Below are 57,671 nucleotides of genomic sequence, written 5' to 3' on the forward strand. Positions count from 1 at the left end.
CTGAAGCTTTTTCACCCCCACAAGTAAAACTTGTGGTTTATTCGCAGATATAAAAAAAAAATAACAGGTCTGCGGCAAGACCTAAGTTCTGCGGCAAGACCTGTTAATCAATGAATTAATTAATCAAAAAATAATTTCTTCTAGTACTTTTCAGATGTCAATTTGCTTATTTTTTAAGCAGATCACGAATTTCTTCCAACAGTTGAACTTCTGGTGTAGTAACTGTAGCTTCCTCTTCCTTCTTGCGGATCAAGAATCTATTAACTCCCTTTACCAGCAAAAAGACAATAAATGCAACAATCAAGAAATTAATCACCGCATTGATGAAGCTGCCAAATCTGAATGTAGCATCCCCTACTCTGAAAACCCAGTCTGAAAAGTCAATTCCACCAATAAAAATACCGATCAATGGATTGATAAGATAATCAACTAAAGATTTTACAATTGAAGTAAACGCTCCACCGATAATGACACCAACAGCTAAATCGATCACATTTCCGCGCGCAATAAATTCTTTGAATTCTTTAATCAACACAAATGCCCCCCTATATGCATATTCTAACCTAATTTAACAAAAAATATCAATTTTTTCAACTTTTCAAATCTTTTATCCTACCTCTCGTTAGCTAGAAATTCCCAAAAGAGCGAGTATAAAACTTTCCTAACTCACATGTACTATGCTACATTTAAGAAAAGAAAAGGAAGGATTATCCAAAATGACACAAAACTATCATCAGCTCTCGTCCGCTAAAGTCTTAACCGATTTGAAAACAACCGATCAAGGCCTCAAAGGTAAGGAGATTAAAGCTAGACTGACAAAGTTCGGTCAAAATGCTTTAACTGAACAAAAAAGCACTTCTCTCTTGCAAAAGTTCATTAGTCAGTTTAAAGACCTAATGATCATCATTTTAATGATGGCAGCGGTAATAGCCTTTTTTGCAGGCGATGCTTCTGATGCCGTGATCATTTTCTTAGTAGTTATTTTAAACGCTGCTTTCGGGGTCTTTCAAGAAGCTAAAGCAGAAAATGCTATCAACGCCCTCAAAGAAATGACTACTCCATCTTCACGCGTTCGACGTGACGGGAAAATCCAAACTATCAAAAGTTCTGAGCTTGTTCCCGGTGATATTGTCTTACTCGAAGCAGGTGATATTATTCCTGCCGATTTGCGGTTTATCAAAACCAACTCTTTAAAAGTTGAAGAAGCTGCTTTGACCGGTGAGTCTGTTCCAGTCGATAAAAATGATCTTCCTATCGAAGCAGAAAAACTCCCTATAGGTGATCGACATAATTTAGGATACATGAACACGAATGTCACTTATGGAACCGGTGAAGGTGTCGTTACTGCAACCGGTATGCAAACCGAGGTTGGCCATATTGCTAATATGCTGAACAGCGTTGACAAATCAATTACACCTCTACAAAAAAGTATTATCCATTTGAGTAAAATATTGAGTGTTCTTGTTTTAGTCATAGCAGCCCTTGTTTTTGTTATCGGTATTGTAGCCGAGCGTGCTTCTATACTTGAAATGCTTTTAACTTCTATTTCATTAGCTGTTGCCGCTATCCCAGAAGGACTACCAGCGATTGTTACAATTACTCTGGCCTTAGGAACTCAAGCAATGGCCAAGCGGAATGCATTGATTCGCAAATTACCTGCCGTAGAAACTCTAGGTACAACTGAAATCATCGCTTCAGATAAAACCGGTACACTGACGCAAAATAAAATGACGGTTGAAAAGATTTACCAAGATACTCTCTTGCAGGATGCCCGTCAAGCCAATCTCAGCCTTAAAAATCATTTGGCTCAAATCATGATCCTTGCTAATGATAGCCAGGAATCAGATCAAGGCCTCGTAGGAGACCCTACTGAAACAGCTCTTATCCAGTACTATCTGAATAAAGATCTGCCTGTCGACGAAGTTACCCAAGAATTCCCGCGTGTTACTTCGCTTCCATTCGATTCGACACGAAAATTAATGTCCGTCGTCGTCTCAAATAATGATCAACAATTGATTATGACAAAAGGTGCCGTGGATGAATTATTGAAACGTGTTACCAAGATTGAAGAAAATGGGAAAGTACGTGCATTCACCAAAAAAGACAGCGACCAAATTTTGAATACCAATCACGCGCTTGCACAACAGGCCCTCCGTGTCTTGGCTTTTGCTTATGCACCTGCAAAAAACATTGACACGTCTATCAATTATGAGTCTTCTGAGATTGAAAAAGATTTGATCTTTGTCGGTATGATCGGCATGATCGATCCTGAAAGGCCTGAGGCAAAAGATGCAGTTGCAGAAGCTAAAAATGCAGGAATACGTCCAATCATGATAACTGGTGACCATAAGGATACCGCAACTGCGATTGCTAAGCGTCTGCAGATCATCGACGAAGGAAATAGCGGTGTTATCACAGGAAATGAACTTGATCAGCTCTCTACAGAGCAGTTAGACGCCACTGTCGATCAGTACTCTGTTTACGCACGTGTTGCTCCAGAACATAAAGTTCGGATTGTTAAAGCATGGCAGAAAAAAGGAAAAATAGTTGCGATGACCGGTGATGGCGTTAATGATGCACCCGCTCTTAAAACAGCTGACATTGGTGTTGGGATGGGTATCACAGGTACTGAAGTTTCGAAAAATGCCAGCGATATTGTTCTTGCTGACGACAATTTTGCAACGATTATTGTTGCAGTCAAGGAAGGGCGCAAAGTCTTTGCTAATATTCAAAAGGCTATCCAGTATCTTTTATCAGCTAATCTCGGTGAAGTTCTCACTCTTTTCTTCATGACAATGCTTGGTTGGGATATCTTCGCACCCGCTCAGATTTTATGGATAAATCTTGTGACAGATACATTCCCAGCTATTGCACTTGGAGTTGAAAAAGCCGAAGCTAATATGATGAAGAATAAACCACGTGGAAATAAATCCAGTTTCTTCGGTGACGGAGTGATGTCAAGTATCCTTTATCAAGGACTGCTTGAAGGTGGATTAACACTTGGGGTTTATCAATTGGCGCTGACCTTCCCGTTCCATAGTTCATATGCGTTGATTCATGCAGACGCTTTGACGATGGCTTTTGCAACACTTGGTTTAATACAATTATTCCATGCATTCAACTCAAAATCGATCCATGGATCAATTTTTAGAAAAGACTTGTTTAACAATCGAATGTTTAATTGGTCGATTTTGATTTCTGGAATATTATTATTTGCAACAATCTTCGTTCCAGCCTTCAATGATACATTCAAAGTTACCCCCCTTGCTCCTCAGCAATGGCTAGTCGTTCTACTTGGTGGGTTAATGATGTTAGTTATCGTTGAAATCGTCAAGTTCTTCCAACGGTTATTATTGAAAAAATAAACTTACTCAACAAAGTTCCGCGCAAAAAAACAGTATCCTTTTATAGTTTAGTCAGAACACTCAATCTATGAGTGTTCGACATCTGCCTAATAGAAGGCTTGCTGGTATGGCTATTACAAACTAAATCTAACTAGTGAATATATCTTAATTTATGTAATGTAAGCTTGAAAAACCAAGGGCTAGTTCAAAACTTCTGTTTTGAACTAGCCCTTGGTTTTTATTTATCTAAAAGGTCGAAAACATTCGATCAATCTCTGTGAAATCGTCATGACTTAAATTGATATCTGCTGCTTTGATATTGCTTAAAACCTGTTCTTGCGTACGCGCGCCTGGAATAACAATATCTATGCTTGGTGAATCCATATACCAAGCCAAAATAATTTGTGCAACTGTTGCGTTATACCTTGTGGCTATCTTGCGCACTCTTTCTAAATTATCAATAATCGTTTTATACTGTGTTCCCGAAAAATTCTTAAATTTATTTTGGTCATTCAGAGAATACTTTCCCGTTAGCAGTCCAGCTGCTAATGGAAAATAAGGTACAAAAGCGATATTGTTTTTTTCTAAATATGGAAAAAGCTCTTTTTCTGCGTTTCGATGAACTAAACTGAAGTTATCCTCTACAACATCAACTTCACCGTTTTTATTGGCCTCTTTTATTTGTTCAAGTGAAAAATTTGAAACACCTATAGCCCTAATTTTTCCTTCTCTCTTCAAATCAGCCAAAGCCCCGACGGCCTCATCCTTTGGTGTTTTCTCATCTGGAAAATGAATATAAAAAATATCAATATAGTCCGTTTTGAGTCTTTTAAGAGCTTCATCTACGGCGTTTTTCAAAAAAGCGGGAGAATTGTTATTCTTTAAATTATTTTGTTTATCTTGAGCTGCTTTGGTTGCAATAGCAACTTGTGCACGATCATAGTTTTGGAGTACGTCACCAATTATTTCTTCCGAACGGCCTAGGCCGTAGGCATACGCCGTATCTAAGAGAGAAACCTTTCTATCTAAGGCAGTTTTTATAACTGCATAGCCATTCTCATCTTTTAAATTCTTGAAAAGGTTATGTCCACCGACCTTATTAGTACCCAACCCTAATTTTGATGTTATGACATCACTTTTACCTATCTTTACCTTCTCTGTCATTAGCTGCCTCCTTCAAAAGATCTATTGTCATTATAAAACCTCTTTCAATGGCATTGGAACATATCTGCTCAAGTGAAGATTACAGTACTTTTTCAGCTGGCATAAAGAATGGAACAAATTTAGGTACCCACTCAATTCTCACCGGCAGATTTGGCCCCGGATCTCCGTCAATCCTTGTTCCTGCAGCTTTGCCGTCAGTTGTTTTTATAATTACTTTTTTCAAATCAAATGAGGTCAATGTTGTTGATCTGCGCAAGTTGCCAGTTAAAGCAAAATAGCCGTAATTTAACAACTTGCTGACTTTCATATTATTTAACATTGTCACATGAAGAGCGCTGCTTCCTGTCCCCAGATATTGACGTCCACCAATAAAATTAGTCGTGGTCACTAAGCAGAACCATACCTTGGCTGGCAAAGAAAAAAGATCGTTATAAAATTCTGTCTCATAGGAATGGTTGCGACGCAAATTTTTAACTGCATTCCACCCATAAATTGCCAAACCATATTTTTTCTTTTCACTCTGCCGAACATCGTTGGAAATATTTGCCAAACTACCAAAAGCCAAGGAACTTACGATCGCCTGCCCATTACATTTACCTATTCCTACTGATTGCAGGTTTTTATCCAGAATGACTTCAAAAGCCTTGTCTGTGTTTAATGGGATTCCCCATTTTTGAGCAAAATTATTAACTGTCCCATTGGGAATAAGCCCAACTGGAACACTTTTCCCAGCACGAACAAACGCTGTCAAAGCCGCGTTAAGTGTTCCGTCACCTCCAATACAAATCAACCCACGTATTTGAGGCAATTCAATTAGCAGCTTTTTTATAGCTTCTTCACGACTCCCTGCTGATAATTGTTCGACCTTTTGTCCCTTTAATCGTAATTTACCCTGAATATCATCAGCTATTTGCTGCGCCCTACCATTTCCCGCACGCGGATTAAAAAAGAGCATATATTTTTGTCGCATTACTTTTCCCCTTTCTTTATTTATGGCGCATTCTTTTAATCTCAAGATACCACATATAATAGCAAGGTTCCTCTTTTCGGCCTTTTGGCCTTCGACCAAAAAAAATTTTTTGGGTTTTTTTATTTTATGAGGCAAACCTAAAAAATGTTTTCAATACGTACAGTTTGGTGTACAATAGTTTCTGTGCTCAGGAAATCTGAAAGGTGGTATTTAAATTGAGCGAAAATAATTCAAAGCCAAGGAAACATAAGCTGATAGAATATGCTAATGGTCCTTCGCTAGAAGAGATTAACAGTACCGTTGAAGTTCCAAAGGGAAAAGGATTCTGGAGAACATTGTTTGCTTACTCCGGTCCAGGTGCACTTGTTGCTGTCGGCTATATGGATCCAGGTAATTGGTCAACTTCGATCACTGGTGGACAAAATTTTCAATATTTATTAATGTCCGTTATCCTAATGTCAAGTTTGATTGCGATGCTCCTTCAATACATGGCAGCTAAACTTGGTATTGTGAGCCAGATGGATCTCGCACAGGCAATTCGTGCAAGAACCAGTAAATCACTAGGTATTGTGTTGTGGATTCTAACCGAATTAGCTATTATGGCAACCGATATCGCTGAAGTTATTGGGGCCGCAATTGCTTTATACCTTCTGTTTCATATTCCTTTAGTTATTGCTGTATTTATTACTGTATTTGATGTTTTACTATTGCTCTTATTAACCAAAATTGGATTTCGGAAGATCGAAGCAATCGTTGTCTGCTTGATTTTAGTTATTTTAGTTGTTTTTGTCTATCAAGTAGCTTTGTCTGATCCCAACTGGGGTGGCGTCATCAAAGGATTGATTCCAACTGCTGACACATTCTCAAGTAAAAAAAGTGTTGGTGGCGAGACTCCCTTGACAGGTGCCTTAGGTATCATTGGTGCTACTGTTATGCCACATAACTTGTACCTGCACTCTGCAGTTTCTCAAACTCGTAAAATCGATCACAGCAAAGAAGAAGAAGTTGCTCAAGCAGTTAGATTCTCTGCTTGGGATTCAAACATTCAGCTGACAGCAGCTTTCTTTGTTAATTCGCTCTTGCTAATCATGGGTGTTGCCGTCTTTAAGACTGGTGCAGTAAAAGATCCCTCATTCTTTGGACTTTTCCAAGCTTTATCTGATACTTCGACCTTAAGTAATGGTCTTTTGATAAGCGTTGCCCGTTCCGGTATTTTATCAACATTATTTGCTGTTGCGCTCTTGGCTTCAGGTCAAAACTCGACCATTACGGGTACTTTAACTGGTCAAGTTATCATGGAAGGATTTGTTCATATGAGAATGCCTTTATGGTTGCGCCGTTTAGTGACACGTCTGATATCGGTTATCCCTGTGCTAATTTGTGTTAGCATGACGAGCGGACAAAGCGCAATTGCTGAGCATACCGCACTCAACAACCTAATGAACAATTCGCAAGTTTTTCTAGCCTTCGCCTTGCCATTCTCGATGCTTCCGTTATTGATGATGACCAACAGTCGGATTGAAATGGGAAATCGTTTTAAAAATGCACTTTGGATAAATATCTTAGGCTGGTTCTCCGTAATTTCCTTAACAGTCCTCAATATGAAGGGGTTACCGGACCAAATCGAAGCTTTCTTCGGTGACAACGCATCTAAGGCACAATTAGCTTTCGCCGATAAGATTGCATATGTTTTAATTGTTGCTGTTTTGGCGTTATTAATTTGGACGATTTACGATTTGCATCGCGGTAATAAACGTGTTGCTGCCAAGCTTAAAGCGTCTGAATAACTGTAATACCGTATATCGGATCCAAGAATGGAGTTGAATTAATACTATGGAAGATTTTAAAAAGATTTTAGTAGGTGTTGATGATTCTGCCGATGCTCTTTTAGCTTTCCGTTACGCTATCAGAAGAGCTAAAAATGATAATGCAGAGTTAATTATTGTATCAGTCCTTGAAAGCCATGAGATGAATGTTTTTGAAGCTCTAGATAAAGATTATATTCATGGTGAGCATGCAGATCTGGAAAAACATATTTTGAAGTATCAACATGAAGCACAGACAGCTGGGGTTGAAAGAGTCAGTGCGGTTGTTGCTGAAGGTGAAGCAGGTGAAACAATTGTCAAAGATGTTATTCCGCATGTAGAACCAGATTTACTTATTATCGGCTCACAATCTAAAAAGGGAATAGCTAAGCATTTTGGAAGCCAGGCCGCATACATGGCTAAGTATGCACCTATTTCCGTTTTAGTTATCCGCTGATTAAACAGCATCTTAATTTAAAACTTGTAAGCAAAATCAAAAAATTGATTCAAAATAAAAACATTCCCAAAGTTTTTCATCTAAACTTTGGGAATGTTTTTATTTTACTTAGTTTGATCGTGTATCGCTACAAAAAAGCTGAAAACAAAACATGAGACTTTATCCTCAACCTGCCTTGTTTCCAGTCTCTTTTATTCGCAGCAAGAGCCACAGACCATTTCTGGTCATGAAGCCTTAAAGTCAAACTCCCGTTAAGATCTCGAAAGGAAGAATGACACTACCAAAACCAAGATAATTGCACCTATAACTGATGGAATAATAGCCATTCCTGCTACTTGCGGACCCCAAGAGCCCAAAACAGCTTCACCAACAACAGAACCGACTAAACCAGCAATAATATTACTGATCCACCCCATCGATTTACCTTTATTCGTGATCGCACCTGCAAGTGCGCCAATAATTGCACCAATAATCAATACCCATAACCAATGCATTAAAACTCCCCCTATCTAAATAATTTTCTAATCTTTTCACAAAACAAACAGGACAAGACTTTTAGAAGCATTGCCCTACAACCGTACTCAGCAAGCAACTTTCAAGAACGTGTCACAAAGACGTCAAAGATTGACTTTTAAGACACGCTATCTTTGAAAATCACAACCAAGCCTTAAGGCCTCAATACATAACTCATTCCTAATCGATTAATTATTCGGGAACGACCTAGTCCTTACCTTTTTTATCAACCTTGTCCTTTAAATCATCAACAGCATCTTTGACAGCATCTTTAGCATCGCTTAACTTATCCTTTGCTTTACCAAGAACGCCTTGTGCTTTACCTTGTGCTTCGCGAGCCTTATCGCCGGTTGCTTTACCTTCAACTTCTTTTGCCTTACCTGCAACTTTATCTTTTGCGCTATCAACTTTTTCTTCTTGACTCATAGCAGCAACCCCCTTCAAAATTTAGGACAAGAGAACACTTTAACTGTCACAATAGACAACAAATCACAAAATGTTCTCTAACCTCTAATAAAATCGTAACATTGAATAATATTATAAGCAATAATAGTGCTCAAGGCTTATAAACGTTCAAAAGATCACCTAAAAACTTTTGTTTCTTTTAAAGGAACATTTTTAAGCAGTTCACCGCGCACTATGATCCGATTATTTTCTCCTGTTTTCGCTGTCAGGCATGTAACTAACGTTATGAGTTTTTCACCAGGTACGTCTTCAATCCATTGTACTTGATACGCATCAACGACTCTTTTATCCGTCACACGATACTCGTAGACTCTTTTCCCATTGGTCAAATAAATCATGTTACCTTTTTTCACCTTTGCTAACGGAGAAAATAGGATGTTCGGATTACTCATATGGTGCCCAGCCAAAGCATAATTTCCCTGTCCCATTTTCTCCTCTTTTTTCATAGTTCCAGTACCCCGTAATAAATTTTCATTACGTATGCCGTAAAAAACTGGCAGCTTCAACTTTACTGCTGGGATAGCCAGCTTACCAATCGTTTGTTTATCGGCCGTCAACGCCTCCTTTACTTCAGAAGCACCAACCGGCTTAACTTTTTTAAAGTCAAAACTCGTTTTCTTTTTTTGCGCTTTAGCAAGCGATTGTGGTTTGCTCTTTAATGCCGTATGTGTCATATTATCAATGATCTTATCTTTGATCTGCTCGTTGAAAACTAAAGCCAGCCCAATCACTAATAGTAAGATCAATAGAAAAATTTTTATTGAATCTATCACCTTTTTTTTCATAATTCGCTCCCTACTTGTCTGAATAAACTTGTATCAAGTGCAAATGCACATTCTTTTACATTTACATTCTCGCACAATCATGTGCTTTTAACCAACGAGCAACTTTGGAGCTGCCACAAGATCAAACCCTGTTTTGTTTTTTCTCATTTTGAATAACAATAAAAAAAGGAAACGTTATATAAAACTAACGATTTCCTTTTTTATTGATTTTGTTACACTCTTACGGCACATCGTTTCACTTATTTAGAACTTCTCTGCTCTTTTTTTAATGAGACACTATAAATGTATGCACGCGCATATTTGACCAATTCTGTAACGATCAGAACAATTATTCCTGCTAATATTGGCACACCCCAACCGGCTAACCAACCAGGCGCTGTTGTATGGAAAATATCTTGCATAAACGGCAAATATATTATCCCAGCCTGTAAAACCAGTAAAACAGCTATAATATAAAACGCCATCTTATTCTGGAAGAAATATCTTGAAAATACTGGGTGGTTGTTACGCATATTAAAGAGATAGAAAATTTTCCCAAAAACGATCACATTCAATGTCATCGTACTTCCAACGACTTCTGACATCCCCTGCATGGTCATTATGTTATAAGCAATCATACCTAAGCTTGAGATGAGCAGTGAAACATAAGCAATTTCAATCACATCTGTTCTGGTTAAAATACCTTGATTAACTTTTCGCGGACCACGTGCCATTATTCCCTTTTCAGCCGGTTCGAAAATAAACGCAAACTGAATCGTTAGTGCAGACACCATATTTATCCACAATAACTGTGTCGGATAAAGCGGCATTGTTTGATCTAATAAAATACTCATGACAACAATCAAACCCTCTGCGAAGCTTGTCGGCAACAGAAAACGAATTGTTTTACGAATGTTGTCAAAAATATGTCGTCCTTCTTTGACAGCCGTTAATATCGTTGTAAAATTATCATCTGCTAAAACCATATCCGCTGAGCTCTTGGCGACATCAGTCCCTTTGATTCCCATGGCAACTCCGATATCCGCTTGCTTCAATGCTGGTGCATCATTGACACCATCACCTGTCATTGAGACAACATTTCCTCTTCGCTGCTGCGCTCTGACAATTTTCAGCTTATCACTAGGGGTTGTCCGCGCAAAAACCGTGTACTTATCGATTTCATTTGCCAATTGTTCTTCGGACATTTTATCTAGCTCTGGTCCTGTAATTGCGTTGACATTATCAGCCAATTCCAGTTGCTTAGCAATCGCCATTGCTGTATTAGGGTCATCACCAGTAATCATTTTCACTTTAATTCCTGCATACCTTAACTTGCGGATCGCAGAAGCTACTTCCTGACGCGGCGGGTCAATGATACCCACCATTCCAATCAAATGGAAATTGCGTCCTATATCTGCTGTAATTATTTCATCTGCTTGGTCATCTGCAATCTGATATCCCAGCGCCACCACGCGTTTCCCTTGTTTCGTTAGCTGTTCCATTCTCGTCAACCATTTTTGCTTATCAATCTGAGTTCCATGCTTTTGCATCTTTTCGAAAAGAGTTTGCGGTGCGCCCTTAACCATCAGCACCTTCTTATCCTCCAGAAGTGCCAGTCTTGCCGAGTATCGAAAGGCTGAATCGAACGGTAATGAGTCGATCTCTTCAACAGAAGGGGCTGTCCCTGTAAACTTATGAAACAGACCCGTTAATGCCCCATCCGTTGGCTCGCCTGTCAACACCCACTGTCCGTCTTCTTCATGAAAGGAAGCATCAGTTGTCTGACCTGCAATATCAATTACCCACTTTAATTCCGCATTTTTCTTCCATTCAACCTCTTCGCCGTCTTCTTTTAAAATCTGACCAGTTGCATCGTATCCTACACCTGAAACAGTATATTGACCATCAGAAGTGATAATATCAGTGACGGTCATCTCATTTTTTGTCAGTGTTCCCGTTTTGTCTGTATTCACAATATTAACCGCACCTAGTGTCTCAACTGCAGGCAAGGTCTTAACAATAGCTTTCTTGCGTGTCAACTTTCTTGTCCCCATTGCTAAGACAACCGATACGCTTGCAGGCATACCTTCTGGCATCGAGCCGACAATCATTGTAATTACTGCAATCAAAAGTGTAGGCAAGCTATACACTTGAAGAAAAGCTCCTAAAACAAACAAAATAACTGCTACAGCAACAATAGCTAGTGAAAGCGCCCATCCTAATTTATTCAGGTTCTGCATTAAAGGTGTCGCTTTGCCTTTTACATCGACCACATCCTGTTGAATGCGTCCAATTTCCGTCTCTGTACCTGTAGCCACAACAATCCCAACGCCTGAACCGCTGGTAACTGAAGTCGAAGCAAAAGCCATATTCGTTCGTTCCGCCAATGGTAATGCATCAAGTTCAATCGCATCTTCAGTTTTATTAACAGAATCAGTCTCACCGGTTAAATTAGATTCCTGAATTTTCATGTTGTCTGCCGAAACTAGACGTAAATCCGCAGGAACCGCATCTCCAGCTTCAAGATGAATAATATCACCAGTTACCACTTGTTTTGAAGGCAGTTCCAATTTATGCCCATCTCGTATGACATAACATTCAGACACCAAAAGTTCTTTAATCTTATTAAGTGCATTATCTGCTGAGACTTCTTGAAAAAAGCCAACCAGCGCGTTTGCAATAATTACAGCACCAATAACGATTGAATCCGGATAATGACGCAACAGAAGGGTCACAACAGCCGTTGCAGCTAAGATATAAGTAATACTGTTGTTAAACTGTTTAAAAAACAGCAACCAATTAGAGGTCTTTTTAGAAACTAGTTCATTCTTACCATTTTCATTAAGCCTGCGTTCGGCCTCTGCATCAGTTAATCCCTGCTTTAAATCCGTTTTGAACTCTGTCTCAAGTTCTTCTGTTTTCTTTTTCCAAAGACGCTGTCCAGGTCCAGAGTCGTCGCTGTCGTTGCTTGTTTCTACTAAATTTTTTTGCTTTTCTTCTTGCATAAAACCATCCTTTTTATCTTTATAGTATTTTTATCGATCAGGTATATGGTATGCTATTTTTTTACACTTGATGTTCTACACCTCCATCAATTTATTATCACAGCTAATATACTCCCTAAAAAAGAGTGAATTATATAGATATATTATAACTTATCCCGTTATGGAATGAGAACTTTTTTGGCTTACAGAAATTGAGTACTAACTAATATCAATTCAATTTGATTGATATCAGTACATTTTTGTTAAATAATAATCTAGTGGTTTTTTTCAGAATCGCTAAATAAACAAAGGATGGTCACTTTATGAAAAACAAGGCACGAAATTGGATCATGATTGCAATCTTCATTGCGACTTTCATGACCTCCGTGGAGATAACAATTGTCACTACTGCACTCCCCTCAATTATCAGTGAGTTGCATGGGCTTGCCTACCAAAGCTGGATCATGAGTACCTACTTGCTGACAACTGCTATAACCACTCCTATTTATGGAAAATTAGCAGATAGTTGGGGGCGAAAAAGGGTTTTTCAGATTGGAGTAATTCTTTTTACCCTAGGATCTTTTTTAAGTGGTCTATCTCCATCTATTCTTTTTTTGATCTTAGCACGTGCTCTACAAGGACTAGGGGCAGGCTCTATTATTCCATTGACCTTTACTATCATTGCTGACATGTACTCTTTTCAAAAGCGTGCCAAAATTATGGCATTTAATAATACTGCTTGGGGGCTCTCGGCCTTGCTCGGCCCTCTGCTTGGAGGCTTTCTAGTCGACACACTTAGTTGGCACTGGGTCTTTTTCGTCAATGTCCCACTTGGTGTTCTCATTTTTCTAGTCATCACTTTCAAGTACACAGAAACCCTGACTGTCAAAACTGGTTTACTTATCGATTGGTATGGTATTTGCTGGCTTTCAATTTCGCTAATCTCTTTACTGATTGGTATTCAAAAGATCGACGCCAATATATGGCTTGCCGCCATTTTGTTTATTATCTCATTGCTAAGCTGTTTCTTACTCATTAAGCAGGAGAAACATGTCTCAGATCCGCTGATTCCATTTAAAATATTTAAAAACCCGACTTTTTCAATTCAGGTTATTACTTCAACTCTTCTCAGCGGCATACTTATCGGATATCAAATATATTTTCCTATTTGGCTTCAGTCTCTCTATCGTGTTCCTGCAACCATCTCTGGCCTTGTTGTTACCTCAAGCTCGGTTATGTGGCTGTTTGCTTCATTTCTTGTTGGAGGATTACTTAAAAGATTTTCACCCAAAAACATTATTTTGACGGTTGTTTCGATCCAGTTTCTTGCATATCTTGCATTGCTTTTTATTAATTCTTCATTCCCGTATTGGGGTTTTTATATCATTGCTGCAATCAGCGGATTCGGTATGGGGATCGTCATCAGTATAAATATTATGCTGAGCCAGCATCTCGTCAGCAAAAAATTGTTAGGATCTGCGACAGCAATTATCACTCTAGGCCGAACACTTGGTCAAACTCTAATGATCGGTGTTTATGGTGCTGTTTTGAATCTCTTTCTTAGGTTCCAACTACATGACGTAAAGTTCGCAGCAATCAACCGCTTCATCAGTTCAACTAATCAGGTCAACACACATTATCAGAAAATATTTGCACCAATTATTCTTAATTCATTACATGCTGTTTTTGGTGTTGTTAACCTGCTGTTTGTTATTATTTTATTGTTAAACATACTAGACCCTAACAAAAAAATTATCCGCTAAGCTGAGTCCACTCGCCTCATTCATAAACATTTAACTTTCTTTGCCATAGCTATAATCCTTGATTAGCATTGGCAAAGAAAGTTTTTTTATTTCTATAAAAAAACCCACCCTCATAAATCAGTTTTTTACTCATTCGTTACATGCAAAACACAACAACATTACATTCAACACCTATACTGGGACCGTAACAGAAATCATAAGGAGTGAGCACATGTCTATTGAGTTAAAAAACATTGCTAAAACATATGATAACAAGAATTGGATTCTAAAAGATATTAACACAAAAATTGAAACCGGTGAATTTTTCGCAATCGTTGGGCCTTCTGGCTGCGGTAAAAGCACCTTGTTGCGAATGATTGCCGGTCTCATACCCATTTCAAGCGGCGATTTACAGATCGATAACCGCTCTGTAATAAACCTGCCCCCACGAGAACGTAATTTAACAATGGTTTTCCAAGATTATGCTTTGTTCCCTTTTCTTGATGTTGAAGCTAATGTTGGTTTTGGACTTAAAGCACGCAAAATGCCAGAACTTAAGATTAAAAAAAGAGTTGCACATGCTCTTGAGCTAGTCGATTTGACAGCATTAAAGACTCGAAAGCCCCGTGAACTATCAGGTGGTCAACGACAACGTGTAGCGTTAGCACGAGCAATTGCCAGTGATGCAAAAATCTGTCTGATGGATGAACCACTCTCTAACCTTGACGCACAATTGCGTGGGAAAATGCGTTCAGAAATCCGTGAATTACAACAGCGTCTCGGACTGACTCTAATCTATGTTACTCATGATCAGATTGAAGCTATGACTATGGCTGACCGTATTATGGTCTTAAACAATCAACAAGTTCAGCAGGTCGGTTCACCGCTAGATATCTATCAGCATCCATCTAATTCATTTGTTGGTACTTTTTTTGGAACACCACAAATGAACATTCTAAAAGCCCATTGTCCGCATACACATAACCAGCAACTGATAATCGATCCCTTTCTTACTTTTCAATCACCGCTCGATTTACCGGCAGGAGACTATTTTGTCGGAGTTCGTCCAGTTGACTTTGACCTCACCACCCACGTCACTCGAACCAATGCCTTTGTCAGAAGTGTTGAATATTTAGGAAACGAATTTATCATATACATCAAACTTGATGACAGCGCAGAAATCAGAGTCGTAACCTCAGAAAAAATTGATCTCAATTCTAATGAACGAGTTCTAATCAGACCAAAAAACAAATTTTTCATTTTCGATCATTCTGGTAAAACCATTTCATTCATGAAAGGAGTTCAGAACAATGGAAGAACCTCTAAACAGGAAACTCAAGCCATTATCCAATAAAAGTGTGACTTTAAAAACACAAAGTATTGAAAAGAGCAGCTATGATGTAAATGCGCATGATAAATTTTACGCATGGTTCTTTTTAGGTCCCTCTTTAGTAATCCTAAGCATTTTTGTTTTTTATCCCATGATGCGCACACTTTATTTAAGCTTCTTTTTAACAAATAGTTTAGGGCATCCCTCTGTTTTTGTGGGTTTCAGCAACTACATCAATTTACTGACCTCAAGTGCTTATCTTGACAGCCTCACAGCAACACTCATTTATGTTATTGCGGTTTCAATATTGACACTCGTTTTCGGATTATTGCTGGCTCAAACTGCTTCAAAAAAAATCGCTGGTATTAATATCTTTAGAACTATTTTTTCGGGAACAATGGGGGTTTCAGTTTCCGTTGCAGCTATTTTCTGGTTGTTCATCTTTAATCCCTCTATTGGGCTGCTTGATCAAGTAGCCTCCTTTTTCCATCTTCCGACGATCAATTGGCTGACACAACCCAGTTGGGCTATGACCGCGGTGATCATCTCGACTGTTTGGATGAATTTAGGGTTTACTTTTTTAATTTTTTTTGGTGCATTCCAATCTGTTCCTAAGTTTTTTTATGAAGCAGCAGAGATCGAAGGCCTTTCCAGATCATATCAGTTTTTTCATATCACACTTCCAATGATATCTCCTACTATTTTCTTTATTTCGATCATCACACTCATAGAATCCTTCAAGAGTTTTGGTCTAATTGATCTGATGACTGCTGGAGGGCCGAATAATGCGACCAATTTGCTGGTATATCGTATTTACCAAGATGCCTTTCTAAGCGGCAATTACGGCTCTGCAAGCACTCAATCTGTTATTCTTGCCATAATTATCGCATTGTTTACATTAATACAATTTAAGCTGTTAGAGAAAAAGGTGACCTATTAATGCTTAATATTACAGAACAATCAAAAAAAGAACTCTGGCTGCGCTACATTGTCTTAACTATTCTAGCAGCCATTATACTCATCCCCTTCCTTATCGGTTTTTGGACAAGTCTTCTCCCTACCGAAGATATTTCAAAAGGATCGCTTTGGAGCACACATATTTCTTTAGATAACTATGTAACTGCGTTTACACAAACACCTATTATCCGTTATTTGCTCAATAGTTTTATCATTTCGCTCTTAACCATGCTTAGCCAACTTTTTTTCTGTTCAACAAGCGCGTATGCTTTTGTTTTTTTGAAATTCAAAGGGCGCAACTTATTATTCTATGCTTTTTTGGCAACTATGATGCTTCCCTTTGAGGCCGAAGTAATTCCCAACTTCACAACTGTTCGCAACCTGAATCTGTTGAATCATTACTCAGTAATGATTATTCCTTTCCTGACATCAGCCTTTGGAACCTTCATGCTGCGGCAATCATTCCTACAGATACCAGGTGAATTAAAGGAAGCTGCTGACATCGAAGGGTTGTCACACTGGAAAATCTACGCAAGAATTGTCTTGCCATACTCGCGTATAAGCCTCTATACTCTTGCAGCATACAGTTTTCTTACAAGCTGGAATCAATATCTCTGGCCTATGCTGACTACCTTTAGCGACAACTTTCGTCCAGTTCAAGACGGATTACGGCAGTTGCAATCTCAAGAATCCTTCAATAATTGGGGGATGATCCAAGCCAGTGCCGCCATTGTGGTTATTCCAACCCTAGTTGTTTTATTTTTTGGTCAGCACTTTTTTAAGAATGGTTTAAATGAAGGAGCCTTAAAATGAAACATTTTTGCAGATTATCTAGAGGTTGCCCCATTATCCGAAAATTATTGTTGTCAGCTTTTGCATTAGCTCTGACACTCGTTTTCTTAAATACACATGTGAACGCCGCTGAACGTACAAAGGTCATTTTCTGGCATGAAATGACCGGCCCAGCTCAGGAACAACTTAATAAGTTTGTCGCCAATTACAATCAATCGCAAAACAAATATACGATCGTTCCACAATTTGAAGGGAATTACAATGAGGTAGTCCAAAAGTTTTTAAATACCCATGGTACAGATGCTTCTCCTGCACTTTTTCAGTCCATGGATATTTCAACCAATCAGATCTCCAGCAGTAACTACACAACCCCTGTTCAAAAATTTATCGATGAAAATAATTATGATGTCAGCAAAATTTCAGCCGTTGCACGGGCCTTTTATTCAAAGAATGGAAGTCAGCTTTCAATGCCATTTAACACATCGCAACCAGTGTTGTATTATAATGCTAGTTTGTTAAAAAAATACAAAATAACACCACCACCAATCAATCCAAGTTATAGCGACATAACTCGGGTTGCTCAACAACTTTATCAACGATCCGGTAAGAAAGTAAAGGGATTAAGCATCGAAATATACGGTTGGTTCTTCGAACAGTTCCTCGCTAATTCTGGTGTGGCCTTAGCTAACAATGCCGATGGACATGAGGGGACTCCGACTTCTGTCAGCTTTGATAATCCAGCAGCTGTTGCAGCTATGCGCTGGATTCAAACAAATATCAAAAGCGATGCTTTCATGAACTATGGATCAGGTTCAAATGCTTCTGCCAACGAGATGGCCGGGTTTTTGGCAGGAAAACTAGGAATGTTTTTGCAGTCATCTTCAAGCATAAGCCAGTTGACTGCAGGAACGAAAGATAAAATTGGTGTCACTTACTACCCACATCCAGACAATAAAAAAGCAAACGGGGTATCAATTGGGGGAGCATCATTATGGATTTCAAATGATAAATCTGCCCAAGTACAACGTGGAGCTTGGAACTTCATTAAATATCTGATGACACCTAAAAATCAAGCCGCTTGGCAGGTTTCTACTGGTTATCTTGCACTTAATCAAGATTCGCAAAAAGAAGCGGTTCTGCAAAAACTCTATCACCGCTATCCTAGTAGCAAAGTTTCCAGTGATCAGTTGCGTAAAACAATGCCTAACACAACCAATTCTGGTATTTTCATGCAAGGGCTGATTCAGGAACGAACATTTATTCAAACGGCGATGGAACAGATATACAATGGTGGAGATATTCAAAAAGCATTAACAGAGGCTCAACAGTCAATGAATACCGCTGTGAAGTCTGCTAATAAAGCTAATAAGGCTAAAAATTAGTTTGCCTAAAGAATTATTTACATTCAAAAAATACATTTTTAAAGGAGCTATCTATGTTAAAACATACTTTAATTTTCGGTCATCGCGGTTACCCGCAGAAATTTCCTGAAAATTCACTTGCTGGTTTCAAATACAGCATCCAGCATCAGATCGACGGACTTGAGTTTGATGTCCATCTGACCAAAGATAATATCCCGGTGATCATGCATGATGAAACGATTGATCGTACAACTGATGGCAATGGAGAGATCCATTCTTATACCTTTTCTGAGTTACGCAAGTTCAAACTCAAAAATTCTGAACCAATCCCAAGTCTAGCAGAGCTTTTGGACATTGCCGCATACCAACCGATACATCTTAACTTGGAATTTAAAACTGATAAAAACCACTATGCTCACATTGAGGAAATAGTCTTGAATATGGTTAAGAAGGCCGCACTTAACTTTCCAGTTATTTTTTCTTCATTCAATCTTGAGACCTTGAAAACATGCCATCGGATTGACCCGAACCAGCAATATTGCTGGTTAACGGAAAAAAAGGTTCCTAACGCTGAGAAGTTCGTTAAAGAAACTGGCTTGTCGGGTCTACATCTTCCACATTACCAGCAAGTAAATGTCCCTCAACGCTTATGGACTATTGATGATGCGATTTCTGCGCAAAAAATATTTGAAACTGGAGTTGATGGTCTGATTACCGATGATTTCGAACAAATGAGAGCACTGCAAAATAAGCTTTATTCCTCACAAAAAGTTGTCTGATCTCCTTGGCAAAACATGTTTGTTTTTTGAATTAAATCCAAATTAATAATATACGGAAAGTGTGATATAAGTCGGTAAAATTTTAAGTTAGCCGGAGAATTTTGACTTACGGAACGCGTTTATACGGAATCAAAACATACTAAGATCAGCTCTGTAAAACTAAACCAGTTTTATAGAGCTTTTTGAGTTATAGTAAAATATATGGTGCTGCAGGTCACACATACCCCCTTAGACTTTGAGTCCGTAATCAGCCTAAACCAATCACCGCCATTATCCCCAGCAATTCAGGTTTATGTATGTTTGACCGTGTTTTGAAAATTAGAATAGCCGAGAATAAGCCTAGGACAGCCTCCTGCTAGGTAATTTAGGAGATGTTTGTTTGATAAGAAAATGATGTTATTGAAATTGATGTCGCAATGGGAAAAAGGAAAGCCACAAGTCGCATTTTAATTTGCCCCAGTTGTACTATCTTACAGGATTCTAATTCAGTCATCTTCAACAGTTAAAATCAGACTAGTGAAATACTTCGTTAGCGCTCAAAAATTTTTGCTTTTCAACACATTTTATTAGACCATTACCATTGTCAATTTGATCTTTGAAATAGCATTCGCTAATTTATGGTGTTACTTTTTTTGTTCCATTAAAAACTATATGTCTTACCACAGAACTTGAATATTAAAATTTATTTTTCTCATATTTTGTGCTATTATTACAATAAAAGTAACATCTCAGAAAGGAGGCCTACCAAATGGCTAACAATCGTTTAAGTGACTTGATCCACGTCCTTGTATATGTTCAAATGCATGAGGAAAGTAAATTGACCAGTGATCTGATTGCAAGCAGTTTAAATACTAACCCGAGTTTAGCGCGCAGAATGATGAGTCAACTAAAAAAAGCATCATTATTAGAAACTACCAAAGGAACTGCAACCCCTCGGTTAAGCCGATCCCCTGCCAAAATTACTATTTTTGATGTCTACATGGCAACACTGCCTGAAGCTCCTTTATTAAAGGTGGATAAGAACACTTCCAAAGATTGTGCTGTTGGTCACGCATTACCAAAAGTTTTAGGTAAGTATTATCTCGATGTTCAAAGTACCGCGGAAGCCAAGATGCGTAAGATAACCATTCAAGATATTATCAATGACGTAAACATGGATATTGCACACCATCAAAAGGAAATATCCATGTTGAATTCTTAGTTTCAAAAACATTTTTTAATAAAGCTATTGACAATTACTAATCATTTTTTTATACTGTCACTAATAAGTTTTAGGAAGGACGATTAAAATGCGAAAGTTTAAATCTGTCAATTTGAATAGTTCTTGGCAAAGCCGGCACTGCTGGTTGTAATTCGTTGCTACGGATACAATCTGGCAAACAGTTTGTATCTGTGCCGACTAACTTTCGTATTGTAGGAAGTCTGCATGGGTCTAATACAGCAGGCTTCGGTTTTTAAGGGCAAACCAAGCTGCTGGTTTGCCCTTTTTCTTTTGCCCTGCTTATCATTTAATATCTGGAGGAATCAAAATGAAAAGAATGTACACATTAATCGCAGCACTTGCAGCATTTCTAGTTTTTGCCTTTTTTGCAACAAGTAAAAGTGACAATACCAGCTCATCGAAAAACAAAATCCCTACAGTTGGAATTTTGCAGTTAGTAACTCATCCTGCTCTTGATCAAATTCATCGTGGTTTTGTAGCAGGGCTTAAAGAATATGGTTATACACCAGGCAAAAACATTAAGATTGATTATCAAAATGCTCAAGGAGATCAAAGCAATCTTAAGACGATGAGCACCAAGTTTGCCAACGAAAACGTCGATTTAATGGCTGGAATTGCAACACCTGCAGCTCAAGCCCTTGCTAATGCAGCAAACAAAAAAACACCTGTTATTCTAGCTGGTATCACCGACCCTGTCGGAGGAGGTTTAGTTGATTCCGATAAACATCCTGGTGGTAATATTACAGGTACCTCTGGTGAGTCACCACTGAAAGAACAACTAGATCTGCTTAAACAAATACTTCCAAATGCTAAAACCGTTGGGATCATTTATACTTCTTCGGACCACGGCGGTCAATACAACGCTAAAAAATTCGCTAAAATTTGCAAAGAACAGGGAATTAACTACAAGCTTTATACAATTTCCAGCACAAATGATATGCAACAAGTTGCTGAGCAAGCTGTTTCTCAAGTTGATGCAATTTACGCACCACAAGATAATGGCATCGCATCCGCGATGAAAACACTGGTGAATGTTGCCAACCAAGCAAAAATACCTGTCATTCCATCTGCCGATACAATGGTCAAAGATGGCGGACTGGCATCATATGCTATCAGTCAATATGATTTAGGAAAAGTTGCTGGTGAAATGGCTGGCCAAGTTCTGCGTGGTCGTAAGACAGCTAACTTCCCCGTCGCATATATAACCAAGGGCAAATATGTTATTAATCAAAAAGAAGCGAAATTGTTAGGTATTGAATTACCGCAAAACATCGTTGAACAAGCAGAAAAAGAGGGGGAGGTTTTTAAATGAGTATGATCGTATCCAGTATTGGGCAAGGCCTGCTGTGGGCCATCTTAGGTGTTGCACTTTTCTTAACTTTCAGGATTCTTAATTTCCCAGATATGACGGTTGAGGGAACTTTTCCACTAGGTGCTGCTACTGCAGTTACCGCTATCAGCCATGGTGTATCTCCTCTAATGGCAACCGCATTAGCTTTTGTTACGGGAGCACTTGCTGGTTTAATTACCGGTCTGCTCTATACTAAGGGAAAAATTCCTATCTTATTGGCCGGTATTTTAGTTATGACGGCTTGTTTATCTGTTAATTTACGTATCATGGGAGGCGCAAACGTTTCTCTCTTAGGTAAAAAGACAGTTTTCAGCAGTCAGTTCTTACAATCTTTGCCTAAGTATTTCGATAGCATTTATGTCGGACTTTTAATGATTGTAATTGTAACAATAATCCTTATCCTATTTCTGCAAACAAATCTTGGACAAGCCTTTATCGTAACAGGAGACAATCCTGTTATGGCTCGCTCTTTTGGTATCAACACTGACAATATGACCATCATGGGGCTTATGCTGTCAAATGGTTTAATTGGGCTCGGTGGTGCTTTAATTTCTCAAAACAATGGGTACGCCGACATTAATATGGGAATTGGGATCATCGTAATCGCCCTCGCTTCAATCATTATCGGTGAAGTCGTGTTTGGGGAACTGACCTTAAATCAACGTTTGGTTGCCGTAACACTTGGTAGCATCCTTTACCGTTTTGTTTTACTAATTGTTTTGCAGCTAGGCTTCAGTACGAACGACTTGAACTTGTTGTCTGCCATTATTCTTGCTGTCTGCTTAATGCTTCCCAATCTCAGCAAATCATTAAAACTAGACCATGTAATCACGAAAGGAGTCGAAAATAATGAAACAAAATAAGGTGCCCATTCTGTCTTTAAAAAACATCGTCACTTTTGTCAATCGAAAAACCCCTTCCGAAACAATGATCTTGAAGCACTTAAATCTTGACGTTTTCGACGGCGACTTCATTACAATTCTCGGTTCTAATGGGGCTGGAAAGTCGACTCTCTTCAATACAATTGCCGGTACTCTGCCTCCTGACAGTGGTCAGATTCTGCATGCCGGTACCGATATTACAGGCGACTCTGTTGAAAAAAGGTCACGTTTCTTAGGAAGAGTTTTCCAGGACCCCAAGTTAGGAACAGCTCCCAGAATGACAGTCGCTGAAAATTTACTCTTAGCAACAAAACGCGGTCAGCATCGTACTCTGGCATTACGCCAATTGAAACAAAATCTGCCTGCATTTGAACAGGCCACTGCATCAATGAATAATGGTTTATCTGAACGTATTAATACGGCTACTGAGAACCTATCTGGCGGTCAACGCCAGGCATTGAGCTTCCTTATGGCGACAATCAGACGCCCGGATGTTCTGCTGCTTGATGAACACACTGCCGCATTAGATCCCAATACCAGTACCCAGTTAATGGAACAGACTAATGAAAAGGTTCTGGACCAAAAACTGACATGCCTAATGATTACCCACCATTTGGATGATGCTCTAAAATATGGAAATCGTTTGATTGTTTTGGATGATGGGCAAGTCAGATATGATGTTCGTGGGAAAGAAAAAAATGAGCTTACCAAAGAAGAACTTCTTAGTTTCTTTGGTAATATTGCTTAATGAGGAGCTTCAAATTGAGTATGGAAAATAAGCGGTCAATCTTTTATCACTACGACCAATCCAATTTTAAATAACATTCCTATCTAACCACACATCACCTTTTTTAAAGTCGAATGCTAAAAAATGTCCTAATATTTCCGGACACCAGTCGTAAATTATTATAATTATCAAATCAATAAGAGAGTGAAGCGTCAAAATCAAACTTGTTTTTTGACGTTTCACTCTCTTATTTGGAAATTTCTGTCTGAAGTCTTTAATTTTTCATTTTATTACTTAACTGTTGTTCGCTCCGAAATGTAACTCTTAATAATCCGCTTCAATGGACGGAAGTTAGGATGAAGATCATAATTATGCACTTGCGCACCTGTGATGGAGTCAAGTTCCATCTTGATTCTGGTAATGTCCCGTTCATCACTATATTTTATCCAACTAATGTTTTCCAGCCAATCAAAATAAGCATGCTTCCCTTTTCCATAGCTGTTTCCAAACAACAGGCATGGCGTCTGAGTCAGAACCGAAAAAACCATTGCATGGAACCGATCGGAGATGATCAATTCCTTACTTGCTATTTTTTTCAGCTGCTCTTCAAGAAGCTTCCCACGCGTTTTCGGTGTAATTTTAGTCGGCGTTTCTAGCACAGTATCCGTTCGCGCCAGAGAATAGTGTTTCTCTAAAATAGTTTTTAGAGATTCTATAAATGATTCATCCAAAATTTTTTCCCCATCATGACGCAAAACGAATAGTGCTCCTGAACGTTTAACATCAGAAATTCTAGGCGTTAGATAGAGAACCATATCCGGTGTTAAAACAACCTTGTTTTTGAAAGTTTTCTGCATTCGCCGATAGCTTTGAGCATCCCGAGCCAACAAAACCAAATTGTGATTTTTATTATATGCCTCTTGGCTCAATTTTTTTTCATCTTCACCATAAGCTGTCTTCTCAAAATGAATTGATTGTGGAAATGAAATGGTTAAATTATCCGTGAATGTGCTAAAAACAGCACGCCGATCTTTTTCAATATCTATATACAAGTTTCCCATATTCCCGCCACCAACGTAGCCAACAATATCTTGCTTGGTAATAACTTTCTTTACCGCCTTGATGCCCACGTCATTGTCGTAATCCATAATTTCAATGTACTGGTAATCCGGAAACTCTTTTTCAAAGAATATCCTTGAGGCCAAGGAAACAGCTTGATCTCCCATATTTGTATAACTTGGGACACCAAACATAAACATTTTAGGCCTATCATTTTGAGGAAGCTGCGAACTCGCTTTTTTTGTCTCAATAAAGAAATCTGCCATTTTGATCATTCCTTTGCTGATCCTAAATTATTGGTGTGTTTTTAGAAGACGTTTCACCTTACTATAACTTTCCTACGCCTACTCTCCACACCACCTACAGGGAATATCATGATCTTTATCCCTAAATTATGCAAGAAATGAGCATTTTCGTTTTTTCAAAACATTGCTGACAAATCAATTCTCCACTAACTGTGTACCCAGCTACATAGAATAAAAAGACCACAACAAAACATCAGTTTCGCTGCAGTCCGTTTATTCATATGCAATTTTTTCAAAAAAACAGCTCAGCTTTAAAGCTATCCGTTGATTTTTTTGGACAATGCTTCTTCACTCCCAATGAATAAGAACACCGGTGTATCTGACTGCATTTTATTACTGTCTGCGAGACTGCCCACGTCGTAAGGAACAAAACCAATTTGGCTAATTAACATTGCAGCCTTTTTCTTCAGCTCTGAATCATCACCTGCAAGAGGCAAGGCAACTTTCTTCGCGCTGTCCTTAGAGGACACCAAGCTTGCTAAATCAGCGACCGGAATTGAATTAAACGCTTTAACAACATTGGCACCTTTAAAATGCTCTGCTACTAACTCGCTTGTCCCGCTTTGATGTTCACGCAGTTCTTCGATATCGCCATCACGGTGTGGAAAATAATTGGTAGCATCAATAACATCTTTGCCCTTTAAAAACTGGTCATCTATTTCAAAAACAGCCTTATAAGGTACTGCTAGAACAATCAGATCCTGTCTAGCAACTTCTGCCAGATTACCCGCTTGAGCCTGCGAACCCAAACGATCTATCACAGGTTTTAATTTCTCTAAGCCATGTTTATTTGTCAAAACTACAGTATGCCCCTCATTAATAAAGAGCTTCGCTAATACTTGGGCTACATGCCCACCACCAATAAAACCTATTTTCATTTACTGCACCTCCAAACAATCTCTACTTCTATAAACTACGCTTCCGCCGTCATTTTATGTCATTTAACACTAAGTTACAAATTAGTTGTTTAGCTTATTTTTTTTATGATGTAAAATTTTCCGGTAATGAAACCTGAAAGGCAGCGTTTCTAGTCGAACGGCCGGTCTGATAATCAAAGACATATCTAGGTTGAACGTTAAACAGATAGACATTGAAGTTCAAAGACCCATCATCAGACAGAGCCTGCATATGTACGCCACGTGCCATTAATTCTTGGTTCCTGAAAAGCGGTTGAACCTGATAGATAACTTTATGTCCTTTTCTCAAAGCATCGCGCACCTTTTTTTCATAGATAGTCTGCAGCCGCTGATTAGAAAAAGATGTCTGGGTAAAAAGATTTTTAGGATTATTTTGATCTCCGCTTTGCAGAGATTTATCATAATCTCCGTTCTGACTAATTCCTCCCGAGATAGAATACGCAATTAAGTGACCACGGTTTAAAATAGCTTCTCCATTCTCCATTTTTTGGTGCCAGCCTGTCGGGCGAACATACTGCCGCGTTCTTTGTTCATCATCGACAACATTTCTCGACTCTAGATACGCAGTATTAGCACTCGATGTCCGATTCAAATTATCTAACGGACTATAAACTACCATATTCCTTTTCCAATCATCCATCTGAAGAGTACTTTTATTATCATTGACTGTCACTACTGGTGTATCGCCAGAGTGAAAATTTAAATTGACTAGTTTTTCGGCAGCTACGTCCTTAACACCGTTCTTTAACTTTGAAGTTGATGTTGATGTATCATACGTATTATTTTTTAAAAGCTGATTTGGCTGTGTGATCATATAGATCAATAGCAAGACAACTACAACAGCACCTGGTAAAACAGTTTTTCTTTTTTTCCTTCTGCTCATTTTCTTTCCCAACCTTTTCCTTAGATGAATCATTCCTCAAGCCAATAAATTGTACGTTAAAATGATCCTTGTTATATTGTAACAGAAGGCTAGACCTTAAAAAATATATTATAGGAGGATGTTTTATGAGTAAAATTGCAGTTGTCGTCACGGACTTAGTCGAGGATATTGAATATACATCCCCTGTCGATGCTTTAAAAAAGGAAGGCCACGAAGTTGTTACAATTAGTTTTGCGGGGGAAAAATCAATAACCGGAAAACACGGGGCTGAAATTCCTATCGATAAATCAATTAAAGATGCAGATCCTGCTGATTTCGATGGTTTACTAATCCCAGGCGGCTTTTCTCCAGATCAATTACGTTCAGATCAGGATTTTGTTGATTTCACTAAAAAATTTTTGCTTGCAGATAAAAATGTTTTTGCAATTTGTCATGGGCCACAACTCTTCATTCAAACAGGATTGGTTAAGGGCCGTACAATGACGTCTTATTTATCAGTCCAACCGGACCTGTATTACGCTGGCGCAGTAGTGAAAGACGCTCCAGTTGTAATTGATCATAAGCTGATTACCAGTCGCACACCGGATGATTTACCGGCTTTTAATAAAGCAATTACCGAAGCGCTCAAATAGTTTTTCTAAATTAAATTTAAATAACATTAATAGCTGCAACTGGGCTAGGAACAAAAAATTGTTCCTAGCCCAGTTGTTTTTCAAAATGTTAAAAATTTAGGAGTCCATATCTTAGAAAATTATTATTACTATTTTTGATGATATTTACGCATCAATTCCGCCAAGTGAACCTGATGAGTAGCAAACTCATGAGTTCGGCACACGTAATCATTTTCGCGCCCTATTTTTGCAATATATCCATTAATATAATCAACTTCAGTTGGCCGCCCTTTGGAAAAATCCTGATACATTGATGGGTAGTGGTACTTGTATGCATGACTGACCGTCGTCACTGAATCAATTTCTTGTTGACGTGTTTCAATCAGATGGATTCCCGCACGTTCGCACGCATCATAAGCTTCATTGAACAATTGACGCGCCATCTCAGGAACTCCTTCATACTCAATGAATTGCCCCATTTGTACCTCAAACATTGTACACAAAGTGTTGACAACTGCGTTAAAAACAACCTTTGACATACACATTCCTAAATAATCTTCGGCAAAAATTGGATTAAGCATTGCCGTTTTGAAATCATTCATCATCTTCTGTGTAACTTCCGCTGGTTTAGTTCCAACATACTGTGCTACATGCATTTCTTCTGTGCCTTCAGCACCCATAAAATCGACATCCGCTGGTCCATCAAGGCGTGTCGCTATCATTGCTGTCCCACAGATAATATGCTCAGCTGGAAAATATTTTGCAATTTTCTCAAAATGTCCCATCCCGTTCATTGCGGAAAAAACATATTGATCCTTGTGAAAAATTCCTGCAGCTGAATCGCGTTTCAATTCCTTATCAAGCTGCATCTGTTTTTTGAAGATAATCCAAATATCAGGATGTCCTTGGTATTCCTCAGGATAAAAAATATTGATTGGCACAATCCGTCTATTCTTATGGTCACGTGCCACAGATACCCCGCCCTGCTCTCTAACTTTTTCAACATTTGGTTCCCATGTATCAATAAAATCGACTTCTACTTTTGCATTTTCTTGAAGCATAACTCCATAACGATACCCCATTGCTCCTGCTCCAATAATCCCGTACTTCATAACTATCACTCCTTATCCTATTTTTGACAAACAAAAAAGCACCATTGGCTTTTCAACCAAAGGGCGCTTCCGCGTGGTACCACCTTTTTCGAATTATCCTCACGAATAATTCCTCAACATGTATCAACTAATGATATATCTGCATAATAATGGATGCCACCCATTCGCCTCGAGAAACGAAAACATCGAATCAAACTTTTGAGTGATAGTTTTCGTACCTTCTCACCATAATGGTACTCTCTAAGCAAAACTATCACTCTACTCTTTCAATCCTAAAAAGCCTCTTAAATATTGACATAAGTTTACCCCCTGCAACACGTTCATGTCAAGGAATTTTGCTAATTCTATTTTAATCTGTTTGTTATTTAAAACATAAGTTTGTTGAATCCGCCTTTTGCACAAAGCTCAACCTATCAGTAATAAAAATAAAATATTTTCCCAAAAAAATATTGACTATCTAACATGATTGCGTTAGACTACAAACATATTAAAAAGTGATGAGAGTAAACGCGAGGATAAGAAGTGATAATTCATCCGATAGATTAAGCGAACCTGGTTTGGTGAGAGCAGGCGTCTTTGAATGTATTATCAATCATCTTGGAGCGCTGCAACCAAAAATCGGTGATTAATTAAATTGCGGTGGGGAGCACCCATTATTGTGCTGACGAATTGATTCTTAGTTCGAACAAGAGGTTCATCCTAGATGAGCGAACAGAGGTGGTACCACGCGAAAGCGTCCTTTAGATATTTTTATCTGGAGGCGTTTTTTTATTTACTTCTATTATTTTTATTTACTGTCACTAACTTTTTCGAAAGGGGTAATATTTATGAAATTCACAATTGTAGGTTCTGGTGCCATGGGTTACCGTTATGGTGTTTTGTTGCAGGAGGCAGGTAATGAAGTTGAGTTTGTAGATACTTGGGAACCAAATGTTGAAAAGGTCCGGCAACAAGGTGGCGTCTTCGTTTCACGTGATCACAAAGATCGGCATCTTGTGCCTGTTAAAATGTATTACCCTGAGGAATACAAAGGTAATCCCGATGTCTGGGTCGTTTTTGACAAGCAGATGCATCTTGCTGCTTTCTTGAAACGCATGGAGCATGCTTTCAATGATAAACAATATGTCTTAACTTGTATGAATGGAATGGGACACGTTGAAAAACTGCTTCAATACTTCAAACCAGAGAAAATTGTCGCCGGAACTGCTCTTGTTGCTACGGTTTTAAATGGACCTGGAGATGTTGATTTTATCGGGGCACGCGGTGCGGGCACAATGAATCTAGCGAACTACACTGAAAAGCCAGATGATATAACACACAAAATTGTTAACGAACTCTCTAAAGCTCAGTTCAACCCTAATCTCACGACCAATTTCATGGGTACGTTGTTGGCTAAAGTCGTCTTCAACTCTGTTGTTAATACTCTGTGCACATTGTTTGAAATTACAATGGGTGAGTTTGCAAGCTATCCTGGTGCAGACGAATTAAGCAAGCAACTGATTAATGAAGCATACGATGTCTGTGAACGTGCTGGCATCCAAATGCTCAACACTCGACAGCAAGAGTTGGAAAGCGTTAATTACGTTTCAACTGTCGCTAATCCCTTGCACTATCCTTCTATGTATCAGGACATGTCACACAATCGACCAACTGAAGTTGATTACATCAATGGTTATTTGGTAAAGCTTGGACGTAAATACCATTATGAAGCTACCACTCATGCCTTTCTGACACATCTTGTCCATTTAGCTGAACATACACGTCAACAAACCAAATAATCGGTAAAAATTTCTTATCCTATTGCAGAATTTTGATGCTGATTTCTATAAAAACTAATAAAGAAGGATTTGATCCATTCGAACTTCGAATAATCAAATCCTTCTTTTATTATCATTATTTACTGCAATTCTAAAAAGCTGTCTCTAAACTTTAATAAGCTTTCGTCTCAATTAAATTTTTGAGTTTAAACAATACACTGATAAACTCTTGTTGAGTTTTATTAGGCAAAAAGCTTTTACGTACAACCAACGACATATTGAATTTTTCTGGAAGCGGATCGTCCAAAGTCAAGCTACACAAATGGTCTTGTGGCTTAATCGCATCATCGACTAATAAACTGACACCTAAATTAGCATTAACCAATTCTTTGATGAGAGACAACGTGGGAGTACTAAAAGCAATTTGCGGTCTAAATCCAGCATACTTACTATAACTTGCCAATGCTTGTGGATGAACAAAGTTGTTGGTAAAGGTGACAAATCTTTCACCTTTCAACTCGACAAAGGAAATATGTCTTTTTTCCACCAAAGGATGTTTCTGACTGACAATAGCTTTAAAAGGATGTACTGCCAGCAAAAAGGTATCCAACTTTTTTTCCTGAAGTGGACGAATCGATCCTAAAAGTGCCACGTCAATTTTTCCTTGTCTTAATTTTTCGAGCAACTGATCTGAGCCAGCCTCAATTGATTGAATATGCGCTAAAAGTCCTTTATGCAATAATTCGCTGGCAACCAATGGAAACCACATTGTCCCGATTATGGGTGGCAATCCAAAACGAATCATTGAAGAATCGGCATTTTGCACCTCACTATAAGCTAAATCTAGGCTCTCAAGTATCTGCTGAGCTCGCTGAAACAGTAATACACCCGCACGAGTTACAACTAAGCGATTATGAATATAGTCCCGCTTGATTAACTGAGCTCCAAACTCATTCTCAAGCCGCTTGATTGCAACCGTAATCGTCGGCTGGCTAACAGAGAACTTATTAGCAACCTCAGTATAGTTTTTTAACTCTACCAAATCATGAAAATAAGCCAAGTCCCTCGTATTCAACTTTGTTCGCCCCTTCAGCTGCACACTTTCATTCTATCAAATGTAATTTTACCACATCCCAATGAGCTTCATCCAAAATGTACCCACACTTAACCAAATTACTAAGTATATAATTCCCAGAATAGCATTCATCTTCCACCATTCAGCTTGTTTGACATAACCTGATCCAAATAAAATTGGCGCTGGGCCGGAAGAATAATGGGTCGTCGATGCAAATAGGTTCCCAAAAAAACCTAACATCAAGGCTGCCAGCATCGTTGGCACTCCAGCAGATATCGCAACAGCTAATAAAGCGCTATACATCGCACTAATATGAGCGGTTGCGCTCGCAAACAGATAATGACTGTAAAAGAACGCTATAACCAAAATCACTAAAACAATATACCAATTCAATCCGCTGAGTGAATTAGCAATCGTTTTGCTTAACCAGGGGATAAATCCAAGCTCATTCAATTCTGTAGCCATCATTACAAGAACTGAGAACCAAGTCAATGTATTCCATGCACCTGTCTCATGTAAAACATCCTGCCATGATAAAACACCTGTTATCAATAGCAACGCTAAGGCAATAAAAGCTGTTAAGGTCGCATCCACGTGAATGAAACTGCCAGTAATCCAAAGAATCAGCGCAACAACAAATACTGCTGTCATAATTTTTTCAGGAAGCGTGACCTTTCCCATTTTTGCAAGCTGCTTGTTAGCCCATTCACGCGCATTAGGGGTAGCTTTGATCTGTGGCGGATACATCTTATAAATAATAAATGGTACTAATATCAGTGAAATCAAGCCTGGAATGATGCCCGCCAGAAACCAGTTCATCCATTCCAAATTAACATGATTGCTTTTAGCTAATGATTGAGCCAAAGGATTTCCCGCCATCGCTGTCAAAAACATTGCTGAGGTAATCGTGTTGCCATGAAACTCAGAAAAAATCAGGAAAGACCCCATTTTACGCTCCGTTTTGTTTTTAGGATCCGATCCAAAGACCTGTGCCAAAGATTTAATAATCGGATACATAATTCCTCCAGCACGAGCAGTGTTACTTGGCGTAGCTGGAGCTAAAATCAGGTCAACCCCGATTAGCGAGTAGGCTAAACCTAAAGTTTTTTTCCCGAAAGTCCGCACAAAAATAAAGGCAATTCTTCGTCCTAGTCCGGTTTTGATAAATCCACGCGAAATAAAAAATGCCATAGCAATCAACCAGATGCTTGCGTTGCCAAAACCTGTAATTGCTTTATCGATGGGAACTGTTTTAGTTAGTGTTGTTAAAGTGAATGCAATAATTGCAACCGCTCCGATCGGCAACGGTTGTGTGATGCATCCAATAATTGTTGCGACAAAAAGTGCAAACATATGCCAAGCAGCAACCGACAGGGTTTCAGGTCGCAGTGGAGTCGCAAGCCATAACACTAAACCTGTCAAAAGGGGTATAAGAAATTTTTTATATTGAATCTTCTCTAAAGACTGCATAATTTATGCTCTCCTTAATGTTAATCAACAACCTTAAAAAGGAACCGCCTACACACTAAAAATATCAATGATTATTTAAAATGTACTCTGCTGATTGCTGTCCCGCCTGTCGTCCAAAAACGACTGTTTCCGATATCGAATTGCCACCAATTCGGTTGTTCCCGTGTAATCCACCAGCAACTTCACCAGCAGCAAAAAGGCCTGGCATAATATTTCCATTGCCATCCAGAACACGAGTCTTGGTATCAATATGAATTCCACCCATCGTGTAATGAATAGCCGGTGCAATATGGATCGCAAAAAACGGTTTTTTAGCAATTCCGCGATTCATTCCTGTTGTCCGTTCAAAATGCTTATCCATTTTTTCCACCACTGCTTCGTTCCAGTCATTTATAGTCTGCTCCAAGGAGTCCGAATCTATATTTATTTTTTCTGCCAATTCACGGATACTTTCTCCTGTCACAACTAAGCCGATATGGTCATAAAACTCAATTGCTTTAACCCGATCTCTCACACTTTGGTCGAAAATCAAATAAGCACTTTTCTCTGGCAAATCAACGATTGAATTAGAGACTATCTTGCGTGTACCCAGCTCATTTACGAAACGTTTTCCTTGATCGTTGATCAAAATTGCTCCTTCACCACGAACGGCCTCGCCGATCAAATATGTGTGCGGATTGTCTTGCTGAACAGTAGGATGAACTTGAATTAGATTCATTTGAACTAATTCTGCTCCTATGCTCTCTGCTAGTTCCAAACCATCTCCTGTCGCTCCAGGCTGATTAGTTGTCTTATACCCTGCTAGATCCGGACGATATCTCCTAATAATATCTTTGGATGCACCAAAGCCCCCAGTCGCCAAAACTACAGCTTTGCTATTTATTGTTCGTTTACTTCCATCTGGGAGACGAGTATCAACTCCAACAATTTTTCCAGCATCATTCTTCCTTAACGACGTAACCTCGACTTTTGTAAAAAGCGGAATGTTCTGTTGTTGAATGATTTTTAGCAGTTTTTTGATCAAAAAAGCTCCAATCGGCGCCATGCTTGCTGGACGATGAGTGCGCATCTTGCTCATTCCACCTGTGATGGTTAAATCATCAAGCCTAATATCATGGTCAGCTAACCAATCCACTGCCAATGCAGCATGCGATACAAAGTAAGACAATAGCTTTTGATCATTCAATTTACCGCCACCGTGGTATGTCTCACGGTAAAAATCTTCAAAATTATCGATAACCCCATGCTGAAACTGAACATTTGTCTCAGCAGCGTTCATCCCAGAAGAAGCACGATTAGTATTTCCACCGATTTTATCCATTTTTTCTAAAATAACTGGTTTTAATCCCAATTCATGCGCTTGAATGGCGCTGACCAATCCCGTACTCCCTGAACCAATCACGATTGTATCGTATTCATCATGAAGCTTTTCAAGCGGTGTCGGCACAAAAACAAATTTTTCTCCCATCTACACTTCCTCCTTCTCCATCAACTTTGTTTGGCACAGCTTGTGATCATTCACAAAATTAATGTAATTAGCAAAACATTGGTCCAAAAAAGCAGCTGTTTTTTCGTGTGTTATTCCTTCATCTTGGTTAAGCTTATTCTTAACTGTGCCCAGCATGAACTCATTTGCGGGAAGAATATCCGCCATTACTCCAGGAGCATCTAAAATCTGACGCAAATTAATTTGTGCACGAACTGTTCCTTGAACCCCATACGACCCGCCGACAATCATGACAGGTTTATGCAATAACGGATGTGCGACTGATGATAACCATTCAAGTACGCTTTTTAATGCGGCTGGAATTGCATGGTCATATTCTGGAGTAGCAAAAATAACTCCATCAGCTTCGTCGACTTTTTCAATTAATTCAAGAACAGACTGGGGCGGATTCTCCATCATGTCTTCATTAAACAGTGGAATATCTCTTATTTCTCGAACTTCTATTTCAGATTGTTCGCTATACCTTTCCCGCATATAATCTAGCAAAAAGCGATTAAACGAAAAACTGGCATTAGTTCCAACTATTGCAATAAATTTTAACGTTTCCATTACACAAAACCTTTCTTTTTATCAAAGCAACTTGCACCCCGTGATTAAAAAATCGTTTTTCACTGTTGATCAACATTAGTCATTTTCAAAGGATTGACCCATTCATCGAATTGTTTTGATGTTACTTTGCCAGATTTAAGCGCAGCTTCTTTCAAAGTACTTCCAGCTTCGTCAGCTGCTTGTGCAATTTTTGCACTGTCATGGTAACCAATATGTGGCGAAAGAGCTGTCACAGTCATCAATGAGTTGTCCACCAACTCTTGCATTCTCTTCTCATTGACAGTTAATCCATGAATTAAGCGATCTGCAAAACTTTCCATCGTCCCACGCAGCAACTCTGCCGATTCAAGAAATGCATCTATCAAAACAGGTTTGTAGACATTCATTTCAAAGTTTCCTTGTGAAGATGCCATTGTAACCACAACATCATTTCCCATAACTCGGACAGCTGCCATTGTGATTGCTTCGGCTTGTGTAGGATTTACCTTGCCCGGCATAATAGATGATCCCGGCTCATTAGCAGGGATATTCAATTCGCCATAAGCCGCTCGTGGACCGCTAGCAAGGAAACGAACATCGTTCGCAATCTTCATTAAATCACTGGCTAACGTTTTTAATGCTCCATGAACAACATTCAAACTAGAATGTGCTGCGAGTCCATAGAACTTATTACCATCAGCGGTAAAACTTTGTCCATAAACATTGCTGATACGTTTCGCAATGTCGTCCGCAAATCCTGGAGCTGCATTCAAGCCAGTTCCAACAGCCGTTCCACCCATCGCCAACTCAAGCAGTGTATGATCCAATTTTTTCAAATAGTCTAAATCGTGCTCTAGCATGCTAACCCAGCCGCTAACCTCTTGTCCAAAAGTCAACGGAGTCGCGTCCTGAAGATGAGTCCGTCCAATTTTAACTGTGTGCCAATATTGCTTTTGCTTTTCCTTCAGTTCATCGATCAGATGCTGCGCCGCTTTTTCAAGTCCAGCTACTGCTGTGCTAGCGGTAATATTCATCGCTGTCGGGAAAATATCATTTGAACTTTGCCCATGATTAACATCGTCATTAGGTAAAATTTTAATTTTTGAATCAATTTCAGCAGCTTTATTCGCAATAACTTCATTTGTATTCATATTAGTCTGTGTTCCAGAACCGGTTTGATAGACTCTTAAAGGAAAATCCTTGCGCAGTTCTTCATCATCTAGCGCTAGTAATTCATCGATGGCTTTGGTTATCAATCCCGCCTTTTGAACCGGAAGCTGTCCCAATTCTTCATTTGCTTGAGCTGCTGCTTTTTTAATCTGTAGCAAAGCACGGATAACTACTAAAGGCATGAATTGACCTGTTGAAAAATTATTTCGACTGCGTTCCGTCTGCGGTCCCCAAAGAGCCGTTGCTGGAATTTTTACTGGCCCTAATGTATCTTCTTCTACACGATATTCTGGCATTTTACTTCCTCCTTGTGTTGTGAAAAAAACTACATACTATGCTAAAAAAACTATTCATAAAATCATCTTTAACGACTTTGTTAAACATTTAACAACTGTATAATAGTGGTTGAAAAGCCATATAGTCAAACACCTTAGTGGCTATTAAATATTTTAATATTCGTCAAAAAAGCCTTGATAATAAAGGATTAGATTTAATAAAAATAAAATATCAGCATAAAATAAATAAAAATTTGCTGATATTTTTTAAACCTATAATTAAAAACAGTTTTTACAAATGTCTATTTTATTCCTAAATTCACAATGTTTTTATAACTAATTTTTTTTGTGTCTTTATTTACTAGTGCTTCGTTTAGAAACTACTACCTTTTTAAAAGTTTAAATATTAGTTTAGTCTTTTATCGCATCTGCAATTTCCTTGATATCGTCTGGATTTGAACGACAACAACCGCCAATCAATCTTGCTCCCGCCGCCTTCCATACTGGTACCAGTTCACTAAATGTTGCAGAATTCGGGTTGGTTCTCCAAGTTTTTGTTTGTGGATCATATCGATCACCGTTGTTAGGATAGACAATAATTGGTTTGTTTGTTTCTTTTTTGATATTTTTGATTGCTGCTTCAACTTTTTCCAGTGCAATGCAGTTAATGCCAATAGCAGCTACTTGTTCATATTTTTCAAAATACTTTATGGCTTCTTTCAAAGATGTTCCATCACATAGATGGCTGCTATCTTTAATACTGAATGATAGCCATGCTGATTTTTTGGGAAATTTTTCAACTACAAGATCAACAAGTGCCTTGCTTTCAGCAAAGTTAGGTTGCGTTTCAATTGCAAAGAGGTCAACTCCAGCTTTGTTTAATAAAGACAAACGGGAGTAATGAAAAGACTGATATTCCTCTTCGGTCAGTGAATATCGGCCTGTATACTCACTTCCGTCTGCTAAATAAGCGCCATATGGGCCCACACTGCCTGCTACTAACAACTCTCTTAAAGAACGCTGTTGCGAGGTTAGTGTCTTATAGAAATCTGCACGTGCCTCCTGTGCACAGCGAACAGCCTGAACAACTAGGTCCTCACTCTGAGAATGGCTTAATCCTCTTTTTTCGAAAGCTACCACATTAGCTTGATAAGTATTCGTAATTGCAATATCTGCTCCAGCCTCAAAATAACTGCGATGGACTGCAGTTACTTTCTCTGGAGCATTAATTAAAGCATTAGCAGACCAAAGATCGTTAACAGTATTTATTCCTTTTTTCTCTAATTCTGTCGCCATAGCCCCATCAACAACTAATACTGGTTTGTTTTTTAAATTTCTCGCAATAATATTCATATATTCCGCCTCCAATAAATTTTATCGGTTTTCTTTGCCAAAATTGATTTCTAATAAATAACATTCATTTTAGTCAAAATCAGTATTTTTTTTTTTATTTTTGTTTTTGTTTTTCCAAGCTTTTTTCCCATAATACACAGCGTAACAAACTATTAGGAACGGTATCATATAAAACAACGCTGATCGTTGAGTTGGATCAAAAACAATCAGCACACATGAAAGTAAACTCATAATAAATGCTATCCAAGGAAGAAGCGGATACCACGGAGTTTTGAACTTCAATTCTGCAACTGTATGTCCACTTTTCAACCATTGCTTTCTAAAATTAATTTCAGAAAGAGCAATTGCCATCCAAACTATAACTACTGCCAATCCTGAAATTGAAACAAGTACAAGATAAACTGTTGACGCTGCTACCACACTTGATACTAAGGCTAAAACACCTCCTACCATACTAACAAGTAAAGCAGTCATAGGGACTCCCCGTTTGTTCGTTTTCGCGTAATGTGCTGGTATCATTTTTTCGTGCGCCAGCGACCATAACATTCTCGTTGATGCGTATAATCCAGAATTAGCTGCTGATAAAATAGCCGTTAAAACAACAAAATTCATCAGGTCCCCTGCAAAGGGCAATCCTATACTTTTAAAAACCAAGACAAATGGGCTCTGTTCAACACCTGCTTGCTTCCAAGGAATCAACGCAGCCATCACGACAATACTGCCAATGAAAAAAATTACGAGTCTTAATAGTGTTGTTCTAATCGCTTTAGGAATATTTTTCTCAGGATCTTTAGTTTCTCCCGCAGTTACTCCGATCAATTCTGTTCCTGAAAAAGCAAAATTAACTGTCAACATTGTGGTAAAAACACCTTTGAAACCATTTGGAAACAGACCCTCTCCGTAAAGGTTTTTAAAAAGTGGGGCATGTGAATAGCCTTTTATCGGAATAATACCAAAAATTGCAAGCCCTCCAATAACAATAAAAGCAATAATAGCAATAACCTTAATGCTTGAAAACCAGAATTCTGTTTCTGCAAAAAAGCGGACCGACAATGCGTTCGACGTGAAAATTACAATCATAAAGAGCAGACTCCAAATCCATGTCGGCGAATGTGGAAACCAAGTACGCATTATCAATCCGGCAGCCGTGAACTCAGAACCTAATGCCACGGTCCATGTCAGCCAATACAAAATTGCCACTGTAAACCCAGTCCCTGGTCCAATAAACTTATCCGCATAAACATGAAAAGATCCCGTCTGTGGCATTGCAACTGCCAGTTCACCAAGACATAACATTACCAAGTAAACCACAACAGCTCCAATGCCATATGCCAAAATAGCCCCTACTGGTCCAGCCTCATGAATCGTGTACCCTGAGCTTAAAAATAGTCCTGTACCGATAACACCACCTAATGAGATCATCAGTAAATGGCGTGCTTCCATTTTGCGTTTTAAACTATTATCATTCTGTTTCTGCATCTTAAAACCTCCCAAAATTTACAGTCTTATCAACCGTCATTTAATATAAAAAAGCCCATCCCTATAAGTATAGGGACGAGCTCTCTTCGTGGTACCACCCAAATTCGTTAAATTAATTTTAACCTCACTGATATAAAACAATATTACATCTAGGAAGATATCGTATCCTCACGGGCAATCAGCTTGCACTAAATACCTAGCTCCGAGTTCATCTTCAATGCATACTCAGTCTGCCCTTTCACCATCGGCAGTCGCTGAACACTGTTTCTGCATCTACTCTTCTCATCAACGCCCAAATATAAAAAAATAATTCAATTAAAACATATCTTACATGGTAAGCTGTGCCTATCCCCTTGTCAAATAGCTTTGGGATCAAATACGAACAGTAGTATTCCCAAGTTTGTCGATCAACTTCATATTTTCACGATAATCAACAGGCACCGCAATAACAAAAACACCTTTCTTGGCAGTAACAGCTGTCTCCAAAAACTCAAGGTATTCTCCTGGCTTTTTAACTTGCATCCCGATTGCTCCAAAGCTCTCCGCGTATTTAACAAAGTCAGGATTATCAAAATCGACTCCATTATGATGATCGATCTCCATATCCATCTTCCATTTGATCAGTCCATATGAAGCATCTTCCCAAATCACAATCACAAGGTGTAAATTTTCCCGAACCGCTGTTTCTATTTCTTGTGAATTCATCAGAAAGCTACCATCTCCCATTACCGCAACAACGACTTTGTCGGGTCGGGCCAACTTTGCTCCAATCGCTCCCGGCAATGTCCACGCCATTGTAGATAATCCGTTATCTATCAAACAAGTATTTGATAAGTATGTCTGATACAAACGAGCCATCCACATTTTGACAGCACCTGTATCAACTAGAACTACTGCATCGTCAGGTAAAACCTTCCTAGTAGCATAAACAACCGTCTGGGGTTTTAAGGGGACAGCATTGCTTTCCTTACCGCTAACAAGTTCAGCGTGAATCAACTCTCTAATTTCAGCTGTACGATGACTGAAATGCATTTCCTGTGCTTTTAATGCTTGTAAAAGAGCCTGTAAGCTAGCACGAATATTCGCAATGATATTCAATGTCACATTGTAATGACTATCAACGTCTTGGCGGAACATGTTAATATGGATAATTTTTTTGTCTCTTTGCGGATTTATTTTTTGAGGATCAAATTGCTGGATTGAGAATCCAATCGAAATTATTAAATCTGCCTCATCTATCGCAAAATTTTCATAATCACGCCGCATAAAACCTACTACGCCAAGCGAATTCTTGTGCCGATCGGAAATTATTCCTTTGCTCATAAAGGTTGTAGCTACAGGGATCTGCAGCTCTTCACTTAATTCCCTGACTTCCTGTTCGGCATGTTTCCATAAAACACCATCACCCGCTAAAATCACAGGCCTTTTCGCCGCTGCGATTAGTTTAATCGCCTTGTCAATATCAGATGCTGTAGGCTGAGTGACAGAAATCGGATCAATTTCTAACGGTTTAACCTGCCCCCGAATCGGTGTTTCTTCGATGTCTTGCGGAATTGCCAAATATGAAGCCCCTGGACGATCTCGCTTAGCTGTTGAGAAAGCCTTACGCACCATTTCAGGCACCGCTTGCGGAGTTAATATCATGTCAGCATATTGTGTAATTGGTTTAAACATTGCAACAAGATCTATCACTTGATGTGATTCCTTATGCAGACGGGCTAATCCACCTTGGGCACTAATAGCAACAAGTGGTGTTGAATTTGTTTCTGCATCAGCTACACCGAGCATCAAATTAATTGCCCCCGGCCCTAGGGTGGCGAGGCAGACACCCGGCATACCAGTCAACCTGCCATAGGTGCTAGCCATGAAAGAAGCACCTTGTTCATGACGAGTTAATATAAATTTAATTTTGTCAGATTCGTTCAACGCATCAACCAAATGTATGTTTTCTTCTCCAGGGATTCCGAAAACATATTCAACTCCTTCATTTTCAAGACATTGTACGATCAAATGTGCTGCATTGACTTTTTCTCTCTCAGCCATTTCCTTTTTCCTCCTGAATCATTTAGCCAGCGTTAGCTTTAAAATTAGTTTTCAATGATAATTATTATATTACCATGATTAAAAGTATCTTTCTTCTTTTTATACATTTTTAATAATTTTTTTGATGTCTTTTTCCAAAACACCCGTGACAGACTATTGCGTTTTTTTAGGTTCGATGCTATAGTTTAATCGTGATATGAGCATATGTTCATATACAAAACAATACTTAGGAGACTTCTATATGGAAAATCACAATGTTCAGACTGGCAGACGCTTTTTATTAGTTACCTTATTAAATATTATAATAACTTTATTTGAGCTAGCGGGCGGGCTTTTATCTGGCAGCCTATCGTTACTTTCGGATGCGTTTCACAATTTCAGTGATGCATTTTCGATTGTTTTAAGTTACTTTGCTAACCGTATTGGAAAAAGAACTCCCACACTAAAAAATACATACGGTTTTCGACGTGCTGAAATTCTGACAGCTCTCCTAAACTCAATTTTGCTGATTGTCATTTCTGCTTTTTTATTAATCGAAGCATTCAAGCGCTTTGCTCATCCAGAAGAAGTTCAAGGCGGCGTAATGTTCATTGTTGCCGTCATAAGTTTTGCCGCTAACCTTTTATCAACAATTTTATTGAATCATGATTCCAAACATAACTTGAATATTAGAGCCACTTACCTTCATTTGCTAAGTGATGCCCTCGCTTCAGTCGGTGTTATTATCAGTGCAGCATTAATCATCATCTTCCATATAAAGTGGGTTGATCCTTTAATGAGTTTTCTCGTTTCCATTTATATTATTTATGAATCACTACCAATCGTTCACAAAACCTTCACCATCTTGATGGAAGCATCACCAAAACTAAGTTTTGAGGAAATTAAAAAAGATTTGTTGACTATTCCTGAAATAACCGGAGTTCATCATCTTCATGCTTGGTTAATCGATGAAAATGAAATCATTTTATCTGTTCATGTCAACATGAAAGACCTTCCTCTAAGTCAGACTGAACGCATTTATCTTAAAATTGAGAATATTTTAAAACAAAGATACAATGTCTCCCACGTTACCATCCAAGCTGAATGTAATCGTGGACGCAACACTGAATTAATATTAAATGAAGAAAAAAGCTTTCACAATAATTAACGTAACGAACATGCATCGCATAATGCATAATTTAAACAGTTCCGATGGGAACATTTAAAAAAATTATTCATTTAGACAAAGGTTCAGGTGAGCTAACATGTTTTTTGCTGAAAATGAAACTTAAAATTAAACGCTACTTCGCATGTTCTTTTAGGAAAAGCAATGCTTTCTGATAATTAGGTTCATCAGACTGCTCAACTATTAATTCACGGTAAACAATTCTGCTTTCTTTATCTAAGACCCAAATACTGCGCGCATCGGTCTTAGTTTCTTCAATATATATACCTAACTCTCGACCTAGCTGACCATTAAAATCAGATAATAGCTTCATCCTTTCAACACCTTCAGCCGCACACCAATTCTTTTGTTCTTCAACAGAGTTAGTGGAAATAGTGAAAAAATCTATATACTCAAAACTATCCGCTTCTTGGTTGAATTTTTTCGTTGATAAGCTGCAAACTCGCGTATTGATGTCAGGCACAACACTGATCAATATATATTTTCCCTTTAATGTTGAAACATCTATATATTCGTGCTCTTCAAGCTCTAAAGTAACACTCGGAAAAGCTTTTCCTACATTATATGGATTGCCATTTGTTTTTCCCCGTTCACCATGTCGTCTAATTTCCACTTTACTCATCCTTTCCAATATGTAAAAAATTCTCATGCTTTTTTACTAAAAGCATGAGAATTATACAATAAATCGCGAATAAAGCAAAAAATGCCGCTCAACATTATTAAATATTCTATCAAAACTTAAAATTCTGGCAGTTATATGATCTCATTTCATTTCCAAGTAGACAAACATCTGATATCATGTTTGTCTACTTGGAAATTAACATGCGTAGAACTCAATTTGTCGCTATTTTCTAACTCTGTTCTACAGAAAACGATTAACAGTATATACCACTAAGAATCATTTTATATAGTGCTTGGATTGCTGCCTTGAAATTGAGCCCCTTTGAAACAAGATAATTATTTTGCAGAAATTTTCGTGTTGTCTGTTGTATCATCAATAGCAAGACGGCTTTTTCTGTAGCCGTCAATATCCGGACATGTGGATCAACAATAAAAAGATCGTACAGTTTTTTCCCAAACTCATCAATGCGGTTATTTAATTTTGACCACTGTTGAGGATACCTTTTTTCTAAAGTCTTTGCATGCTTAATTATCTTATCTACATGCTCTGTCCCATGGAACTCAATAAGATACCTCTGCAGCATTTCATCTGAAGAAAACCTCTCTTTTTGAGCTGTACCGTTATCATCAAGACATATGTCTTTAAAAACAAAATCAATTGCTTTGTCAATGATCATTTCCTTACTGCCAAACATTTTATAAATAGTTCTTTTGCTAACCTTAAGCTCCGATGCAAGCTCCTCAGTTGTAAAAGCAGGCCCTTTTTCCTCCAAAAGATGAAGGATGGCTAAATATATCTCATCATTAATGCTCATTTTGTCCCCCCTTCTTACGCTAATTAGCTTATTTCAAAGAATACCATATTTCATGTGTTCCCTTCTATAAAAAAGAAGTGAGGTTAAAATGTCCATCTCCATTACTTTTGCTGGAAAATTTTATATTATTCATTTTTGCAAAGAACTTTTTTAGAAAATGCGTCTATTATGCTGTATAATCTTTTCTGAAAGCAAGCACAATTAATTTAAAAAAAATACTTAAAATAGGGGCTGAAAGCGTGGTACATAGAAAAGAAATTATTCACACCGATATCACAAATTTTAGAGATATTGGCGGTTATCAAACAAGTGATGGGCATTTAAAAGCAGGTGTTTTTTTTCGCAGTGGAGAACTATACAACTTAAAACCCCAAAATATTAATTTTCTTAGTAATACTGTCCGTTTGAAAAAAATTTATGATTTTCGCAGACCAGAAGAGATCAGCAATCGTCCCGACACGAGTATTGAAAATATTTTGTACGAAAACATTAACTTAATGTCTTCTCCTGGACAAGCCAATCCTAGTTTAAAAAACATGGTCATTGCATCCAACATTGAAGAACATATGCTTTCTGTCTACTCCGAACTTGTGCTTAGTCCCTCTTCGCAGAAAGGATATCATCAATTTTTAATTGAGATTTTAAACAACGCTGATCCTATCGTTTTTCATTGTTTTGCTGGCAAAGACCGAACCGGATTTGCAGCTGCTCTCCTTTTAAAAATTGCAGGTGTCTCAGAAACTGATATTTTTGAAGATTATCTCCTGACGAACGAAGCGCGTAAAAAAGAAAACGCGGAAATTCTAGCACGTTTTCAGAAAACTCTGTCACCAGAAAAACTGGCTGCGTTAGATGTCTCGCTCAACGTTAAAGCTGCCTATCTTGCGCATGCCTTCGATCTGGTGAAACAGCGTTATGGGGCATTCAATAACTATTTAGAAAAAGGGCTTCAGCTACCCGCCAATTACATTTCCAAATTCCACGAAATGTACATTAGATAACAATTTTTAATCTTAACAAGCACACCTAGTTTCCTTGATCAACGAGGCGGGGGTGTTTTTTTTGCAGTTCTGATTTGTTTTTAAAAATAAATTTCCTTTACGCTTTTATTTTTTGCTCCGTTATTAAAGTTGTAAGAAGTCGCGACACTTACAAAAATTATGGAGCATGTTGGAAGGGGTCATTCAAATGAGCACAACGTGGATCAAAAACAGTTTAAATACTATATCTGTTTCAACTGATGGTGAAAAACGTAAACGCAGCTTCAACAATATTAAGTCTGCTGTTACCGATCAAGAAATCGTTGAATTCGGCAAAATATTATCTTTATTGACGGGAACATCAACGGATGAACTTAAATTAACGACTATTAATAATATTGGTGCCTAAATTATAGCCTTTAAGGAGGTTTTAAAATGAAACAACTAGACTTAGTTTTTACTGGTCAAACCGGTCAAATAAAACACCATTTGCGTTTAAATTATATTAATAACAATTTGAACAAAGAAACCGTCGAAAAAGCAATGCAGGATATCTCTGAACTTGGAATATTTATTGATAAAAAAGGCGAAGGTCTTTACGCACATCCACTCTCCGCACAATACGTCGATAAACAAGAAACACCGATTATTGCAGAAGAAGGATAGCTTTTCTTCAAATTATTTGCTTGATATGGTTGCTTTAAAGAACGTTAATATGGAAAATAAAATTGCATAAAACAGGGTTGGACCAAACTATACGTCTTTGGTCCAACCCTGTTTTACCTTACATTATACGAATAAAATACTTCGACAATTAAAACTTTAGCAGTAAAACTCCTATTTTTACACCATAGTTAAAAATGATGCGATATGCTTATCTCTCAAGCTCAGAAACTTTGAAACTCCATTCTCTCTATCAATTTTTTAAAAGGCTAATCTTCAATAACCTTGAAACGCTGATCGTCAGCAACATACTGTTTGTCCCCAGGTAGAGCTTCAATCGATCCGAATGGCATTTCTGCACGTAAAACCCAATTTTCGGGAACATTAAATGTTTCTTTGATCTGACTATCAATCAAGGGATTGTAATGTTGCAGGCTTGCACCGATCTTGTTTTCAGCCAAAGCTGCCCAAATACTGAGCTGTGCACCACCTAAACCTTGTTCCGACCAATCTTGGAAATTGTCAGCGTATAAACTAAATTGTTCTTTGTTCTGATCAACGATTGCCTGATCAGTAAAAAGAAGGATTGTTCCAAAACCAGCTTTAAAACTATCAACCTTCTCCTTCGTCTTAACATAAGCTTCTTCCGTTGGGACCTCTGACTTCAATCTCTCAGCAACGATCTCCCAAACTTTCTCGGATGCTGTACCAAATAAAACAATAGCTTTGACAGTCTGATTGTTAAAAGCTGTTGGTGATTCTCTTACAGCTTTTTTGATTAGTCCTGTAATTTCTTTTTTAGGTTCTTCTATATTCCGTCCCAAAGCATATATTGAGCGCCTATTTTTCAACAATTCTAAATATTTATCATTCATATTTATTTCCCCTTTAAAAAAACTATATTTTAATTGTTACACTTTTGTTAACATGTTTTATTATATTTAATTACTTAAAGATTGTCAACTTTAAATTTATTTTAATAAAAAAACCTTTTACAAAACTATTCAACAAAAGCTGCCATAGTTTTATAAAAAGTTTATTCAACTTATATATTTACTCGAATTTATAGTATAATTCCAACACCATAGTGAATGATCATCGTTAAAATGCCTACCAAGAGATTACGGACAATAGCTACCTTAGTTAATCCATTTCCCAATTTTGCGCTAAAATATCCTGTCAGAGATACTGATAAACAGACTGCCAAAATTGTTGCCGGCCATTGATATGCAATCGGGCTAAGCGTCATTGCGATTAAAGGAAAAGCACCGCCAAGAGCTGCTGAAAAAAGAGAAGAAACCGCTGCTTTCCATGGATTCATATAATGTCCAAGTTTAAGTCCATGTTTAACATCTATCACTGTTTGGAGCGGTTTTTTTGACATCAGATCCTCTGCAATTTGTCTTGCAGTTTCACTCGTGACTCCCTTAGCTATATAATATTCCTGTACACTTTTTATCTCTGCAGCATAATCGTATTCTAACAGGCCGCGCTCCTCTCTGACCGCAGCGCGTTCAGTTTCCTTTTGTGCACTTACCGAAGCATATTCACCAGAGGCCATTGAAAAGGCACACGCCATTAAATCAGCTAAGCCGGCGACAAAAATTGTAAACTGATTTGGAGTCGCCACCGCAACACTGAACAATACCCCAACAACTGTTAAGATTCCATCATTTGACCCTAACACACCTGCACGCAACGTGTTTAACTTCTCGTCCATTGTTTCGCTTTCATCAGTATCTTTTTTCTTCAATAAAATATCCATTGTTTGGTGTCACTTACCCTTCCACTATATTAACTTCCTATCAGGCTTCCAATCACATATGTAACAACCATTGTTAAAATTCCAGAAACAACATTGCGTAAGACGCCTTGCTTTCTATTGGCATTTCCCAGCACTGCTGCGCCGTAACCTGTAAATGAAAGTGCTATAATTACTGCCACAAATGTCGCTATGATACGAATTGCGTTTGGAAACAGTGATATTGCAACTAAGGGAAGAACAGAGCCCAAAGGAAAAGCTACCATTGAGGACATTGCAGCCGCATACGGACTCGTAAATTCACTAACCTCAAAACCATATCGTTCACGGACAGTCGTTACTAGTGCGTCTTTACTCATCATTTCTTTAGTAGCTTTCTCTGCGAGCTGCTCATCAATCCCCTGTTTCAGATAATTATGCTTCACAAATTCAAATTCTTTTTGATAATTATGCTCCAAAGCTCGTTTTTGACGTATAACTGCCCTTTTTTGAGCATCCTTTTGAGTATTGACGGAGACATACTCTCCCATTGCCATCGAAACCGTTCCAGCCAGCATTCCAGCGATTCCCGATATGAAAATAGCATAACTATTAGTCGTGGCTCCGGCCACCCCAATTACAATACCAGCGACCGAAAGAATACCATCATTAGCCCCCATCACAGCAGCGCGCATTACATTAACACGTTGCGCTAAACTTTTCTCTTTCAAACCAGTCTCTCCTTAACTTCATTCTTTTAATTTAGAATTTTTATAATATAGTAATCATTATATTCTGCTATGTATAAAAAGTAAACCAATGCTTACTATAATTTAATCAGTTGTTAACGGAGAAACATCTGTGCCATTCTTATAATGAACACACAAAAAATTCTTGACACATTGACTAGCGGGTTATATAACTTAGCATGTGTCGTTTTGTATACACTTGTTATCCTATTAATTTCTAAGAGGTGAACATCATCAAGAACTCTATTCAAATGCGCATGTTTGGTCTTGTTAGCGGCTTGCTTCTAAACGCTTTCGGTAATGGTCTATGTATCTCTGGGAACGCTGGTAGCGGACTCTGGACAGCTTCTGCAGTTAACTTGAGCAAACTGACCAACACAAGTGTCGGCGTCATCCTTTTTGCACTTGGAACAATAAATGTTTTAACTAACCAATTTTTGATACGCCATTGGGATGTTCAACGTTTTATAGGGGAATTCTGTTTCATTTTTTTCTTCAGTTATTTCGTAAATACCTTTGCACATTTTTTTAATTATCTTGGTGTACCAAATCTTCCCTTTTTAGCACGTTGTCTTATCTCTTGTTCAGGTGTCATTTTCTTTTGTACAGCAATTTCGCTCTACCAGCGTGCTAACATCATCATGCATCCCAACGATGATACCACCAACTTACTACGTTTCTTGTACTTGAAGGGAAATTCGACAGCTGCACAGCTGCTTGATTTTGTCATTCCGATAATTATAATCATTTTTTGTGCTATTCTCTCGCATAGACTGCTTGCTGTTAACATCGCGACTTTGTTTTCTTTCCTATTTAATGGTCTAATTATTGCAGAAGCTGATCGCTTAGTTTTCCCGCAATTAAAACATAATTTCAAGAACGATGAAAAGTATTGAGTATATTCGTTCTTTCCTTTTTAAATTTCGCATACCAAAACGCGTATTGTTTGTATGTCTAAAGCAGACCATCTATAATCAAGGTGTAAATGTAAATGGTTACTGAAAGGAAAGGTGATTTTTTTTATGTTAGAAACGCATCCATATCCAAAAACAATAAAACAGCTTAATCAACTCTTAGCTGACTTGACACAACTTCAAACCAATATTCAGCAGACTCATTGGTATATGCGCGGTTCAGAATTTTTCCGCCTACATCCTCTAATGGATGAATACAAAGATCAGTTGGCTGAACAGTTGGACGAGTTAGCTGAACGTTTGATTGCTTTGGGCGGTTCGCCAATTGCAACAACTCATGAATTTATGGATAATACTGGTCTCCCTGATGACGAAATTAGCTTTGGACAGTTTGACTTACCCGAATTGATGCAGCGATTACTGAAACAGTTCAAATATCTTCGTGATCAGTACCAGAAGGGCATTGAGATTACAGACAATGAAAAAGATTTTCCGACACAAGATATTTTGAATGGATATAAAGCTGAAGCTGATAAAAACATTTGGATGATCAGTGCTTTTCTAGACAAAGGACCATTGAATAAGTAAAATCTCGTTAACTTATTGATAAAAAATAGTTTAAGGTAATAAAAATGACTTTGCATTAAGATGCACATTCAAAACTAAACCTAAGGGACCTATGGCAAAAGTAATATCTTGTCATAGGTCCCTTAGGTTTAGTCTTACTATCTACTATCCAGTATGCAGATCAATCACCGTTAAATACAAAAAAATTTTAATTTTTGTTAAAATGCCTTAGGTATTGGAGTGTTTCCACTGCCAATCGTATAGCTTTTTCTAATGGTTGATTGATTACCAACGACTGTTGCGATTGTTTCTGCAACATCTTCACGCGGAATACTTATTCTTTCTTCCCTTTCAGGGTTTACAGTTATTGTACCAGTTCCCGAACTATTTTTTAGCATCCCCGGCCGCAAAATAGTGTAGTCAAGCTTGGTTTGCTGTAATTCTTTGTCCGCATAATGCTTGGCAATTAGGTAAGGTTTTAGTCCACTCTCATCCCAAAGATCCGGTTTATTGCTTCCAACTGAACTGACCATCACATAACGTTTGATTCTCGCTTTTTGAGCCGCTTCCATTGATTTGACTGCCCCATCTAGATCAATTATCAATGTCTGATCATCTCCTGTTTTTCCACCAGAACCTGCTGAAAAAACAATTGCATCTGCCCCCGTTTGTCTAAAACACTTTGCCATTTCTTCTACTGAGTCATTCAGATCAAAATGTACTGGGTGTACGAGTTCATCAGTTGGAAAAACTTTTGCCTGTTCAGTATTTCTAATACCTGCAAATACTTCAAAACCCTTCTTTACCAGCTTATGGACCAATATTTGCCCAATCTGTCCATGCGCGCCAATAATAAAAACAGAATTCATAAAAAAGCCTCCCTTTTATCCAAATAACAGCTATCCTTTATACATTATAACCAATATCCTTGAAATATAGTAAATTTTACACCATATAAGAGTTTGATTTATTTCCTGATTCAGATAAAAAACACGTTCCAAAGCATTCTCTGAATTGAGAATGCCTCGAAATGTGCCCCATCGATCAATATTTTTTTTAAAATTAAAAATAACAATTTTTGAACTACACTTCATTTAACTCAGTTCGAATTACTCTTGGCTCACCATTACTCTTAGTCCGCCAATATGAAGCCAACACCGAACCGGAAATATTATGCCAAATGCTGAAAATTGTTGATGGAATTGCTGCCGCTGGAACAAAATATTTGATAGCCAAAGTCGCGCCTAAACTTGAATCCTGCATTCCGACTTCAAATGTTATCGCCTTTCTTTGTGGGTCACGCAAACGAATTAATTTCGAGAAAAGGAAACCTAATGCGTATCCAGAAAGATTGTGTAGTATTACTACTGGAATGACGAGAGCTGTTGCTGCTGTAAATAAGTTAGCATGATTAGCAGCAATTACCGCGCCAACTATCATTAAAATAGCCACCTGAGAAACTACAGGCAATACATGCGTAATCTTTTCGATCTTTTTGCCGAAAATCGTGTGCAAGATCACCCCTAAAATGATTGGGAACAAAACGATTTTCACTGTACTTAAGAATAAGGATGTTGTAGGAATATCAATATATTTACCAGCAAAGGTCAGTAAAAGTCCAGGCAATGCGATTGGAGCCAGCAATGTAGAAAGTGTTTCAATCGAAACATCTAAGGCAACATCACCCCCAGCTAAATATGCCATTACACTGGAGGAAGTGCCACTTGGGCATGATCCAACTAAGATTACACCGGCCGCAGTTGCGCCTTTCAACTGAAAGATAAGACAAAGAAGCCAAGCGAGCGTTGGCATTATAACATAATGTGCAACAGTTCCAGCAATTACTGGTAATGGACGTTTAGCAATTCTTTCGAAATCTTCAATCCTTAATGTCAAGCCCATTCCAAACAAGATAATCCCCAATAAATATGAGATATTTGGAACAAGCCATAAACTTGTCTTTGGTAAAATATAATTAAAAGCAGCCCAAAGTATAACTAAGAGCGTGAACCAGCGCCCGATTACCTTCCCCAATTTCTCTACTTTGCTCATTTTTTTGTTCCTTTCTTTAACTAAACAATCATTTCTCTTTCATTGACAATCAACTATTCTATTTGTGGCATTGACAGTTTTTACCACAATTGGATTTGTGCTCACTTACACTTTTCTTTTCTTCATTTGGTTCGGCTGCGCCAAAAAGTTCGTCTGCACCGCGCATGATTCCGCCTGTATTAGCAGAAGTTACCAAGTATTGATAACGCGCAAGATAACCCATGCGAACCTTTGGCTGGAAAGGCTGCAGCTCTCTTCTCCTACCTTGAAGCTCTTGCTCACCTACTGCAACGTCCAAGGTTCTTTTTTCAAGATCGATTGTAATCTGATCGCCATCTTTAATCAGAGCGATCTCTCCCCCAGAAGCCGCTTCAGGGGAAACGTGCCCGACACATATGCCATGCGTTGCACCCGAAAAACGTCCATCAGTTATCAACGCAACTGTTCTTCCTAAACCACGGCCGATAATATCAGAAGTCGGGTTCAGCATTTCCGGCATACCCGGTCCGCCCTTAGGCCCTTCATAACGGATAACGACTACATCTCCAGCCTTAACAGTTCCATTATCAATTCCTTCTACCGCATCATCATGTGAATCAAAGCAAATTGCTTTTCCAACGAATTTTTTAATATCCGGATCAACTCCAGCAACTTTGATGACAGAACCATCTTTAGCAATATTTCCGTAGAGAATAGACAATCCGCCCTGTTCAGAATAAGGATTATCAAGCGTTCTAATAACTTCAGGATTTAAGGTGTGTGCTCCCGCAACATTTTCACGAATCGTTTTTCCTGTAATCGTTGGACGATCTGGATGAAGAATACCGCCTTTTTCAATCAATTCATTCATAATTGCTGGAATTCCTCCCGCGTTGTGTACATCTTCCATCGTCCATGAAGATGATGGAACAATTTTAGCCAAATGCGGTGTTTTTTTAGCGATTTCATTAATTTCCCGCTCGCTATAGTCAATTCCTGCTTCGTGTGCGATTGCCAAACCATGTAAAACGGTATTCGTTGATCCACCCATTGCCATATCAAGTGCAAAGCTGTCGTCGAATGCTTCTTTAGTCATGATATCTCGAGGTTTGACGTTGTGCTCAACGTTATACATCACCTGACGTGCAGCTTGACGAACCAGTTCACGTCTTTCTTTTGAAACAGCTAAAGTTGTTCCGTTATATGGAAGTGCCATTCCCATAGCTTCCATCAACGAATTCATTGAATTTGCAGTATACATTCCTGCACAGGATCCACATCCTGGACAAGCGTTGCGTTCCAATTCGAGAAAATCTTCTTGGCTCATCTTGCCATCTTTAAAAGCCCCAACTGCTTCAAAAACAGTTGACAACGTTGCTGCTTTACCGTTAGGATCAAGTCCAGCTTTCATTGGTCCTCCTGAAACAAAGGCTGCTGGAACATTCGTACGTGCTGCAGCCATTAACATACCAGGCGTGATTTTGTCACAGTTAGGCATGAACAAAACCCCATCAAACCAATGTGCGTTAATAACTGTTTCTGCTGAATCAGCAATGATCTCACGGCTCGGCAGTGAATAACGCATTCCAATGTGGCCCATCGCAATTCCGTCATCGACACCAATCGTATTGAATTCAAAAGGTACACCCCCAGCCTTGCGAATCTCATCTTTAGCTATCTCTGCTAATTCACGCAAATGAACATGCCCAGGAACAATTTCAATATACGAATTAGCGATTGCAATAAAAGGTTTCTTCATATCAGCTGGATCCTTTACTTGCCCTGTCGCATATAACAAACTTCTTCCTGGTGCACGATCTGTACCTTCTGTAATAGTGTCACTTCTTTTCTTTAGTTCATCTCCACTGATTGAAAAATTTAAAGTATTACCCATTTTTATAGCTCCCCATTTCTCTCTAATCTATTTAAAATTTTTTATTAGCCATTTTTAGCTGCTATTGCTTCAATTTCTATCTTCGCACCAGCAGGCAATGCTTGTACCCCTATCGCCGAACGTGCCGGTAACAATGGAGCATTTTCAAAAAAAGACGCATAGATCTTGTTAACTTTATTGAAATCAGCAATATTTGTCATAAAAATCGTAACTTTGACGATGTCATCAACATTTAAATTGTCAGCTGCGATGATTGCTTTTATATTTTGCAATGCTTGTCTTGCCTGTTGTTCAACCCCTGGTCCTGCAAGCATCCCTTTCTGAGGATCAATTCCTATCTGCCCTGAACAATAAAGTAATTTACCTACCTCTATCCCCTGGGAATATGGTCCCAGCGCTTGCGGTGCTCTATCAGTCGTAATCATTTTTTTCATCCTACGCAACCTCCTTTTTGATGTTTTAAGATTTTTTATTACTGTGGATAAACAAGAATCCTTTTTTTGTCGTCCTTGATTATTTCAATAGGTTTTCCATAAAAATTGGCCAATGTTTCTTTGTTTAAGAGCTCCTCTCGCTTGCCCTTTCTATCAATTTTTCCGTCTTTCAAAAACATTACATTATCAAAACATGGCAATAATTCCTCAGTGTAGTGAGAAACCATCAATAGAGAGGGACTATTGGATTCTTGCGCAATCTTTTTAATTTTTTCAAGTAACCGTTCGCGCGCAAAAAGATCTAGTCCATTACAAGGCTCGTCCAAAATCAGTAGTTCTGGTTTAGCCATCAAGGCACGTGCTATTAAAACAAGCTGGCGTTCTCCCTGAGATAATACACGATAAGATTTGCCAATCAATTCAGCTCCACCCAATTTAGTTATTCTTTCCTTGGCTTCTTGCATTTCTTGTTTGGTATAACGCTCATATAATCCAATGCTGGCAAACTTACCGGATAAGACGATTTCTTCAACCAAGTCACCCGCATGCAGCCAATCTTGAAGTGCTGTGCTTACCCAGCCAATCCTTTTCTTTAAATCAGGAATATTCGTGTGCCCGAACACACCACCAAGTACTTCCAGCTTGCCCTGCGAAGGCCAAACATCACCATGGATCATTTTCAGCATTGTTGTTTTCCCAGCGCCGTTTAATCCTAAAATTGCCCAATTTTCTTTTTCTTTGATCGTCCAACTGATATTCTTTAAAATTTGCCGATCGCCTTTTATCAGAGAAACATTTTGAAAAGACAAAATCTTACCCATTCATTTAACTCCTTCCATTGAAATGTTCTGACACATCTTAGACTTGATGTCTTTGCTCAAACCATCATTTCATATAACATTTGATTCTCTTTAAGATCAATATAGTAAGGATCGAAGCGTCTCAATCTTGTTCGAAGCTGTTCAATATTCCGCCTGTCACCAAGCCTAATGCCAATCAAAACTGGTCCCTTTCCACGATTCACTTTTTTTGTATACTCGAATTTCGTTATGTCATCATCTTCATTTAAAATATCATTGACCACTTCACGTAACGCTCCAGGTCTCTGTGGGAAATTTACAATAAAATAGTGCTGAAACCCTTCATACACTAATGAACGTTCCTTGATTTCCTGCATTCTGTCGATATCATTATTCCCACCGCTTATTACGCAAACAACTGTTTTACCAGCAATTTCCTCGCGATGTTCTTCTAAAGCAGCCACACTCAGAGCGCCAGCCGGTTCCGCAACAATTGCTTCTTTACTATATAGCTCTAGTAATGTAGTACATACACGCCCTTCAGCAACATTGATCATTCCATCAACAAATTCTTTAGCATTGGTATAGGTCAGCCCACCAACAGTTTTAACTGCTGCACCATCAACAAACTTATCTACTTTTTCAAGCGTAACTGGATGTCCGCACTTAAAAGCCGCTGCCATTGATGCTGCTCCTGTTGGTTCAACGCCAATAACTTGCGTCTTAGGACTGACACTTTTGGTGTATGCGCCCAGTCCACTGATAAGTCCACCGCCTCCAACTGCTGCAAATAAATAGTCTACTTCTGTGTGCTGTGAAAATACCTCATCAAAAATTTCGCAGGCAATTGTTCCTTGACCAGCTATTGTGTTTTTATCGTCAAATGGTGCAATAAAGGTCATCTTCTTTTGCTCGCAATAATCTACTGCAGCTTGAGCCGAAGCATCAAATGTATCTCCAACTAGTTTAATCGTTGCTTCATCCCCACCAAAAAATCTTACTTGCTCAACTTTTTGCTGTGGAGTCGTAGTAGGCATGAAAATCACTGCTGGAACTTTCATCTTATGACACGTCCATGCAACCCCTTGTGCATGATTACCCGCACTTGCACAAACTATTCCTCTTCGACGTACTGCTTCTGGCGTTTTAGAAATTGCGTAATATGCACCGCGTAGTTTAAAAGAACGAACCACTTGCTGATCCTCTCTTTTTAAATATAAGTGACACTGATATTTTTGAGATAAATATGCATCGTATTGTAGAGGTGTCCGCTTAATAATCGGACGCAACACCCCATATGCTTCTTCGATATCTTCTTTTTTTAGCAATTCTTCTTTTGTCATTACGTCCATTAACGCCACCACCCCTTCAAGATGATTTATTATGTATGCCGAAAAGCGAAATATGCTTTCCATAATCAAGTCTTTGACTGTGGTTGCTTTTATTTCGCTTTTCTATTGTGTAACACTTTGAATTCAAACTAGTCACTGTATTTGTCAGCTTGCGCAACAAATGGCATTTTAGCACGTAATTCATCACCGACTTTTTGCAACTCCGAGTTTTCCATTTCTTTACGATATTTGTATAACTTCTTAAAGCCACCACGATATTCATCCATAAATTCTTTAGCGAATGTCCCATCTTGGATTTCTTTAAGGTTACGTTTCATCGCTTCTTTTGATTCGGCGTTTATTACACGAGGCCCTCTTGTGTATGATCCATATTCAGATGTATTTGAGCAATCGTTGTACATTTTTGCAAAACCACCCTCGTAGATCAAATCACAGATCAGCTTCATTTCATGATCAACTTCAAAGAAAGCTAATTCTGGTGAATAACCAGCTTCCGTTAATACTTCAAAGCCAGTTTCGATCAAGGCTGTTACTCCGCCCATTAAAACATTTTGCTCACCGAACAAATCTTCATCAGTTTCTTCCTTAAATGTTGTTTTTAAAAGCCCCACGCGTGCAGCACCATTTGCTTTAGCAAACTCTTTGGCAAAGTCTTCTGCATGGCCTGATGCATCTTGATAAGTTGCATAAAGTGCTGGAACACCAGAACCTTCCATATAAGTACGGCGGCATAAGTTACCGGGACCTTTAGGGGCCATCATTACAACATCAACATTTTCGGGTGCTACGATTTCTTTGTAGTAAACGTTGAAGCCATGTGAGAAGCCCAGCACGTTTCCAGGTTCAAGATTATCAGCAACTTCTTTTTTGTAGACATCCGACATCACTTCATCTGGAGTCAACATTTGTACCCAATCGGCTTTTTTGGCTGCCTCAGCTACAGGATAAACTTCGAAACCGTCTTTTTTAGCTTTATCGAACGACTTGCCTGGACGGACACCGATGATAACGTCTACTCCAGAATCGCGTAAATTGTTAGCTTGCGCATGTCCCTGAGCTCCGTAGCCGATAAACGCAACTTTCTTACCTTTTAAATAATTTGTTGTAACATCCTTTTCATATAACATTTCTACTGACATAATAATAACCTCCGCTTTTTTTATTTTTAGTAGCCAAAATACTTTAATAAGACTTTAAAAGTGTGTACAATGTAACTAATTAATATTTTTCTATATCACTTAATAGAGTGTGGTCGGATTCTTTATTCTTTTCAGGGTCGCACCATTCTGCACTTAGAACATCTATTTGTTTAGAAATTACACGTTTTAAATGTTCGCGTTCATGAGACTCTGCTATTCGAATCTTGAATTTTGCAACGACTGCTTTGTTATCTGGTGTTGAATTAATTGAGGCACTCTCGATATTTATATTTCTTCGTGTCAGCAACCCGGTGAAGCGATTTAAGACGCCCACCTTGTTTTTCATCTTACAGATAAGTATTTCATGCATTTAATCGACCCCCATCATAGCTTGATTGGGTTGACCTGGAGCAATCATTGGATAGACCTGCTCAAAAGCAGGTATGTCTGCTTCCACTACTGCACTTTCTTTCTTTGCGAAAACATCCGCCAATGTTTCGCGCCAGTGCAGCAAGGGAAGTTTTAAACTTTTGATGCCATATGCTTGAGCTAATTTGATGAAATCTGGTTGTCCGTTGAATATAGTTTGAGAGCGTCTTTTTTCGTAGAACAGATCTTGCCACTGGCGAACCATCCCAAGAGTTTTATTGTTAA

The 57,671-nt window shown here is 38.5% G+C and carries 54 protein-coding genes (1 of these 54 running past the window's edge); 21 read left to right on the plus strand and 33 right to left on the minus strand.

Features of this window, described 5'->3' with window-relative positions:
• Nucleotides 1-166: 166 nt before the first annotated feature.
• Nucleotides 167-532: a large-conductance mechanosensitive channel protein MscL gene (gene mscL, locus FC19_RS01090; RefSeq protein WP_057875226.1), complete on the minus strand. Its 366-nt coding sequence runs from the start codon at nucleotides 530-532 to the stop codon at nucleotides 167-169.
• A gap of 184 nt (nucleotides 533-716) precedes the next feature.
• Here mscL and FC19_RS01095 point away from each other — a divergent pair, with 184 nt between their 5' ends.
• A complete protein-coding gene (locus FC19_RS01095; RefSeq protein ID WP_057875152.1) occupies nucleotides 717-3,365 on the plus strand; it encodes a cation-translocating P-type ATPase in 2,649 nt (882 codons plus the stop codon).
• Nucleotides 3,366-3,590: 225 nt separating this feature from the next.
• On the opposite strand, the gene FC19_RS01100 is transcribed toward FC19_RS01095, so the two are convergent.
• Together FC19_RS01100 and FC19_RS01105 are read right to left on the minus strand one after the other, a co-directional pair.
• Nucleotides 3,591-4,508 (minus strand): aldo/keto reductase, encoded by a 918-nt coding sequence (locus FC19_RS01100; protein ID WP_057875153.1) that lies wholly within the window; start codon nucleotides 4,506-4,508, stop codon nucleotides 3,591-3,593.
• A gap of 79 nt (nucleotides 4,509-4,587) precedes the next feature.
• Nucleotides 4,588-5,478 carry a diacylglycerol/lipid kinase family protein gene (locus tag FC19_RS01105; RefSeq protein WP_057875154.1) on the minus strand — a complete coding sequence of 297 codons (891 nt, stop codon included), beginning with the start codon at nucleotides 5,476-5,478 and terminating at the stop codon, nucleotides 4,588-4,590.
• Between the two features lie 215 nt (nucleotides 5,479-5,693).
• On the opposite strand from FC19_RS01105, the gene FC19_RS01110 reads away from it, so the two are divergent.
• Nucleotides 5,694-7,265: an Nramp family divalent metal transporter gene (locus FC19_RS01110; RefSeq protein ID WP_057875155.1), complete on the plus strand. Its 1,572-nt coding sequence runs from the start codon at nucleotides 5,694-5,696 to the stop codon at nucleotides 7,263-7,265.
• 46 nt (nucleotides 7,266-7,311) lie between these two features.
• Nucleotides 7,312-7,740, plus strand: coding sequence for a universal stress protein (locus tag FC19_RS01115; protein ID WP_057875156.1), 429 nt, complete (start codon nucleotides 7,312-7,314; stop codon nucleotides 7,738-7,740).
• Nucleotides 7,741-7,991: 251 nt separating this feature from the next.
• Here the strand turns inward: FC19_RS01115 and FC19_RS01120 are convergent, their stop codons facing one another.
• The 4 genes from FC19_RS01120 to FC19_RS01135 all read right to left on the minus strand — a co-directional run bounded on the left by FC19_RS01120 (nucleotide 7,992) and on the right by FC19_RS01135 (nucleotide 12,487).
• Nucleotides 7,992-8,234, minus strand: a complete 243-nt coding sequence (locus FC19_RS01120) for a GlsB/YeaQ/YmgE family stress response membrane protein (RefSeq protein WP_057875157.1) — start codon at nucleotides 8,232-8,234, stop codon at nucleotides 7,992-7,994.
• A 226-nt stretch (nucleotides 8,235-8,460) separates the two neighbouring features.
• Nucleotides 8,461-8,679 carry a CsbD family protein gene (locus tag FC19_RS01125; RefSeq protein WP_057875158.1) on the minus strand — a complete coding sequence of 73 codons (219 nt, stop codon included), beginning with the start codon at nucleotides 8,677-8,679 and terminating at the stop codon, nucleotides 8,461-8,463.
• Between the two features lie 155 nt (nucleotides 8,680-8,834).
• Nucleotides 8,835-9,503, minus strand: a complete 669-nt coding sequence (locus FC19_RS01130) for a class A sortase (RefSeq protein ID WP_057875159.1) — start codon at nucleotides 9,501-9,503, stop codon at nucleotides 8,835-8,837.
• Nucleotides 9,504-9,742: 239 nt separating this feature from the next.
• On the minus strand, nucleotides 9,743-12,487 hold the full coding sequence (locus tag FC19_RS01135; protein WP_057875160.1) for an HAD-IC family P-type ATPase: 2,745 nt from the start codon (nucleotides 12,485-12,487) through the stop codon (nucleotides 9,743-9,745).
• 302 nt (nucleotides 12,488-12,789) lie between these two features.
• Here FC19_RS01135 and FC19_RS01140 point away from each other — a divergent pair, with 302 nt between their 5' ends.
• The 10 genes from FC19_RS01140 to FC19_RS01185 all read left to right on the plus strand — a co-directional run bounded on the left by FC19_RS01140 (nucleotide 12,790) and on the right by FC19_RS01185 (nucleotide 23,629).
• Nucleotides 12,790-14,229: an MFS transporter gene (locus FC19_RS01140; protein ID WP_057875161.1), complete on the plus strand. Its 1,440-nt coding sequence runs from the start codon at nucleotides 12,790-12,792 to the stop codon at nucleotides 14,227-14,229.
• A 211-nt stretch (nucleotides 14,230-14,440) separates the two neighbouring features.
• The gene (locus tag FC19_RS01145; RefSeq protein ID WP_057875162.1) at nucleotides 14,441-15,562 is read left to right on the plus strand and encodes an ABC transporter ATP-binding protein; all 1,122 of its coding nucleotides are present in this window, start codon (nucleotides 14,441-14,443) and stop codon (nucleotides 15,560-15,562) included.
• Nucleotides 15,519-16,478 carry a carbohydrate ABC transporter permease gene (locus tag FC19_RS01150; protein ID WP_057875163.1) on the plus strand — a complete coding sequence of 320 codons (960 nt, stop codon included), beginning with the start codon at nucleotides 15,519-15,521 and terminating at the stop codon, nucleotides 16,476-16,478. The genes FC19_RS01145 and FC19_RS01150 overlap by 44 nt, the downstream gene beginning before the upstream one ends.
• Nucleotides 16,478-17,308 (plus strand): carbohydrate ABC transporter permease, encoded by an 831-nt coding sequence (locus FC19_RS01155; RefSeq protein ID WP_057875164.1) that lies wholly within the window; start codon nucleotides 16,478-16,480, stop codon nucleotides 17,306-17,308. The genes FC19_RS01150 and FC19_RS01155 overlap by 1 nt, the downstream gene beginning before the upstream one ends.
• Nucleotides 17,305-18,669, plus strand: coding sequence for an ABC transporter substrate-binding protein (locus tag FC19_RS01160; RefSeq protein ID WP_057875165.1), 1,365 nt, complete (start codon nucleotides 17,305-17,307; stop codon nucleotides 18,667-18,669). Before FC19_RS01155 ends, FC19_RS01160 begins: the two co-directional genes overlap by 4 nt.
• Before the next feature lie 53 nt (nucleotides 18,670-18,722).
• Nucleotides 18,723-19,427: a glycerophosphodiester phosphodiesterase gene (locus FC19_RS01165; protein WP_057875166.1), complete on the plus strand. Its 705-nt coding sequence runs from the start codon at nucleotides 18,723-18,725 to the stop codon at nucleotides 19,425-19,427.
• Between the two features lie 748 nt (nucleotides 19,428-20,175).
• Entirely contained in the window at nucleotides 20,176-20,628 is a 453-nt protein-coding gene (locus FC19_RS01170; RefSeq protein ID WP_057875167.1) for an Rrf2 family transcriptional regulator, read from the plus strand.
• A gap of 328 nt (nucleotides 20,629-20,956) precedes the next feature.
• Nucleotides 20,957-21,961: a tryptophan ABC transporter substrate-binding protein gene (trpX, locus tag FC19_RS01175; protein WP_057875168.1), complete on the plus strand. Its 1,005-nt coding sequence runs from the start codon at nucleotides 20,957-20,959 to the stop codon at nucleotides 21,959-21,961.
• Nucleotides 21,958-22,863, plus strand: a complete 906-nt coding sequence (locus FC19_RS01180; RefSeq protein WP_057875169.1) for an ABC transporter permease — start codon at nucleotides 21,958-21,960, stop codon at nucleotides 22,861-22,863. Before trpX ends, FC19_RS01180 begins: the two co-directional genes overlap by 4 nt.
• The gene (locus tag FC19_RS01185; protein ID WP_057875170.1) at nucleotides 22,850-23,629 is read left to right on the plus strand and encodes an ABC transporter ATP-binding protein; all 780 of its coding nucleotides are present in this window, start codon (nucleotides 22,850-22,852) and stop codon (nucleotides 23,627-23,629) included. Before FC19_RS01180 ends, FC19_RS01185 begins: the two co-directional genes overlap by 14 nt.
• 269 nt (nucleotides 23,630-23,898) lie before the next feature.
• Here the strand turns inward: FC19_RS01185 and FC19_RS01190 are convergent, their stop codons facing one another.
• The 3 genes from FC19_RS01190 to FC19_RS01200 all read right to left on the minus strand — a co-directional run bounded on the left by FC19_RS01190 (nucleotide 23,899) and on the right by FC19_RS01200 (nucleotide 26,772).
• A complete protein-coding gene (locus FC19_RS01190; protein WP_057875171.1) occupies nucleotides 23,899-24,933 on the minus strand; it encodes a polysaccharide pyruvyl transferase family protein in 1,035 nt (344 codons plus the stop codon).
• 296 nt (nucleotides 24,934-25,229) lie between these two features.
• Nucleotides 25,230-25,850 (minus strand): NADPH-dependent F420 reductase, encoded by a 621-nt coding sequence (locus tag FC19_RS01195; RefSeq protein ID WP_057875172.1) that lies wholly within the window; start codon nucleotides 25,848-25,850, stop codon nucleotides 25,230-25,232.
• 103 nt (nucleotides 25,851-25,953) lie between these two features.
• Nucleotides 25,954-26,772, minus strand: a complete 819-nt coding sequence (locus FC19_RS01200) for a DNA/RNA non-specific endonuclease (RefSeq protein WP_057875173.1) — start codon at nucleotides 26,770-26,772, stop codon at nucleotides 25,954-25,956.
• Nucleotides 26,773-26,897: 125 nt separating this feature from the next.
• Here FC19_RS01200 and FC19_RS01205 point away from each other — a divergent pair, with 125 nt between their 5' ends.
• Nucleotides 26,898-27,404 (plus strand): type 1 glutamine amidotransferase domain-containing protein, encoded by a 507-nt coding sequence (locus FC19_RS01205; protein ID WP_057875174.1) that lies wholly within the window; start codon nucleotides 26,898-26,900, stop codon nucleotides 27,402-27,404.
• Between the two features lie 128 nt (nucleotides 27,405-27,532).
• On the opposite strand, the gene FC19_RS01210 is transcribed toward FC19_RS01205, so the two are convergent.
• Complete coding sequence (locus FC19_RS01210) at nucleotides 27,533-28,495, minus strand: ketopantoate reductase family protein (protein WP_057875175.1); 963 nt, start codon at nucleotides 28,493-28,495, stop codon at nucleotides 27,533-27,535.
• An 827-nt stretch (nucleotides 28,496-29,322) separates the two neighbouring features.
• On the opposite strand from FC19_RS01210, the gene FC19_RS01215 reads away from it, so the two are divergent.
• A complete protein-coding gene (locus FC19_RS01215; protein WP_057875176.1) occupies nucleotides 29,323-30,273 on the plus strand; it encodes a ketopantoate reductase family protein in 951 nt (316 codons plus the stop codon).
• A 151-nt stretch (nucleotides 30,274-30,424) separates the two neighbouring features.
• Here the strand turns inward: FC19_RS01215 and FC19_RS01220 are convergent, their stop codons facing one another.
• From FC19_RS01220 to FC19_RS01255, 8 genes are all read right to left on the minus strand, one after another.
• Nucleotides 30,425-31,327, minus strand: a complete 903-nt coding sequence (locus FC19_RS01220; RefSeq protein ID WP_057875177.1) for a LysR family transcriptional regulator — start codon at nucleotides 31,325-31,327, stop codon at nucleotides 30,425-30,427.
• A gap of 48 nt (nucleotides 31,328-31,375) precedes the next feature.
• Nucleotides 31,376-32,797, minus strand: coding sequence for an anion permease (locus FC19_RS01225; protein ID WP_057875178.1), 1,422 nt, complete (start codon nucleotides 32,795-32,797; stop codon nucleotides 31,376-31,378).
• A gap of 64 nt (nucleotides 32,798-32,861) precedes the next feature.
• Nucleotides 32,862-34,265, minus strand: coding sequence for a flavocytochrome c (locus FC19_RS01230; protein ID WP_057875179.1), 1,404 nt, complete (start codon nucleotides 34,263-34,265; stop codon nucleotides 32,862-32,864).
• Nucleotides 34,266-34,853, minus strand: a complete 588-nt coding sequence (locus FC19_RS01235; protein WP_057875180.1) for an NADPH-dependent FMN reductase — start codon at nucleotides 34,851-34,853, stop codon at nucleotides 34,266-34,268.
• Between the two features lie 59 nt (nucleotides 34,854-34,912).
• The gene (locus FC19_RS01240) at nucleotides 34,913-36,298 is read right to left on the minus strand and encodes a class II fumarate hydratase (protein WP_057875181.1); all 1,386 of its coding nucleotides are present in this window, start codon (nucleotides 36,296-36,298) and stop codon (nucleotides 34,913-34,915) included.
• A gap of 390 nt (nucleotides 36,299-36,688) precedes the next feature.
• Complete coding sequence (mmuM, locus tag FC19_RS01245) at nucleotides 36,689-37,630, minus strand: homocysteine S-methyltransferase (RefSeq protein ID WP_057875182.1); 942 nt, start codon at nucleotides 37,628-37,630, stop codon at nucleotides 36,689-36,691.
• Between the two features lie 69 nt (nucleotides 37,631-37,699).
• Nucleotides 37,700-39,109 (minus strand): amino acid permease, encoded by a 1,410-nt coding sequence (locus FC19_RS01250; RefSeq protein WP_057875183.1) that lies wholly within the window; start codon nucleotides 39,107-39,109, stop codon nucleotides 37,700-37,702.
• 372 nt (nucleotides 39,110-39,481) lie between these two features.
• Nucleotides 39,482-41,152 carry an acetolactate synthase large subunit gene (locus FC19_RS01255; protein ID WP_057875184.1) on the minus strand — a complete coding sequence of 557 codons (1,671 nt, stop codon included), beginning with the start codon at nucleotides 41,150-41,152 and terminating at the stop codon, nucleotides 39,482-39,484.
• A 241-nt stretch (nucleotides 41,153-41,393) separates the two neighbouring features.
• On the opposite strand from FC19_RS01255, the gene FC19_RS01260 reads away from it, so the two are divergent.
• Nucleotides 41,394-42,299, plus strand: a complete 906-nt coding sequence (locus FC19_RS01260; protein WP_057875185.1) for a cation diffusion facilitator family transporter — start codon at nucleotides 41,394-41,396, stop codon at nucleotides 42,297-42,299.
• Between the two features lie 133 nt (nucleotides 42,300-42,432).
• On the opposite strand, the gene FC19_RS01265 is transcribed toward FC19_RS01260, so the two are convergent.
• Complete coding sequence (locus FC19_RS01265) at nucleotides 42,433-42,930, minus strand: thiol peroxidase (RefSeq protein WP_057875186.1); 498 nt, start codon at nucleotides 42,928-42,930, stop codon at nucleotides 42,433-42,435.
• Between the two features lie 262 nt (nucleotides 42,931-43,192).
• On the minus strand, nucleotides 43,193-43,753 hold the full coding sequence (locus FC19_RS01270) for a TetR/AcrR family transcriptional regulator (protein ID WP_057875187.1): 561 nt from the start codon (nucleotides 43,751-43,753) through the stop codon (nucleotides 43,193-43,195).
• 239 nt (nucleotides 43,754-43,992) lie between these two features.
• Here FC19_RS01270 and FC19_RS01275 point away from each other — a divergent pair, with 239 nt between their 5' ends.
• The 3 genes from FC19_RS01275 (at nucleotide 43,993) to FC19_RS01285 (ending at nucleotide 45,399) form a co-directional block, all read left to right on the plus strand.
• Nucleotides 43,993-44,754: a tyrosine-protein phosphatase gene (locus FC19_RS01275; RefSeq protein WP_235809295.1), complete on the plus strand. Its 762-nt coding sequence runs from the start codon at nucleotides 43,993-43,995 to the stop codon at nucleotides 44,752-44,754.
• A 187-nt stretch (nucleotides 44,755-44,941) separates the two neighbouring features.
• Nucleotides 44,942-45,142, plus strand: a complete 201-nt coding sequence (locus tag FC19_RS01280; protein ID WP_057875189.1) for a DUF1659 domain-containing protein — start codon at nucleotides 44,942-44,944, stop codon at nucleotides 45,140-45,142.
• Nucleotides 45,143-45,168: 26 nt separating this feature from the next.
• Nucleotides 45,169-45,399: a DUF2922 domain-containing protein gene (locus FC19_RS01285; protein WP_057875190.1), complete on the plus strand. Its 231-nt coding sequence runs from the start codon at nucleotides 45,169-45,171 to the stop codon at nucleotides 45,397-45,399.
• Between the two features lie 266 nt (nucleotides 45,400-45,665).
• Here the strand turns inward: FC19_RS01285 and FC19_RS01290 are convergent, their stop codons facing one another.
• The 3 genes from FC19_RS01290 to FC19_RS01300 all read right to left on the minus strand — a co-directional run bounded on the left by FC19_RS01290 (nucleotide 45,666) and on the right by FC19_RS01300 (nucleotide 47,832).
• Entirely contained in the window at nucleotides 45,666-46,271 is a 606-nt protein-coding gene (locus FC19_RS01290; RefSeq protein WP_057875191.1) for a nitroreductase family protein, read from the minus strand.
• Nucleotides 46,272-46,459: 188 nt separating this feature from the next.
• Nucleotides 46,460-47,161, minus strand: coding sequence for a VIT1/CCC1 transporter family protein (locus FC19_RS01295; RefSeq protein ID WP_057875192.1), 702 nt, complete (start codon nucleotides 47,159-47,161; stop codon nucleotides 46,460-46,462).
• A 29-nt stretch (nucleotides 47,162-47,190) separates the two neighbouring features.
• Entirely contained in the window at nucleotides 47,191-47,832 is a 642-nt protein-coding gene (locus FC19_RS01300; RefSeq protein ID WP_057875227.1) for a VIT1/CCC1 transporter family protein, read from the minus strand.
• A 311-nt stretch (nucleotides 47,833-48,143) separates the two neighbouring features.
• On the opposite strand from FC19_RS01300, the gene FC19_RS01305 reads away from it, so the two are divergent.
• Nucleotides 48,144-48,782: a DUF6198 family protein gene (locus FC19_RS01305; RefSeq protein WP_057875193.1), complete on the plus strand. Its 639-nt coding sequence runs from the start codon at nucleotides 48,144-48,146 to the stop codon at nucleotides 48,780-48,782.
• A 126-nt stretch (nucleotides 48,783-48,908) separates the two neighbouring features.
• Nucleotides 48,909-49,388, plus strand: a complete 480-nt coding sequence (locus FC19_RS01310; protein WP_057875194.1) for a Dps family protein — start codon at nucleotides 48,909-48,911, stop codon at nucleotides 49,386-49,388.
• Nucleotides 49,389-49,585: 197 nt separating this feature from the next.
• Here FC19_RS01310 and FC19_RS01315 read toward each other — a convergent pair whose 3' ends face one another.
• From FC19_RS01315 to ilvB, 9 genes are all read right to left on the minus strand, one after another.
• Nucleotides 49,586-50,236 carry an SDR family oxidoreductase gene (locus FC19_RS01315; RefSeq protein ID WP_057875195.1) on the minus strand — a complete coding sequence of 217 codons (651 nt, stop codon included), beginning with the start codon at nucleotides 50,234-50,236 and terminating at the stop codon, nucleotides 49,586-49,588.
• A gap of 214 nt (nucleotides 50,237-50,450) precedes the next feature.
• Nucleotides 50,451-51,419, minus strand: coding sequence for a bile acid:sodium symporter family protein (locus FC19_RS01320; RefSeq protein WP_057875196.1), 969 nt, complete (start codon nucleotides 51,417-51,419; stop codon nucleotides 50,451-50,453).
• A 58-nt stretch (nucleotides 51,420-51,477) separates the two neighbouring features.
• Nucleotides 51,478-53,292 (minus strand): dihydroxy-acid dehydratase, encoded by a 1,815-nt coding sequence (gene ilvD, locus FC19_RS01325; RefSeq protein WP_057875197.1) that lies wholly within the window; start codon nucleotides 53,290-53,292, stop codon nucleotides 51,478-51,480.
• 44 nt (nucleotides 53,293-53,336) lie between these two features.
• Nucleotides 53,337-53,726: a Rid family detoxifying hydrolase gene (locus tag FC19_RS01330; protein WP_057875198.1), complete on the minus strand. Its 390-nt coding sequence runs from the start codon at nucleotides 53,724-53,726 to the stop codon at nucleotides 53,337-53,339.
• A 38-nt stretch (nucleotides 53,727-53,764) separates the two neighbouring features.
• Entirely contained in the window at nucleotides 53,765-54,547 is a 783-nt protein-coding gene (locus tag FC19_RS01335) for an ABC transporter ATP-binding protein (protein WP_057875199.1), read from the minus strand.
• Between the two features lie 56 nt (nucleotides 54,548-54,603).
• Nucleotides 54,604-55,878 carry a threonine ammonia-lyase IlvA gene (gene ilvA / locus FC19_RS01340; RefSeq protein WP_057875200.1) on the minus strand — a complete coding sequence of 425 codons (1,275 nt, stop codon included), beginning with the start codon at nucleotides 55,876-55,878 and terminating at the stop codon, nucleotides 54,604-54,606.
• Between the two features lie 128 nt (nucleotides 55,879-56,006).
• The gene (ilvC, locus tag FC19_RS01345) at nucleotides 56,007-57,017 is read right to left on the minus strand and encodes a ketol-acid reductoisomerase (protein WP_057875201.1); all 1,011 of its coding nucleotides are present in this window, start codon (nucleotides 57,015-57,017) and stop codon (nucleotides 56,007-56,009) included.
• Nucleotides 57,018-57,096: 79 nt separating this feature from the next.
• The gene (locus tag FC19_RS01350; RefSeq protein WP_057875202.1) at nucleotides 57,097-57,387 is read right to left on the minus strand and encodes an ACT domain-containing protein; all 291 of its coding nucleotides are present in this window, start codon (nucleotides 57,385-57,387) and stop codon (nucleotides 57,097-57,099) included.
• Nucleotides 57,388-57,671, minus strand: the 3' portion of a protein-coding gene (gene ilvB, locus FC19_RS01355) for a biosynthetic-type acetolactate synthase large subunit (protein WP_057875203.1). The gene runs 1,444 nt beyond the window's last position; the window shows 284 of its 1,728 coding nt (coding positions 1,445-1,728); the start codon falls outside the window, past its right edge; it ends in the stop codon at nucleotides 57,388-57,390.

Source organism: Liquorilactobacillus aquaticus DSM 21051 (assembly GCF_001436755.1).
In the GTDB taxonomy this organism is placed as follows: Bacteria; Bacillota; Bacilli; order Lactobacillales; family Lactobacillaceae; genus Liquorilactobacillus; species Liquorilactobacillus aquaticus.

Coding starts and splice junctions, on each gene's coding strand:
- ilvC (WP_057875201.1), bottom strand. CDS start 57,017: ATGTCAGTAGAAATGTTATATGAAAAGGATGTTACAACAAATTATTTA.
- ilvA (WP_057875200.1), bottom strand. CDS start 55,878: ATGGACGTAATGACAAAAGAAGAATTGCTAAAAAAAGAAGATATCGAA.
- FC19_RS01115 (WP_057875156.1), top strand. CDS start 7,312: ATGGAAGATTTTAAAAAGATTTTAGTAGGTGTTGATGATTCTGCCGAT.
- FC19_RS01285 (WP_057875190.1), top strand. CDS start 45,169: ATGAAACAACTAGACTTAGTTTTTACTGGTCAAACCGGTCAAATAAAA.
- FC19_RS01180 (WP_057875169.1), top strand. CDS start 21,958: ATGAGTATGATCGTATCCAGTATTGGGCAAGGCCTGCTGTGGGCCATC.
- FC19_RS01255 (WP_057875184.1), bottom strand. CDS start 41,152: ATGGCTGAGAGAGAAAAAGTCAATGCAGCACATTTGATCGTACAATGT.
- FC19_RS01130 (WP_057875159.1), bottom strand. CDS start 9,503: ATGAAAAAAAAGGTGATAGATTCAATAAAAATTTTTCTATTGATCTTA.
- FC19_RS01140 (WP_057875161.1), top strand. CDS start 12,790: ATGAAAAACAAGGCACGAAATTGGATCATGATTGCAATCTTCATTGCG.
- FC19_RS01225 (WP_057875178.1), bottom strand. CDS start 32,797: ATGCAGTCTTTAGAGAAGATTCAATATAAAAAATTTCTTATACCCCTT.
- FC19_RS01230 (WP_057875179.1), bottom strand. CDS start 34,265: ATGGGAGAAAAATTTGTTTTTGTGCCGACACCGCTTGAAAAGCTTCAT.
- FC19_RS01310 (WP_057875194.1), top strand. CDS start 48,909: ATGTTAGAAACGCATCCATATCCAAAAACAATAAAACAGCTTAATCAA.
- ilvD (WP_057875197.1), bottom strand. CDS start 53,292: ATGGGTAATACTTTAAATTTTTCAATCAGTGGAGATGAACTAAAGAAA.
- FC19_RS01250 (WP_057875183.1), bottom strand. CDS start 39,109: ATGCAGAAACAGAATGATAATAGTTTAAAACGCAAAATGGAAGCACGC.
- FC19_RS01100 (WP_057875153.1), bottom strand. CDS start 4,508: ATGACAGAGAAGGTAAAGATAGGTAAAAGTGATGTCATAACATCAAAA.
- FC19_RS01150 (WP_057875163.1), top strand. CDS start 15,519: ATGGAAGAACCTCTAAACAGGAAACTCAAGCCATTATCCAATAAAAGT.
- FC19_RS01145 (WP_057875162.1), top strand. CDS start 14,441: ATGTCTATTGAGTTAAAAAACATTGCTAAAACATATGATAACAAGAAT.
- FC19_RS01305 (WP_057875193.1), top strand. CDS start 48,144: ATGTTTGGTCTTGTTAGCGGCTTGCTTCTAAACGCTTTCGGTAATGGT.
- FC19_RS01200 (WP_057875173.1), bottom strand. CDS start 26,772: ATGAGCAGAAGGAAAAAAAGAAAAACTGTTTTACCAGGTGCTGTTGTA.
- FC19_RS01215 (WP_057875176.1), top strand. CDS start 29,323: ATGAAATTCACAATTGTAGGTTCTGGTGCCATGGGTTACCGTTATGGT.
- FC19_RS01190 (WP_057875171.1), bottom strand. CDS start 24,933: ATGGCAGATTTCTTTATTGAGACAAAAAAAGCGAGTTCGCAGCTTCCT.
- FC19_RS01210 (WP_057875175.1), bottom strand. CDS start 28,495: ATGAAGTACGGGATTATTGGAGCAGGAGCAATGGGGTATCGTTATGGA.
- FC19_RS01335 (WP_057875199.1), bottom strand. CDS start 54,547: ATGGGTAAGATTTTGTCTTTTCAAAATGTTTCTCTGATAAAAGGCGAT.
- FC19_RS01170 (WP_057875167.1), top strand. CDS start 20,176: ATGGCTAACAATCGTTTAAGTGACTTGATCCACGTCCTTGTATATGTT.
- FC19_RS01240 (WP_057875181.1), bottom strand. CDS start 36,298: ATGCCAGAATATCGTGTAGAAGAAGATACATTAGGGCCAGTAAAAATT.
- FC19_RS01270 (WP_057875187.1), bottom strand. CDS start 43,753: ATGAGCATTAATGATGAGATATATTTAGCCATCCTTCATCTTTTGGAG.
- FC19_RS01280 (WP_057875189.1), top strand. CDS start 44,942: ATGAGCACAACGTGGATCAAAAACAGTTTAAATACTATATCTGTTTCA.
- FC19_RS01095 (WP_057875152.1), top strand. CDS start 717: ATGACACAAAACTATCATCAGCTCTCGTCCGCTAAAGTCTTAACCGAT.
- FC19_RS01165 (WP_057875166.1), top strand. CDS start 18,723: ATGTTAAAACATACTTTAATTTTCGGTCATCGCGGTTACCCGCAGAAA.
- FC19_RS01155 (WP_057875164.1), top strand. CDS start 16,478: ATGCTTAATATTACAGAACAATCAAAAAAAGAACTCTGGCTGCGCTAC.
- FC19_RS01320 (WP_057875196.1), bottom strand. CDS start 51,419: ATGAGCAAAGTAGAGAAATTGGGGAAGGTAATCGGGCGCTGGTTCACG.
- FC19_RS01350 (WP_057875202.1), bottom strand. CDS start 57,387: ATGCATGAAATACTTATCTGTAAGATGAAAAACAAGGTGGGCGTCTTA.
- trpX (WP_057875168.1), top strand. CDS start 20,957: ATGAAAAGAATGTACACATTAATCGCAGCACTTGCAGCATTTCTAGTT.
- FC19_RS01125 (WP_057875158.1), bottom strand. CDS start 8,679: ATGAGTCAAGAAGAAAAAGTTGATAGCGCAAAAGATAAAGTTGCAGGT.
- FC19_RS01160 (WP_057875165.1), top strand. CDS start 17,305: ATGAAACATTTTTGCAGATTATCTAGAGGTTGCCCCATTATCCGAAAA.
- FC19_RS01105 (WP_057875154.1), bottom strand. CDS start 5,478: ATGCGACAAAAATATATGCTCTTTTTTAATCCGCGTGCGGGAAATGGT.
- FC19_RS01290 (WP_057875191.1), bottom strand. CDS start 46,271: ATGAATGATAAATATTTAGAATTGTTGAAAAATAGGCGCTCAATATAT.
- FC19_RS01120 (WP_057875157.1), bottom strand. CDS start 8,234: ATGCATTGGTTATGGGTATTGATTATTGGTGCAATTATTGGCGCACTT.
- FC19_RS01185 (WP_057875170.1), top strand. CDS start 22,850: ATGAAACAAAATAAGGTGCCCATTCTGTCTTTAAAAAACATCGTCACT.
- FC19_RS01195 (WP_057875172.1), bottom strand. CDS start 25,850: ATGAAAATAGGTTTTATTGGTGGTGGGCATGTAGCCCAAGTATTAGCG.
- FC19_RS01205 (WP_057875174.1), top strand. CDS start 26,898: ATGAGTAAAATTGCAGTTGTCGTCACGGACTTAGTCGAGGATATTGAA.
- FC19_RS01295 (WP_057875192.1), bottom strand. CDS start 47,161: ATGGATATTTTATTGAAGAAAAAAGATACTGATGAAAGCGAAACAATG.
- FC19_RS01300 (WP_057875227.1), bottom strand. CDS start 47,832: ATGCGCGCTGCTGTGATGGGGGCTAATGATGGTATTCTTTCGGTCGCT.
- mmuM (WP_057875182.1), bottom strand. CDS start 37,630: ATGAATATTATTGCGAGAAATTTAAAAAACAAACCAGTATTAGTTGTT.
- FC19_RS01235 (WP_057875180.1), bottom strand. CDS start 34,853: ATGGAAACGTTAAAATTTATTGCAATAGTTGGAACTAATGCCAGTTTT.
- FC19_RS01135 (WP_057875160.1), bottom strand. CDS start 12,487: ATGCAAGAAGAAAAGCAAAAAAATTTAGTAGAAACAAGCAACGACAGC.
- FC19_RS01315 (WP_057875195.1), bottom strand. CDS start 50,236: ATGAATTCTGTTTTTATTATTGGCGCGCATGGACAGATTGGGCAAATA.
- FC19_RS01330 (WP_057875198.1), bottom strand. CDS start 53,726: ATGAAAAAAATGATTACGACTGATAGAGCACCGCAAGCGCTGGGACCA.
- FC19_RS01260 (WP_057875185.1), top strand. CDS start 41,394: ATGGAAAATCACAATGTTCAGACTGGCAGACGCTTTTTATTAGTTACC.